Raw genomic sequence first — 57,671 nt, forward strand, 5'->3', positions numbered from 1 at the left:
AAACAGGCTCAGCGCCACGTAATCGCAGACAGTGAGCTTTGCCAGGCCATTGTCGCAGTACAGAAAGGTCAGGCTGACAACCTGGGTGGAGGTGTTTTTAAAAAACGCCTGCAGCAGAATCGCGAACGCGCAATCATTCTGGCGAAGGGCGGGCGAAACTGGATATATACCTTTCTGTTTGCCAAGCAGGATCAGTCCAGTCTGAGCGAAAGCGAACTTACTGGCTTTCGTGAGTTAGCTAAGCACTATTCGCTGCTCTCGAATGAGTCTCTTAATCGTCTGATTGCAGTAAAAGAACTGGTGGAGATATGCCATGACCGCAACGCGAAAATTTAAAAGCCCAGCCCTGGAGGCAATTCACAGTGCAGCAACAGGCCTGTTTGAAGCCGGAGCCCTGAATAAACAGAGCATGCGGGATTTTGACCAACGCTGTCTGGAAGAGGTTAAAGCGCTGGAGGCCGGAGATATCAAAGCGCTGCGCGAAAACCTTAACGTGAGTCAGCCCGTTTTTGCCCGCTACCTCAACACCAGCGTTTCCACGGTGCAGAAATGGGAGAGCGGAGTAAAACGCCCGGGCGGCATTTCACTCAAATTGCTCCACATCGTGCAAAAACACGGGCTGGAAATATTACTTTAGCGGTGAGGCCGGACTCACCACTTTCGCAAACTGCGCGTTGAGCGGCGCGAGATCGCCGCCGACGCCGGCGACGATGGCCTTGTGCCAGCTTTCAGGCTCCAGCGTATCCCAGTTCAGCAGATAGCCCGCGTGCAGCGCCAGCTGTTCGAAAAAGATGCGCTGTGCCCGCCCGTTACCGGCACGGAACGGATGCAGGACGTAGATTTCACAGTAGTAATGCGCGATGCGTGCCACGAAAGTCTGCGGGTCGAGGTCGCACAGGCCCTCTTCCTCTTCCAGTGCGCTCATCAGCGCATTGCCCTCATTCTCGATGTACTCGCAGTGGCAATAGGGCGTGTCGTCGCGCCAGATGTCGATGGTACGCAGTTCACCGGCCCAGCTGTAGATATCCTGAAACAGCGTGCGGTGAATGTGGCGCAGGTGCGGCAGGCCAGGCGTGGCCGGTCCGAGCGCCAGCGTGGCCAGCCGCGCCGCGCTGAATGCCAGCTCGGCTTTACGCAGCTGCGCCACGTCGTGAATTTCCAGCAGGTTTTTCAGCACGTCATCGTTGTGCCACAAATAGGGATCGCGCACCGCCAGGCTGTTATCCGCCATATTGCCTCCTCAGCGATGCCAGACGATCGTCCGCCTGGGCGCTCTCGACGGCAGGTTCATTCAGCGTATAACCGGCCAGTTTGCAGCTGGCCTGATAATTGGCCGCACGGGTTTGCTGCCACAACGTGATTTTCTGTTTTTCGGTGAGTTTGCTGCTCATAGCGCCTCCGGCAAGCAGGATGTGCCCTAAGTATAAGAGCAAATTTCAGCTTTGCCGGAGCGCGGCAGACGGCGCCACCCAGGGGTGGCGCGCAGAGGGATTACGGCAGGACTTTCGCGGAAGTGATAACAATCGGTTTTGACGGCACATTCTGGTATGGCCCGACATCTTTGGTCGGCACCTGGGCGATCTTGTCGATCACATCCATGCCTTTCACTACTTTACCAAACACCGCATAGCCGAAGTCGCGCTGGCCATGGTCAAGAAAAGCGTTGTCCGCCACGTTCAGGAAGAACTGGCTGGTGGCACTGTCTTTCTCAGCGGTACGCGCCATGGAAATGGTGCCACGCAGGTTGCGCAGGCCGTTATCCGCTTCGTTTTTGATCGGCGCGTTGGTCTGCTTCTGCTGCATATCCGCCGTGAAACCGCCGCCCTGAATCATGAAACCAGGGATCACACGATGGAAAATGGTGTTGTTGTAGAAGCCGTTATTCACGTAATCCACAAAGTTTTTTACTGAAACCGGGGCTTTCTGATTATCCAGTTCAAGTTCGATATTGCCCGCAGAGGTGGTGAGCAGCACGTGCGTATCCCCTTTCGCCGCCAGAGCCGAAGCAGATACAGAAGAGAGCGCTAACAGGGCAACCGCCGCTGTCAAAGTACGTTTAAGCATGAAAGATTCCTTACCTTGGAGAGCAAGCTCAAAAACGAGATTGATTGTAAAGAGCATGTAATACAAGAGCCAGCGTTTTACCTATATTTACGCTGATGTTGCTATCGTCATACTTTTCCCGTCGCGCAATCATTTGCGTGACGAAAATCACACTATTAATGAAATATTTCTCGCACGTTTCACTGCTTGTTTATTACGATCACAGATCCATTTACAATTCATGACACTTTTTGCCACGTCGGCGCATCACAGGTTCAGAACATGACAAACCGTAATCGCATTGGCCTTACCTGGATCAGCTTTTTCTCCTATGCGCTCACCGGCGCACTGGTGATCGTTACCGGTATGGTGCTGGATAATATTGCCCGGTATTTCCAGCTGCCCATCTCCGAGATGAGCAACACCTTCACTTTCCTTAACGCCGGTATTCTGGCGGCGGTGTTCCTGAACGCCTGGCTGATGGTGATTGTGCCACTCAAGCGCCAGCTGATCTTTGGCTTTGTGCTGATGATCCTCGCCGTGGCCGGGCTGATGACCAGCCATAACCTCACGGTGTTCTCGCTGTGCATGTTCGTGCTCGGCGTGGTCAGCGGTATCACCATGTCGATCGGCACCTTCCTGATTACCCATCTGTACGATGGTCGCCAGCGCGGTTCCCGTCTGCTGTTTACCGACTCGTTCTTTAGCATGGCCGGCACCATCTTCCCGATTATCGCGGGCATTCTGCTGGCGCGCGCGCTGCCGTGGTACTGGGTTTATGCCTGCATTGGCGTGATCTACGTGGCGATCTTTATCCTGACGCTGATGGTCGAGTTCCCGGTGCTGAAGAGCGAAGCCGCGGTGCAGGGCGGTGAAAAAGAGAAGTGGGGCATCGGCGTGCTGTTCCTGTCGATCGCGGCACTGTGCTACATCCTCGGCCAGCTCGGCTTCATCTCCTGGGTGCCGGAATACGCCACCAAATCGATGGGCATGGATATCGCCGCTGCCGGTCAGCTGGTCGGTAACTTCTGGACCGCCTATATGGTCGGCATGTGGGCGTTCAGCTTCCTGCTGCGCTTCTTCGACCTGCAACGCATTCTGGTGGTGCTGGCGCTGCTGGCCACCGGCCTGATGTTCTGGTTCGTGAAAACCACCGATGCCAGCATGCTGCACTGGATCATTATGTCGCTTGGCTTCTTCTCCAGCGCCATTTACACCACCATCATCACGCTGGGCTCGCTGCAGACCAAAGCGTCATCGCCGAAGCTGGTGAACTTCATCCTCACCTGCGGCACCGTCGGCACCATGCTGACCTTCGTGGTCACCGGCCCGATCGTGGCCAAAGGCGGTGCCCACGCGGCGCTGTCCACCGCGAACGCGCTGTACGCGGTGGTGTTTGTGATGTGTGTGCTGCTCGGCTTTGTCACTAAACATCGCCAGCACGCTCACCAGACTGCCTGATCCCCGAGCGGCGCGAAGCCTCGCGCCGCTATTCCTCTTCCCGCTCCCTTAACGCCGGAACGTCACCGCTTCGCTAGCACCGAGATAAATTTCACTGCTTGCCGGCTGTGTGGCCGCCACCAGCACGCCCTTACGCAGCGAATAGCGCACCGGCACCTGACGGCGCAGCGCATCGAACCCGTTATCGGCAGGCAAAATAATCAGGCTGGCCGCGTTGCCCACCTGCACGCCATAATCCACCAGCTGCATGGTTTTGGCACTGTTGTGCGTGATGAGTTGCAGACCGCTGTCGATCTGCTCATAGCCCATCAGCTGACAGACGTGCAGCCCCATGTGCAGCACCTGCAGCATGCTGGCGGTGCCGAGCGGATACCAGGGATCGAACACATCATCATGGCCGAAACAGACGTTGATACCCGCCTCCAGCAGCTCTTTCACCCGCGTCACGCCGCGCCGTTTCGGGTAGCTGTCAAAGCGTCCCTGCAGATGAATATTCACCAGCGGATTGGCGACAAAGTTAATCTGCGACAGCTTCAGCAGGCGGAACAGCCGTGAGGTATAGGCGTTATTGTACGAATGCATCGCCGTGGTGTGGCTGGCGGTAACGCGCGCGCCCATGCCTTCACGGTGCGCCAGCGCCGCCACGGTCTCGACAAAGCGCGACTGCTCATCATCAATCTCGTCACAGTGCACGTCCACCAGCCGGTCATAGCGCTGCGCCAGCGCAAACGCCTTGTGCAGCGATTCGACGCCATATTCGCGGGTAAATTCATAATGCGGGATCGCGCCCACCACATCGGCACCGAGGCGCAGCGCCTCTTCCAGCAGCGCTTCGCCGTTGGGATAAGAGAGAATGCCCTCCTGCGGAAAAGCCACGATCTGGATATCGATCCACGGCGCCATCTCCGCTTTCACCTCCAGCATCGCGGTTAAGGCGGTCAGCGTGGGATCGGACACATCCACGTGGGTACGCACGTGCTGAATGCCGTTGGCAATTTGCCACTTCAGCGTCTGCCGCGCGCGCTGCATCACATCCTCATGGCTGAGCAGTGCCTTGCGTTCAGCCCAGCGCTCAATGCCTTCAAACAGCGTGCCGGACTGATTCCACGCCGGTTCGCCAGCGGTTTGCGTGGTGTCGAGATGAATATGCGGCTCGATAAACGGCGCGCTCGCCAGGCCACCGGCGGCATCCAGCGCATCCGGCTGGGCGGCCGCGTGCGGCGGCTGCGGAATAATGGCGCTGATGTTGCCGTGGCGAATTTCGATCTGCCATAAACCCGGTTGGCCTGCCAGGCGCAGGTTGTTTATCCACTTAAACGCTTGCTGGGTCATATCCTTCTCCGCTGAAAACGCAACATCTTAAGCTAGCACGAAAAACGGCCGCGCCGCTGGCAACTTTTCTGCCGCCATTGGGTAATTTTCAACCAAATAAAAGACTTAGATAAAAACGCGTAAAATCAGCAACATACCTCTAAATGGGTATATAAAGCCGCAGTTGATGTACGTCAATAAGCGCCAGAAACAGCGCGCTAAGGTAGGCGCAGATCCCGCAAATTTTGAGGCAAGCATGAGCAAGCACAGTGTCGTTATTATTGGCAACGGCATGGTTGGCCACCGCTTTATCGAAGAACTGATCGACAAAGCCGCCCCTGAGCAGTTCGCGATAACCGTTTTCTGTGAAGAGCCCCGCGTCGCCTATGACCGCGTCCATCTCTCCGCCTATTTTTCCCACCACACCGCCGAAGAACTCTCACTGGTGCGCGAAGGCTACTACGAAAAGCATCAGGTCAATCTGCTGCTCGGCGAGCGCGCCATTACCCTCAACCGTGAGGAAAAGCTGATTCACTCCAACACCGGTCGTGCGGTGCATTACGACACGCTGATCCTGGCCACCGGTTCTTATCCGTGGATCCCGCCGATCGCCGGCGCGGAGGGCAGCGACTGCTTTGTCTATCGCACCATCGAAGATCTCAACGCCATTGAAGCCTGCGCGCGCCGCAGCAAACGCGGTGCGGTGATTGGCGGCGGTCTGCTCGGACTGGAAGCGGCGGGCGCGCTGAAAAATCTCGGCATTGAAACGCACGTGATTGAGTTTGCGCCGGTGCTGATGGCGGAACAGCTGGATACACAGGGCGGCGCACAGCTGCGGCGTAAGATCGAACAGATGGGCGTGCAGGTCCATACCGGCAAAAATACCCGGCAGATTGTGCATCACGCTAAAGGCGGTAAAACGCTGGAGTTCGCCGATGGCAGCGCGCTCGACGTCGACTTCATCGTGTTCTCCACCGGCATTCGTCCGCAGGATAAGCTGGCGCAACAATGCGGCCTGGCGCTCGGCCAGCGCGGTGGCGTTGCCATCAACGATCGCTGCCAGACCAGCGATGCGGCGATCTACGCGATTGGGGAATGCGCCGCCTGGCAGGATCGGATTTACGGTCTGGTGGCGCCGGGCTACAAAATGGCGCAGGTCGCCAGTGATGCGCTGGTCGGGCGTGACAGCGTCTTTACCGGTGCCGATATGAGCGCCAAACTCAAGCTGCTGGGCGTGGACGTCGGCGGCATTGGCGATGCGCACGGCCGCACGCCGGGCGCGCGCAGTTACATCTGGCTCGATGAACAGCAGCACGTGTATAAGCGCCTGATCGTCAGCGAAGACAACAAAACTCTGCTCGGCGCGGTGCTGGTGGGCGACACCAGCGACTACGGCAATCTGCTGCAGCTGGCGCTCAATCACATCGCCTTACCGGAAAACCCGGCGCTGCTGATTCTGCCGGCGGGCAGCGGCGAAAAACCGGCGCTGGGCGTCGATTCGCTGCCGGACAGCGCGCAAATCTGCTCCTGCTTTGACGTCAGCAAAGGCGATATCGTTAACGCGGTGCAGGCGGGTTGCCACACCGTGGCGGCGCTGAAAGCCGAAACCCGCGCCGGTACCGGCTGCGGCGGCTGCATCCCGTTGATTACGCAAGTGCTGAACGCTGAGCTGAGCCGTCAGGGCATCGAAGTCAATCATCACCTGTGCGAGCATTTCGCCTATTCGCGCCAGGAGCTGTATCACCTGATCCGCGTGGAGGAGATCAAGTCGTTTGACGCGCTGCTGGCGAAGTATGGCCAGGGTTACGGCTGTGAAGTGTGTAAACCGACCGTCGGATCGCTGCTGGCCTCCTGCTGGAACGAATACATCCTCAAGCCGCAGCACACGCCGCTACAGGACAGCAACGATCTCTATCTCGGCAACATCCAGAAAGATGGCACCTACTCGGTGATTCCGCGCACCGCCGGCGGTGAAATCACGCCGCAGGGGCTGATGACGCTGGGCGAAGTGGCGCGGCAGTACAACCTTTACACCAAAATCACCGGCTCACAGCGCATCGGCCTGTTTGGGGCGCAGCGCGACGACCTGCCGGCCATCTGGTCACAACTTATTGCCGCCGGCTTTGAAACCGGACAGGCTTATGCCAAAGCGCTGCGCATGGCGAAAACCTGCGTCGGCAGCAGTTGGTGCCGCTATGGCGTTGGCGACAGCCTCGGCTTCGGCATTGAGCTGGAAAACCGCTACAAAGGCATCCGCACGCCGCACAAGATGAAGTTTGGCGTCTCTGGCTGTACCCGTGAATGCGCCGAAGCGCAGGGCAAAGATGTCGGCGTCATCGCCACCGAAAAAGGCTGGAACCTGTACGTGTGCGGCAACGGCGGCATGAAACCGCGCCACGCCGATCTGCTGGCGGCTGACCTCGACCGCGACACGCTGCTGCAGTATCTCGACCGCTTCATGATGTTTTACATCCGCACCGGCGACCGCCTGCAGCGCACTTCGCTGTGGCTGGAGAGCATGGACGGCGGCATCGACTATCTGCGCAGCGTGATTATCGACGACCGGCTCGGTCTGAATGCGCAGCTGGAGCAGGAGCTGGCGCGTCTGCGCGCTGACGTCCGCTGTGAATGGACCGCCACGGTTAACGACCCGCAGCAGCAGGCGCACTTCGCCACGTTTATTAACAGCCCGCAGCGCGACCCGCTGGTGCAGCACGTCAGTGAACGCGAGCAGCATCGCCCGGCGCGTCCGGCGGAGCGCATCGCTATTACCCTGATCGAGGAGGCTGACGCATGAGCCAGTGGTACACCGTGTGTGAACTCACACAAATCCTGCCCGCTACCGGCGTGTGCGCGCTGGTTAACGGCCAGCAGATCGCCATCTTTCGCCCGCGCGACGATGCGCAGCTGTACGCTCTGAGCAACATCGATCCGTTTGCTGAGGCCAGCGTGTTATCGCGCGGCCTGATCGCCGAACACCAGCACACGCTGTGGGTCGCCAGCCCACTGAAAAAACAGCGTTTTCGCCTGAGTGATGGCGTTTGTCTGGAAGATGAAAGCCGCTCGGTGGCGAGCTATGCGGTGCGCGTCAGCAACGGCCAGGTCGAAGTCTGCGCCTGACAGAATTCCTTCACTTTATGAGACGTCACTATGTTTTCTGACACCCTGAACACCTGCGCCGCCAATGCGGCGCGCATTGTACGCACCGCGCAGCACAGCCCGCTGGCCTTCTGGATTGGATCGGCGATGGCCGGCGCTTATGTTGGCCTGGCGATCATCCTGATCTTCACCCTCGGCAACCTGGCGGACCCGGCGTATCGTCCACTGCTGATGGGCGCCACCTTTGGTATTGCCCTGACGCTGGTGATCATCGCCGGTTCCGAGCTGTTTACCGGTCATACCATGTTCCTCACCGTGGGCGTCAAAGCCGGCACCATCAGCCACGGTCAGATGTGGTGTGTGCTGCCGCAAACCTGGCTGGGTAACCTGATCGGCTCAGTGTTTGTCGCCCTGCTCTACTACTACGCCGCTGGTGCGCTGCTGCCGAACGCCGGTTCGCTGATCCACAGCGTGGCGCTGGCAAAAACCACGCAGACGGCGATGGCGCTGTTCTTTAAAGGCGCGCTGTGCAACTGGCTGGTGTGTCTGGCAATCTGGATGGCGGTGCGCAGCGAAGGTGCCGCGAAGTTCATCGCTATCTGGTGGTGCCTGCTGGCGTTTATCGCCTCCGGTTACGAGCACTCCATCGCCAACATGACGGTATTTGCGCTGTCGTGGTTTGGCCAGCACAGCGCCGACCTGACGCTGCGCGGCATCGGTCACAACCTGCTGTGGGTGACGCTCGGCAATATGTTCTCCGGCATGGTGCTGATGGGTCTCGGCTACTGGTATGCCACGCCGCAGGCGCAGCGCCCGCAGACGCAAGCCCAGGCTTCGCCGCTGAAATCGGTATAATCCCTTCCACAGCCCGCACCGTGCGGGCTTTTTTTCAGGATTCGCTATGGATTACTTTCCGCTGTTTTGTCGGCTGCAAGGCAGGCGTTGTTTACTGGTTGGCGCAGGCGACGTGGCTGAACGCAAAGCGCGTTTGCTGCTGGAGGCCGGCGCAGAGCTGTACGTCGGCGCGCGGGATTTTTCCCCGGCATTTCAGCTGTGGGCTCAACAGGGAAAAGTGACGTTACTGCACGGCGCATTTACCGATGACTGGCTGGATGAATGCTGGCTGGCGATTGCGGCCACCAACGATGATGCCGTCAATCAGCAGGTGGCTGACGCCGCCGAACAGCGCCGCCTCTTCTGTAACCTGGTGGATGCGCCGCAGCAGGCCAGCGCCATTATGCCGTCGATCGTCGACCGCTCACCGCTGATGATCGCCGTCTCTTCCGGTGGCCGCGCGCCGGTGCTGGCGCGTCTGCTGCGCGAGAAGCTGGAGGCGATGCTGCCCCAGCATCTCGGCGAACTGGCTGCGCTGGCGGGCTCACTGCGCGAGCGCGTGAAGCAGCATTTTAGCGCCATGGCGCCACGCCGCGCCTTCTGGGAGCGCTTCTTTGCCAGCGATCGGCTGGCCCAGACGCTGGCCAACGGCGATCGGGCACGCGCTGCCGCACAGGTCGATGCCTTGTTTGCGGCGCCGCTGACGCAGCAGGGCGAAGTGGTGCTGGTCGGCGCCGGGCCGGGCGATGCCGGTCTGCTGACGCTGAAAGGGTTGCAGGCTATCCAGCAGGCTGATGTGGTGGTGTATGACCGGCTGGTGTCGGAGCCGATTCTTAACCTGGTGCGGCGCGATGCCGAACGCCTCTTCGTGGGTAAGCAGGCGGGCCATCACTGCGTGCCGCAGGAACAAATCAACCAGCTGCTGCTGGAGCAGGCGCAGCGCGGCAAACGTGTGGTGCGCCTTAAAGGCGGCGATCCCTTTATTTTTGGCCGCGGCGGCGAAGAGCTGGAGGTGCTGGCGCAGCATAACATCCCGTTCAGCGTAGTGCCGGGCATCACCGCCGCCTCCGGCTGTGCCGCCTACAGCGGTATTCCCCTCACCCACCGCGACCATGCTCAGAGCGTGCGCTTCGTCACCGGCCATCTGCAGCAGCACGGCGAAATGGAGTGGGGCAAACTGGCGGCGGAGCAGCAGACGCTGGTGTTTTATATGGGCCTCAGCCAGGCGGCCGACATTCAGCAGCAGCTGTTACGGCACGGGATGGACGCAGCGATGCCGGTGGCTATCGTGCAGCACGGTACCACGCCGCAGCAGCGCGTCGCCTGCGCCACGCTGCAGGAGCTGGCGACGCTGGCACAGCAGTTTGCCAGTCCGGCGCTGATCATTGTGGGCCGCGTGGTCAGCCTGCGCACGCAGCTGCGCTGGTTCTGATGCGGTAAAACACTGTACAGCGCTGCGCTTTGCCGCCAGACTGAGCAACCAAATCAATCACAAGGAGTTTCCATGCGCATTATTTCTCTGGCCGCGGCGCTGCTGATGCCGCTGAGCGTGGCGGTGAGTGCCGCCCCGGTGACGTGGTCAACGGTCACGGGCGAATGGCAGGTGGTTGCCGTGACGCCGAAAAAGGAGAACGGCCAGATTTACATCAAAAACGATCCGCAGTTTATGGGCGCGCGCGTGGCGTTTAAACCCAATGCGATTAGCTGGACGCGCGGTACTGCCGAACGCGGCATCAATCCGGCGACCGACAATTGCCAGGGAAAACCGCGCCTGAGCGCCGCCAGCGGGGCCGGACAGGATCGTGATTTCAGCTTTCGCTATGGCTTCAACGTGCACTGTGGCAATCAGGCGTGGGGACCGGCACCGGGCGCGGTACTGAGCGTGCTGGCCGACGGCAATGCGCGGCTATTCTGGGATGGCGCAGAGCTGACGCTGCATCGGGTGAAGTAAAGCCTGCGGGGCGCGTTGTGCTGCGCCCCGGCAAACCGGCTTATGGCTGCGCCACGAAGCCTACGGCGTCATACACTTTCTTCAGCGTTTCCTGGGCATGCGCACGGGCTTTCGCTGCGCCATCGCGCATCACCTGGTTGAGGAACGCTTCGTCATTGCGGAAACGATGATAGCGCTCCTGCAGCTCAGTCAGCATCTCAGACACAGCATCTGCCACCGCGCCTTTCAGGTGACCATACATTTTGCCTTCGAACTCCTGCTCCAGCTGCGCAATCGACTTACCGGTCACGCCTGACAGGATATCCAGCAGGTTAGACACGCCCGCTTTCTCTTTGATGTCGTAACGCACCACCGGCGGCTCTTCCGAGTCGGTCACTGCACGCTTAATCTTCTTCACCACCGATTTGGTGTCTTCCAGCAGACCAATCACGTTGTTGCGGTTGTCATCGGATTTCGACATCTTCTTCGTCGGCTCCAGCAGTGACATCACGCGCGCGCCGGACTTCGGAATAAACGGCTCAGGAATTTTAAACACGTCGCCGTACAGCGCATTGAAGCGCGCGGCGATATCGCGGCTCAGCTCAAGGTGCTGCTTCTGATCTTCGCCGACCGGTACCTGGTTAGTCTGATACAGCAGAATATCGGCCGCCATCAGCACCGGATAATCGAACAGACCGGCGTTGATGTTCTCTTCGTAACGTGCCGATTTGTCCTTGAACTGCGTCATGCGGCTCAGTTCGCCGAAGTAAGCGTAACAGTTCAATACCCAGCTCAGCTGCGCGTGCTCCGGTACGTGCGACTGCACGAAGATGGTGCTTTTTTCCGGATCGATACCGCAGGCAAGGTACAGCGCCAGCGTATCCAGCGTGGCTTTGCGCAGCGCGGCCGGGTCCTGACGAACGGTGATGGCGTGCAGATCGACGATGCAGTAAATGCAGTGGAAATCATCCTGCATCTGCACCCACTGACGCAGCGCACCCATGTAGTTGCCAATGGTCAGTTCACCGGAAGGCTGGGCGCCGCTGAAAACGATGGGTTTGCTCATGTTATGTCCTGATAATCACAGCCCGAGAACGGGCAAAAGTTCGCTAAAAGTATCGAGAGTTAAATCGGGCTGGCTGGTGGCAATCGGCTCACCGTAGTTGTAGCCGAAGGTCATCGCAACGTTCGGCACGCCCGCCGCCTGGGCAGCGAGAATATCATTGCGCGAATCACCGACAAACAGCAATTGTCCTGGAAGCACGCCAAAACGGCCGAGAACGAGGAAAATCGCCGCCGGATGAGGTTTTTTCACCACCACATCATCGCCGCCGATGATCAGAGAAAAGTAGTCGGCAATGCCGAGCGACTGCAGCAGCGGAGCAACAAACGGTGTGGGTTTGTTGGTGACGATGGCCAGCGGCAGACCGCTGGCATGCAGCGCAGCCAGCGTCTCCTGCACCTGTGGAAACAGCGTACTGCCGGCTTCCACCGTTGCGGCGTAATGTTTGTCGAACAGCGCACGCGCGTCGCGCTGCTCGTCGGCCTGCGGCTCACGGCCCAGCGCCCAGCTGAGCGCCCGCGCCATCATGATGTCCGCACCGTTGCCAATCCAGGTCGAGACGCGCTCAACGCCCGCGGGCGGCAGCTGCAAATCGGCCAGCGCCAGATCGATCGCCTGTGCCAGGCCTGGCGCGCTGTGCACCAGCGTGCCATCGAGATCGAACGCCAGCGCGCGGATATCAGTGAAATGAGCCATTAACTTTCTCCAGTTCGCTGCGCATCTCATCGATCACCTTCTTGTAATCCGGATGACCGAAGATCGCCGAGCCGGCAACAAACATATCAGCCCCGGCCGCCGCGATCTGACCGATGTTATCGATCTTCACGCCGCCATCCACTTCCAGACGGATTTGGTAACCGCTCTGGTCAATGCGACGACGCGCTTCGCGCAGTTTATCCAGCGTGCCCGGAATAAAGGACTGGCCGCCGAAGCCTGGGTTGACCGACATCAGCAGAATGATGTCGAGCTTATCCATCACGTAATCGAGATAGCTGAGCGGCGTTGCCGGATTGAACACCAGACCGGCTTTACAGCCGTGCTCTTTGATCAGCTGCAGCGTACGGTCAACGTGCTCGCTGGCTTCGGGATGGAAAGTAATGAAGCTGGCACCCGCTTTGGCGAATTCCGGAATCAGCGCATCGACCGGTTTGACCATCAGATGCACATCGATGGGCGCGGTGATGCCGTAATCGCGCAGCGCTTTCAGCACCATTGGCCCCATGGTCAGATTGGGAACATAGTGGTTATCCATCACATCGAAATGCACCACGTCGCCACCCGCTTCCAGCGCTTTAGCGGTATCTTCGCCCAGGCGGGCAAAATCAGCGGCAAGGATTGATGGGGCCAGTAAAAATTGTTTCATCCGAATCTCCCAATTTTGTGCGCCAGCCGGAGCTGGCGTGATGCGTTGGTCGCGGACGAAACAGGCTAGCGGAAAAGCGCCAGCAGTTCGTCAACCTGAGTGCGACCACTTATGCTTCGGCTGATGGAACGCCGGGCTTTAACTACGTGTAAATCCGCATGCTGATACCACTCGCGCGTCAGCAGGGTATCGTGGTTTGAAATCAGTACCGGGATGCGGCTCTCCTGCGCCAGCTTACTGGCCAGTTCCGCCAGATGCTGCTGCTCACGCAGGCTAAAGCTGTTGGTGTGGTAAGCGGTAAAATTAGCCGTCGCCGACAGCGGCGCGTACGGCGGATCGCAATAAACCACTGAGCCTGCAGGGGCGTTGCCCAGAGTAACATCGTACGATTCACAGACAAAGGTGGCTTTTTGCGCGCGCTCGGCGAACCATAACAGTTCGGCTTCCGGGAAGTACGGCTTACGATAGCGACCAAAGGGCACATTAAATTCACCGCGCAGGTTGTAACGGCACAGGCCGTTGTAACCGTGGCGGTTGAGATAAAGAAACAGCACGGCGCGCTGATAGGTATCCGTGCTGGCGTTGAACGCCGTACGCTGGGCGTAATAGGTTTCCGCCGTATTGCCGCTGGCGCTGAACAGCTGGCGCGCGTCTTCAATAAACGAGGCGGTGCGCGTTTTGACGATATTGTAGAGATTGATCAGATCACCGTTGATGTCCGCCAGGTGATAACGGTCATAATCGGTGTTGAGGAATACGGAACCGGCGCCGACAAAAGGTTCGATTAAACAATCACCTTGTGGCAGATGACGACGGATATCGTCAAGCAGCGGGTATTTCCCTCCGGCCCATTTCAGGAAAGCGCGATTTTTCTTCATGCTGTCGTGGCTATTACATCTTAATTATTGGCTGTGGCGAAACCGACAGCAGATCTGCGCTTAGAACGGGGCCGCAGCAGCGCGGCCCCACATCACTTACTGGCTCTCTTTCTTCACCTGGCTGAGCGGTTTAACCCACGGGTTCGCCGCACGCACTTCCGCCGGCAGTGAAGCTACTGCACGTTTGGCTTCGGCCGGTGTGGCATAAGCGCCGCTCACCAGCACGTACCACGGCTGGCCGTTACGCGTGGTTTTATACACGTGATAACCGCTCAGATTCTGTTTCTTCGCCCAGGCGTTCAGGCTCGCTTCTTTCGACGCACCGCTCAGCTGCAGCGTGTAGTTGCCGCCCGATGGCAGCGACTTGCTGGCACCGCCACTGCTGGCCGGTGCGCTGTTGTGCGCGGTGGTGGTGTGCGTTTTGTTCTCTTTCACTGCAGCCGGTTTGCTGGCAGCCGGGGTTTTGTGGCTGCTGCTGGCACCGAGGCTGCGCGGTGGCGTCTCAGCGCGTACCGCCGGCGGCGTGACCGCTTTGCCGGCGCTGCCGCTGACCGTTGCCGGTGCGGTAGGCAGCGAACTGTTGCCCTGTGCGCCCTGCGCCGCGGCATCAACGGAACCCTGCTGATTGTTCAGCGCGGTATTGAGATCGCCCGGCAGCGTTACGCGCTGCTGGTTGGCCGGTGTGTCAACCGGTGCTGCCTGAGTCGGCGTGGAGGAGACAGACGGCATGGAGATGGACTGACCGTCACTGCCGGCGGATGCGGCGTTACCGGCGGTGCCCTCAGCCGACGGCGTGGCATTCTGCTGGCCGCTCATGGTGGTTGAACCTGACAGGTCGATATTCTTTTCACTGCCGCCGCCAGCCGGAGCCGCGCTACCGGTGCTGGCGCTGTTGCTGGCCGGTTTCTTCTCGTCCGGGCCGGTCAGCGCGGAGCCAATGCCCAGCACCAGAATCAGCAGCACCAGAATGCCGATGCCCATCATCATATGCTGACGGGAAACCGGTACTTTCGCTTTCGGCGCAGAAGACGATTTGCGAGGCCGCGTGGGACGGCGGTCACTGGCGTCAGGTTTTAACTCGTCTTCCGGTTTGAACTCATCCATTTAGCCTCCTCCGTAAAACGGCACGCTTCCCACGTGCCGCATCACTGCTCACTGTTCCCCCGCCGGACAGCAGCCCGACGTAGTACGGGGATAATCAAGATACTTTGCAATCGTTAATCGCAGCCAGCACCATATCATGCGCCACGCCGCCACGCACTTCGGAGCGGCCAATAGCGAGAGGCAGCACCAGACGCAGCTCGCCGCCGAGCACTTTTTTATCGCGCATCATGTGCGGCAGATAAGCTTCTGCCGTCATGCTGGCCGGGCCGTTAACCGGCAGGCCAGCACGCTGCAGCAGCGCAATAATGCGGTCAGTCTCGGCAGCGCTGAACTGACCCAGACGCTCAGCAGTGCGCGCCGCCATCACCATGCCCGCCGCGACCGCTTCACCGTGCAACCAGTTGCCGTAACCCATATGCGCTTCGATCGCATGACCAAAAGTATGACCGAGATTGAGCAGCGCACGCAGGCCGGTTTCACGCTCGTCGGCCGCCACAACGTCGGCTTTCAGCTCGCAGCAGCGGCGAATGCAGTAAGCCATGGCAGTGTTATCCAGCGCCAGCAGCGCATCAAGATTCTGCTCCAGCCACTGGAAAAATTCACCGTCGAGAATGATGCCGTATTTGATCACTTCCGCCAGACCGGAGGCCAGCTCGCGCGGCGGCAGCGTAGTGAGGCAGTCGGTATCAACCACCACCGAAGCCGGCTGGTAGAAAGCACCGATCATGTTTTTACCGAGGGGATGGTTCACCGCAGTTTTGCCCCCAACCGAGGAGTCAACCTGCGACAGCAAGGTGGTCGGCACCTGAATAAAGCGTACGCCGCGCTGGTAGCTGGCGGCCGCAAAACCGGTCAGATCGCCAATCACGCCACCGCCCAGCGCAATCAGCGTGGTGTCACGGCCGTGCGGCTTCTGCAGTAGCGCGGTGAAAACCTCGTCCATCACCGCCAGCGTTTTGTACTGCTCACCGTCCGGCAGAATCACCTGATCCACTTTCACCCCGGCGTCGCTCAGCAGCGTCGCGAGTTTGTCCAGATAGATCGGTGCCAGCGTCTGATTCGTCACCAGCATGGCATTGTCGCCGGCTTTCAGCGGCCAAAAAGAAGCCGGATCGTTAAACAGTCCGGCAGCGATGGTGATGGGGTAACTGCGATCCCCTAGTGAGACAGTGATCTTCTCCATGATGACCGATACCTATTGCTGAGCCCTCAGGGTGCTGGATTAATTTTTTTCCAGCATGTTGATGATCTGATTGGCGACAACTTTTGCACTTTGATCGTCAGTGCGAATGGTGACGTCAGCGATCTCTTCATAAAGCGGATTACGTTCGCCAGCCAGCGCTTCCAGTACTTCGCGCGGCGGTTCGTCAACCTGCAGCAGCGGACGCTTTTTATCACGCTGAGTGCGGGCAAGTTGCTTTTCGATGGTGGTTTCGAGGTAGACGACCACACCGCGGGCGGAGAGACGATTACGGGTTTCACGGGATTTGACGGAGCCGCCACCGGTCGCCAGGACAATGCCCTGTTTCTCGGTCAGCTCGTTGATGATTTTCTCTTCACGATCGCGAAAACCGGCTTCGCCTTCCACATCAAATACCCAGCCTACATCCGCTCCGGTACGTCGCTCAATTTCCTGATCGGAATCGAAAAATTCCATATTGAGTTGCTGAGCTAACTGACGACCAATAGTGCTTTTGCCGGCACCCATCGGCCCAACCAGAAAGATATTGCGTTTCTCTGCCATTTTGTCGGTATTACTAAGAATTCGTTGATGATACCCCGCGTTCAGCACATTGCTGGCGGGACAGGAACTGAGACCTCATGAGCGTTAGCAAGAGTCAGACGGAAAATTATCTCAACACTCATGGCCGTTTGGCAACCGAATAAATTGCCCCCGGCGACCTTCAAACAGGACCGGTCTGTGGTTCGCGAGACGGTAACGCTCTTCCTTTTTTGCCATCCTTGTGCGCGCTACAGGTGCGCTGGCTGGGCCTGTCGCTCCCGACAGCTTACCTGCGTAAACTGTGGAATAGGTGCCGTTGCTGACGTCCTGTACCACCCAAAATTCGGGCATATTTCTTTCGATGCCAGTATCGCTTGTCACTGACACCCGCCGGAAGGTTATCCTGCCGCGTTCCGTTACACCGTTTTAAAATCGCTAAACCTTGTATGCTAATTCCTGCCCTGCGTCAACGCAGTTGGTCATATGGAGCGAATTTTCCGCTTTATCCGGCGGTAAGCGCTGCTTCCCTGACCAGTCGCGGCGTGATGAAGATCACCAGCTCACGTTTTTTGCGCTCGTCGGTCTGCTGACGAAACAGACTGCCGAGCAGCGGCACCTCGCCCAGCCACGGCACGCGCTTTTCGCCCTGGGTGCGCTGCTGCTGGAAAATACCGCCCAGCGCCAGCGTTTCACCGTCGCGCAGCGTCACCTGAGTGGCGATTTCCTGCTTATCAATGCTCAGCACCTGACTTTCCCCCATCGTCAGGCTGCGACCCGGCATGTTCTGGCTCAGCCGCAGCGTGAGCTGAATACGCCCGTTGCCCAATACTACTGGCGTCACCTCCATGCCCAGCACCGCCTCTTTGAACTCAATCGCCGTCGCACCGCTGTTACCGGATTTCACCTCGTAGGGAATTTCGGTGCCCTGCTTGATGGTGGCGGTCTGCTGGTGTGAGGTAAACAGCCGCGGGCTGGCGATGATTTCGATCTGGTTCTCCTGCTCCAGCGCGCTCAGCTCCAGGTTAAGCAGTTCGCCACTCATCGGTCCGAGCGTGATGCCGGCGCGTATCGCCGGATTGCTCACCGTCAGCGGCACCAGCAGCTGCGGATTGCGCAGCGCCCCGGTGACGACATCGCCGGGTGCGGTGCTCCAGCTGACGCCGAGCTCGCGCAGATGCTCTTCATTGATGGTAACAATGTGCGCTGACAGCTCCACCTGCTCCAGCGGCAGATCCAGCGCCTGCAGCCAGCGCTCGGTGTCGCGCAGCGCCTGCGCGCTGTCCCGCAGCAACAGGCTGTTGGTACGGCTATCCACCGTCACGCTGCCGCGCGGCGTCATCAGCGAGCGTTCCGCCTGCAGGCTGCGGTAAACATCGCTGGCGCTGGCGTAGTGCAGCGTGACGGTGCGCTGCTCAAGCGGCGCCTGCAGCTGCTTCTCTTCACGCTCCGCTTGTGCCTGCTGTGCCTGTCGCTGCTGCCAGCTCTCCGGATAGACCAGCAGCACACCCTCCTCCTGGATCACCGTGAGTTTCGCCAGCCGCGTGACCAGCGCCAGTGCGCGCTCCCAGCCGACGTTATCGAGTCGCAGCGACAGCCGCCCCTCCACGCCCGGCGCGATCAGCAGGTTGGTTTGCTGATAGTCAGCCAGCGCCTGCAGAATGCGCTCGACCGGCGCATCATCAAATACCAGGCTCAGGGGCTGATCAGCGGCGTGCAGCGGACTGCTCAGCGCCAGCCACAGCAGCAGCATCATCCTTTTCATAAAATCCTCCTTTTATTACCCATGTAATGTGCTGCGGCGGACAGCTCTGCGGGGCACTCAGTACCAGCGTATGTGCACTGAGCTGCGTTACCTGCCACGGTGCCATCGGAAAAGCAGCTGGTGCACTCAGCCGCTGACGTTTGCCCTGCGGTGAAACCAGCCAGGCCACAAAGTGCGGCGCGCGACCAATGATGCCCTGTAATCGCCAGCCCTGCGGTACGGCAGCGGGCGCCTGACACTGGCTGGCAGTCAGCGGCTGGAACGGATCGCGCGCCAGCGCCCAGCTGCTGCACAGCAGTAACACCAGTGCGCTACTCCGCATCGTCACTCTCCAGCCAGAACTCGCTGTGTAACACGCCCTGCTCCGCCTGCAGCTGAAAACGCTGTGGCACCGCTAACGCCGTCGCAGCCAGCCCGCTGAACAGCGGCAGAAATTGCGGCCAGCTCAGGCGCAGCGCCAGCTGCTGTGGCTGGCTGTCCGGATGCCAGGCCTCGAGCTGATTGCCGCGCGCCGCCACCAGTTGCTCTAACGATACGGACGCCGCCGTTGCCGCTGGCTGCAGCGTTGCGATCTCCGCCTGGAGCTGTTCGATGGCCGGTCGCGCGTCCAGCTGCTGCTGACGTTGCTGGTGCTGCTGCGCCAGTTGTGACAGCTGCTGTTGCAGCGTGCTGAATTGCTGCTGTTGCGGACGCAGCAGCAGTAGCCACGCCAGCCCGAGTAGCAGCAGCGCCAGCAGCTGCAGGCTGGCTATCCGCCACGTCAGTGCCAGCTGCAGCCAGCGCTGGATGAGCTCATTCATCGGTCGCCTCCTGCAGCCGGGCGCGCAGCGCGAAGCGGTAATCCCCCTGCGCCTGACGCTGTACGCTGCCCTGCTTCACCGCCGCAAACAGCGGCTGCGTCTGCAGCTGCTGGCGGAACGCGCTGACGTCAGCCAGGCTCTGCGCCAGACCGTCCAGCACCAGTTGCCCCTGACGCCGCTCCACGCGACTCAGCCACAGCGTCTCCGGCATCAGCGCGGGCAGTTGCTGCCAGAACTGCTGCCAGCGTTGATGCTGCTGCAGCCGCTGTTGCTGCGCCTGCTGCCTGCGTAACAGGTCATCCCGCTGCGCCATCAGCGTTTGCTGTTGCGCCAGCCGTTGCTGGATCTGCTGGAGCTGTATGGTCATATCGGTGTGCTGCCGGGCTGCATGCTGGAGCCGCTGTTCAGCGCGCCACCACAGCAGCAGCGTGAGTAACAGCGTTACCAGCAGCACGGCAACCAGCAGCGCCACACTGTGCTGGCGGCGTAGCAGCAACTGCTGTGCCCGCCACGGGAGCAAATTGACCGCCAGCATCAGTAATCCTCCGGACGCAGCGCCAGGCCTAGCGCAATCGCCAGCGCGCCCGCCTCTGCCGGTAGCGGCGGTTGCAGATAATGCAGCAGCGCCAGCGGCTTGCAGCGCTGTACTTCCGCCTCCGGCAACGCCTGCGGTGAGGTGCAGAACACCGTTTGTGCCTGGGGAAAGGTGTCACGCAGATGGGCGAGCGTCAGGAGTTCGGTCGCCGCGCCGCAGGCGCTATTTTCGCCGGCCAGCGTCCACAGCCAGTGGTCGCTGAGCGGATGGATCAGCAACTGATGCGGGCGCAGCGGAACGCGCATGGCGATCTGCGTCAGTGCCAGACTGCTCAGCTCAAACACGTCGGGGCGCAGTCCGGCCTGCTGCAGCGGCGCCAGCCACTGGGCGATGACGTCGCGGCGCGCGGCGGTGACGTGCAGCTGGCTGGCACTGCCGCCCAGCCGGTAATCCAGCGACAGCGAGGCGGCTTCGACCGGGAACAGGCGTGATGCGGACGCGTTAACGTAGCGGCTGAGCGCCGGCTCGCGCAGTGAGGTTTGCGGCAACGGCAGCGTACGCTGCAGCACCAGCTGCGGCGGCAGGCCAACGCGCAGTGAGTAGCGCCTGGGTAAATGACGTTGCCAGCGCACCAACATCTCCTGTAACACTGGCGAGGTTTGCAACACGCCGTTGCGTAACGTATCGTGCGGCAGCGGCTGCTGCCACCAGTGTCGCAGCTGCCATCCGTGACGGCGTCGTTCAATGCCAAGGGCGCAGAGTTGCCCGTTCTGGATGTCCAGTCCAATTTGCCAGCGCTGAAAAGCCATGCGCGCGATCTCCTTATCGTTACAGGGAAAAGGATGATTACCCGCATTGCATGAAGATTGACGGGTATATCAAAGCGTCAGGCTTGCCTTTATACTACCGCGCGATTGTTTATAAACTGCCCAAACGCCAACAGATGGGAATTCTCAGGTGAAGTTCGTAAAGTATTTATTGATCCTTGCAGTGTGTTGCATTTTGCTGGGAGCCGGCACGGTTTATGGTTTGTACAAATACATAGAGCCGCAGCTGCCTGATGTGAACACATTGAAAGATGTGCGCCTGCAAACCCCGATGCAGGTTTACAGCGCGGATGGCGAGCTGATCGCCCAGTACGGTGAAAAGCGCCGTATCCCGCTCACCCTGCAACAGATGCCGCCTGAGCTAATCAAAGCGTTTATCGCCACCGAAGACAGCCGCTTTTATGAGCATCACGGCGTCGATCCGGTGGGGATTTTCCGCGCCGCCAGCATCGCGCTGGTCTCCGGCCACGCCTCGCAGGGCGCCAGTACCATTACGCAGCAGCTGGCGCGTAACTTCTTCCTCAGCCCTGAACGCACGCTGATGCGTAAAATCAAGGAAGCCTTCCTGGCGATTCGCATCGAGCAGTTGCTGAGTAAGGATGAAATCCTTGAGCTGTATCTGAATAAAATCTATCTCGGCTATCGCGCTTACGGCGTCGGTGCGGCGGCGCAGGTGTACTTCGGTAAACCGGTCGATCAGCTGTCGCTGAGTGAGATGGCGATGATCGCCGGCCTGCCGAAAGCGCCGTCGACCTTTAACCCGCTCTATTCCCATGCCCGTGCGCTGGCGCGCCGTAATGTGGTGCTGGCTCGCATGCTGGATCAGAACTACATCACGCAGCAGCAGTATAACGACGCGCGCAACACGCCGCTGACCGCCAGCTATCACGGCCCGGAAATTGCCTTCTCTGCACCGTATCTCACCGAGTTAGTGCGTCAGGAGATGGTGAAACGCTACGGCGACAGCGCCTATGACGATGGCTACAAGGTGTATACCACCGTGACCCGCCATCTGCAGGAAGCCGCACAGCAGGCGGTGCGTAACAACGTGATGGCGTACGATATGCGTCACGGCTATCGCGGTCCGACCAACGTGCTGTGGAAAGTGGGTGAAGCCAGCTGGGATCACACCCGCATCGTCAATACGCTGAAAAATCTGCCGGTCTACGGTCCGCTGAATGCCGCCGTGGTCACCAGCGCCAGCGCCGACGAAGCCACCGCCATGCTGAAAGATGGCAGCAGCGTTTCGCTGACTTTAGCCGGCGTGCGCTGGGCGCGTCCGTATAAATCCGACACCCTGCAGGGCCCGACGCCGCGCAGCGTCACTCAGGTGCTGCAGGCTGGCCAGCAGATTTGGGTACGTAAAGTCGGGGATGCATGGTGGCTGGGACAGGTGCCGCTGGTGAACTCGGCGCTGGTGTCGCTTAATCCGGAAGACGGTGCGGTACGCGCGCTGGTGGGCGGTTTTGACTTCAACCAGAGTATGTTCAACCGCGCCACCCAGGCGCTGCGTCAGGTCGGCTCGAACATCAAGCCGTTCCTGTATACCGCCGCCATGGACCGCGGCCTGACGCTGGCCTCCATCCTCAACGACGTGCCGATTTCACGCTGGGATGCCGGTGCCGGCGCAGACTGGCGACCAAAAAACTCGCCGCCGACTTATGCGGGTCCGATTCGTTTACGCCAGGGGCTGGGTGAGTCGAAAAACGTGGTAATGGTGCGCGCGATGCGTGCCATGGGCGTTGATTACGCCGCTGAGTATCTGCAGCGCTTTGGCTTCCCGGCGCAGAACATTATCCATACCGAGTCGCTGGCTCTGGGCGCCGCATCCTTCACGCCAATGCAGGTGGCGCGCGGCTATGCGGTGATGGCCAACGGTGGCTTCCTGGTCGATCCTTACTTCATCGCGAAGATCGAGAACGAACAGGGCGGCGTGATTTTCCAGGCGCAGCCGAAGATCGCCTGCCCGCAGTGCAATCTGCCGGTGATCTATGGCGACACCAAAAAGTCGGTGGCGCTGAATGAAGAGAGCGTGGAAAACGTCGCCACCTCGAATCAGCAGCAGAATCAGACCGTGCCGCAGCCCGAGCTGGAGCAGGTACCGGCGCAGCCGCAGCCGGCCGGCGATCAGCAGTATGCGCCGCACGTGATCAACACGCCGCTGGCGTTCCTGATCAAGAGCGCGCTGAACTCTAACATCTTCGGTGAACCGGGCTGGATGGGAACCGGCTGGCGTGCCGGCCGCGATCTGAAGCGCAACGATATCGGCGGCAAAACCGGTACCACTAACAGTTCCAAAGACGCCTGGTTCTCCGGTTATGGTCCGGGCGTCGTGACGTCGGTGTGGATTGGCTTCGATGATTCGCGCGCGCTGGGACGCACCACGGTATCGGGTGCGATTCCGGATCAGATCTCCGGCTACGAAGGCGGCGCGAAGAGTGCGCAGCCGGCATGGGATGATTACATGAAAGTGGCGCTGGATGGTGTGCCGGTGCAGCCGCTGACACCGCCGGACGGCGTGGTGACGGTGACCATTGACCGCAGCACCGGCAAGCTGGCCAACGGTGGCGGCAACACCCGTCAGGAGTACTTCATTAACGGCACCCAGCCGACCGAGTATTCGGTGCATGATGTGGGCACCACCATCATGGACAACGGTGAAAGCCACGAACTGTTTTGATCAAAAAAGCCGGGGGAAATCCCCGGCTTTTTGTTTTTACCCCGTGCGACTTTCCGCGCCTTTTATTGCGCCGCCAGGTGTCCTCAATAACTCAACCGCCCCTGCTTCACCAGCCACTCACGCACCATAAACAGCGCGCTGACGTTACGCGCCTCGCGAAAATCCGGCTCTTCCAGCAGCGCCAGCAGATTGCTGAGCGGCCAGCGGCGTACAATCAGCGGCTCCGGCTCATCCCCTTCCAGCTTCTCTTCGTACAACCCTTCAGCTACCACGATATTCATCTTGCTGGAGAAATAGGACGGCGCCATGGTGAGTTTGCCCAGCGCTTCCAGCTGATGCGCGCCAAAGCCCACTTCTTCTTTTAGCTCACGGTTGGCGGCTTCAAAAGCGCTTTCACCAGGATCGATTAAACCTTTCGGGAAGCCCAGCTCATAGGTTTCCAGTCCGACGGCGTACTCCTGGATCAGGATCACGTCATCGCCAATGATCGGCACAATCATCACCGCTTCACGATCGGAGGGCTTCATGCGCTCATAGACGCGACGCGCACCGTTGCTGAAGGCGAGATCAACCGCTTCGATGGTAAACAGGCGGGAGCGGGCCACCGCTTCCACGTTGAGGATGTCAGGTTTTTTCAGGGGAGTGGTCATATCAGCCTCAAACTTAGCACAGCCTTGTGAAACGCGATGACGTCAGCATACCGAAGCCCGCGGCATTGTGCGACACGCAGCGCGGGTCAATCATGGTGACATACATTTGTTCGCTGCCGCTAACAACTTCTTGTTATCTGCACAGTAAGATTTTCACAATAAGTCAACGGGGTAGCAGCAAATTCGGATAATACCGATGTTTAATTGAGGGACTTGTGAGTACCATCCCGTTAAGGAATAATCTAACAAATTTATAATACAATGATTTTGCGCGGTATTTTGTTTCATTTGCCTCTTGTCAGAATGACTTCTGCTCGCCAAAATTGACTCGTATTGCAGGTTTTACCGGGAGCACATCGTAAACGTGACGGCAGTTTTTTGGCTGGATTGAGCAAAGCATGAGCACTCTTATCGTCATTCTGGCTGTCATGCTGGCCTGTTCGTTAGTGGCCGGAATCGGCTACTGGTACGCTATGCGGCATCGTCCGCCGTTGGCGAAACCACTGCCGTTTATCAGTCCGCCCTGCCGTAAACTCACCGATGAAGAACGCGCTGCCGTTGAGAAGTATATTGCGTCGCTGGGTAAAGCACGTCAGCACAGCGGCGGGCGATCGACCCGATCGTCACGGGAACCCGAAGCGCTGGCGCTGACCGCACAGAGCAATAATGTTTATCCCGTTACCCGCTCCATCACCCGTTACGGCCTCTCCACTGACGAGCCCCACAAATGGCGCTACTACCTGGATGAAGTCGAGGTGCATCTGCCGCCGCTGTGGGAGCAGTACATCGCTGAAGAAAACTACGTCGAGCTGATCCGCACCCAGACCCTGCCGCTGGTGATCTCGCTCAACGGCCACTCGCTGGTGAACTATGCGGTGGAACAACCGGCGCTGCCACCGCTGGTGCGGCCGATGTCGACCAACGCTTCGATTCGTAAAGAGGAGAGCGAAAACGTCGAGCTGCTGCAGGTGCGCAAAGAGTCGCCGGAAGAGTATCAGCTGTCGCGCGCCGACGGCACACGTGAAGCAAGCGCCATTTGCTGCGCCTTCCTGCTGTTTTTCCTCAGCCTGGTGCTGCCCGGCAGCCTGATGCTGTGGATTGCGCTGCCCGCCGGCGCGATCGTTGCTGTCAGCCTGTGGTTTATGTATCGATTCCCCGGTGAAAAAGGGCTGCGTGATGTGCACTGTCTGCGCGGCGCACCGAAGCGCTGGGGTCTGTTTGGCGAATCCAATCAGGAGCAGAGCAACATTTCGCTCGGCATCATCGACTTAATCTATCCGGCACACTGGCAGCCTTATGTGGCGCACGACCTGGGCCAGGTGACAGATGTGGATATCTACCTGAATCGTCAGGTGGTACGCCAGGGGCGCTTCCTGTCGCTGCAGGATGAAGTCCGCAACTTCCCGGTACAGCGCTGGCGTAAAAACCTGGTGCTGGCGTGCGGTTCGCTGCTGGTGCTGGTGATGCTGGTGAGCTGGATTCCGCTCAGCATGCCGATCAAACTCAGCCTCGCCTGGTTAAAAGGGACTGAGAGCGTGGAAGTGAACAGCGTCGATAAACTCGCTGCCCTGCCGCTGCACATTGGCGATAGCCTGAAAGTGAGCGGCACCGGCATGTGCTCGGTTCCGGGCAATTACCAGAGCAACCGCAGCTACGGCTACATGCCGTTCGACTGCTCGGCGATTTACTGGAACAACGCTGCGCCGCTGCCGCTGCCGCAGTCCGACATCATCGATAAGGCCGCCGCGCTGCTGGAGACCACCACGCAGCAGCTGCATCCGGAAACCAACACCGACCCGAAACTTAACCCGCAGCTGGCGTCGGCGATTCAGAAATCAGGCATGATCCTGCTGGATGATTTCTCCGACCTGGTGCTGAAAACCCAGCAGCTGTGCAGCCAGCAGCAGGACTGCGTGCGCCTGAAAAATGCGCTGGTCAATCTTGGTAACGCCAAGGACTGGGATACGCTGATTCACCGTGCGGATTCCGGCAAGCTTAACGGCATGAACGTGCTGCTGCGCCCGGTAAGCGCCGAAGCGCTGGAGAATCTGGTGAACACCGCCACCTCGACCTTCTTCTCGCGGGAGACGCGTCGCGCGGCGGAAACCCTGAACAGCCCGCCGCCGGGCGGATTCCTGATCATTAGCGATGAAGGCCGGCAGATGGTAAACCAGCCGCAGCCGTCGGTGGCGCTGTTCGATCTCGACGCCCCTTCACAATGGCACGAACTGCAGCGCCTGTCCGGCATGCTGCTGCACACGCCGTTTACCGCCAGCGGTATCATTACCAGCATTACCACCGATGCCAACGGCACGCGTCATATCGCCCTGCACAATGAGCCCGACGCCATGGCGCAGTGGCGCTATCTGGGCACCGCGCTGCTGATGCTGGTGCTGATTGTCAGTGCCGTCAGCAACGGCTTGCTGGCGCTGCGCCGCATCCACCGCAACCGCCTGCGTATGGCGCAAATTCAGCAGTATTATGACAAGTGCTTTAACCACAACCTCAGCACTATGCAGAGCGTGCGCTCGCTGTTCTGACCCTCCGCCTTCTGTGCTACCCTGTCGCCCTGTTTTTCAGGGCGGAAAACAAAATGCCGATTACGCTTAAGAGATTGGCGATGGATCGGCAGCCCGCAACGGCACCTCGCCCTTGATTTATCACGTTGTACCCATACCTTTGGGTATCCGGCACCGGCCCGATCCATCTTTCCGGCGTCATGCGACCGTGTGCGACCGATCGCCACACGGCGCGACGCAGCGTAACAGCAGGAGCCGCAATGAAAGAGAAAACCAGTGAAGGCGTCCGCCTTGATAAATGGCTGTGGGCCGCGCGCTTCTATAAAACCCGCGCGCTGGCTCGCGACATGATTGAAGGCGGCAAAGTGCATTACAACGGCCAGCGCAGCAAACCGGGCAAAGTGGTCGAACTGCAGGCCGAGCTGACGCTGCGTCAGGGCAACGATGAGCGCACGGTGATTATCACCGCCATCGGCGACCAGCGGCGTCCGGCCAGCGAAGCGCAGCAGATGTACGCGGAGACGGCCTCCAGCATCGAAAAGCGCGAAAAGAACGCGCTGGCGCGCAAAATGAATGCCCTGACCATGCCGCATCCCGATCGTCGCCCGGATAAAAAAGAGCGCCGCGATCTGCTGAAATTTAAATTGTCGGGCGATGAATAACTCGCGCCCCCACGAGAGAAACCTTATGTCTGTTCAAGATCAACTGCATCGTTACCTGTTTGAAAACGTCGCCGTGCGCGGCGAGCTGGTCAACGCATCTCAAACCTGGCGCGACATCGTGCAGAATCACGACTACGCCGAGCCGGTCAAAACGCTGCTGGGCGAACTGCTGGTCGCCACCAGCCTGCTCACCGCCACGCTGAAATTTGACGGCGACATCACCGTGCAGCTGCAGGGCGATGGCCCGCTGAGCATGGCGGTGATCAACGGAAATAACCGCCAGGAGCTGCGCGGCGTGGCGCGCCTGAAAGAGGATGCGGAGATTGCCGCCGGCAGCAGCCTGAAGCAGATGGTGGGTAACGGCTATCTGGTGATCACCATTTCGCCTGAGAAAGGCGAGCGCTATCAGGGCGTGGTCGGCCTGGAAGCCGATACGCTGGCGGGCTGTCTGGAAGATTACTTCATGCGTTCCGAGCAGTTGCCAACCCGCCTGTTCATTCGCACCAGCGAGAAAGGCGCAGCCGGTATTCTGCTGCAGGTGCTGCCCGCGCAGGAGCCCAACCTGGATGACTTTAACCATCTGGCCACGTTAACCGAAACCGTGAAGAGCGAAGAGCTGATTGAGCTGCCCGCGACTGACGTACTGTGGCGTCTCTATCATCAGGAAGAAGCCACGGTTTACGATCCGGCGCCGGTCAGCTTCAAATGCACCTGCTCGCGCGAACGCTGCGGTGAAGTGCTGAAAACGCTGCCGCCAGAGGAAGTGGATGAGATTCTGGTCGAAGACGGCAAAATCGATATGCACTGCGACTACTGCGGCACGCACTATGTGTACGACGCCGTGGATATTGCTGCTATTCGTAACGCTCCCTCCGGCAATAGCGATCAACTGCATTAATCAGCAAACGGGCGGTGACGCCGCCCGTATTTTCCGCCGGGGTAGCGCTATGATTTTTCACGGAAATTAACTAATTTACGCTAACTTTAGTTTCATAAGTGGCAGATTTCTCTACTTGTCACGTTCCAGCTCGCATTTTTAACTCTCTTCACTTTTCCACCTCGCTCAGACGTGTACACTGCGCGCGATCTGCCCTGTGCGGCTATGCGCAGCAGGACGCAGAAACCCTCATAAAAAATGCCATGAAGTACCGATTTAAGGAGCAGTCACATGCGCGTTAACGGCCTGACATCGCAAGACCTCGAAACGCTCGGAATTAGCGGCACCACCGAGGTGGTGTACAACCCTGATTACGCCACGTTATTTCAGGAAGAAACCCGCCCGGAGCTGGAAGGTTACGCGCGCGGCACCCTGACGCAGAGCGGTGCCATTGCCGTGGATACCGGCATCTTCACCGGACGTTCGCCGAAAGATAAATACATCGTGCGGGATGACACCACGCGTGACACGCTGTGGTGGAACGATGTTGGCAACGGCAAGAACGACAACCAGCCGCTGTCACAGGAAACCTGGCAGGCGCTGAAAGATCGCTGCACGCAACAGCTTTCCGGCAAGCGTCTGTTTGTGATTGACGCCTTCTGCGGCGCCAACCCGGACACCCGCCTCAGCGTGCGTTTCGTGATGGAAGTGGCGTGGCAGGCGCATTTCGTCAAAAACATGTTTATCCGTCCGACTGAAGCCGAACTGGCTGAGTTTACGCCGGATTTCGTGGTGATGAACGCAGCGCAGTGCACCAATCCGGACTGGCAGGCGCAGGGGCTGCATTCCGAGAATTTTGTCGCCTTTAACCTGACCGAACGCATGCAGCTGATCGGCGGCACCTGGTACGGCGGCGAGATGAAAAAAGGCCTGTTCGCCATCATGAACTATCTGCTGCCGCTGAAGGGTATCGCCTCAATGCACTGCTCGGCCAACGTCGGCAAAGCGGGCGACGTGGCGGTGTTCTTTGGCCTGTCCGGTACCGGTAAAACCACGCTCTCTACCGATCCGGATCGTCAGCTGATTGGCGATGATGAGCACGGCTGGGACGACGACGGCGTCTTTAACTTCGAAGGCGGCTGCTACGCCAAAACCATCAATCTGTCAGAACAGGCTGAGCCGGAGATTTACCGCGCGATTCGCCGCGATGCGCTGCTGGAGAATGTGGTGGTGCGCGCCGACGGCACGGTCGATTACGCCGACGCCAGCAAGACGGAAAACACCCGCGTGTCTTACCCGATCGAGCACATCGAAAACATCGTGCAGCCGGTGTCGAAAGCGGGCCACGCGAAAAAGGTCATCTTCCTGACCGCCGATGCGTTTGGCGTACTGCCACCGGTTTCGCGTCTGACGCCGGAGCAAACCCAGTACCACTTCCTGTCCGGCTTTACCGCCAAGCTGGCTGGCACCGAGCGCGGTGTGACGCAGCCCACCCCAACCTTCTCGGCCTGTTTTGGCGCGGCGTTCCTGACATTGCATCCAACGCAGTACTCGGATGTGCTGGTGAAACGTATGCAGGCGTCCGGCGCGCAGGCCTATCTGGTAAATACCGGCTGGAACGGCAGCGGCAAGCGCATTTCGCTGAAAGACACGCGCGCTATCATCAACGCGATTCTGGCCGGTGAGCTGGATGAAGCGGAGACCGTGACGCTGCCGGTGTTTAATCTGCAGGTGCCCACCACGCTGGCACAGGTTGACGATGCCATTCTCGATCCGCGCCGCAGCTGGCCTGACGCCGCCGCCTGGCAGCAGGCTGCCGAAGCGCTGGCGCAGCGCTTTATCACCAATTTCGAGAAGTACACCGATAACGATGCCGGCAAGGCGCTGGTGCAGGCCGGCCCGCAGCTGTGAAGTAGCCCAGCCGCCACAACGGCGGCTTAGCGATGGCATATTTCGTCGCGGCGCGATTTATCGCGTATGCCTGCAGCGGTAATATCGCTGATGGATGCGCAATAGATTGCGCCGCGACGGTTGGTGCGGAAATTTAACTAACGTTACTGCTTACTGCCGTCGTGGCGCTGTTTTCCGGAATCGGTAACCACGCACGGATACGTAATCCGCCGCGTTCGCTGTCGCCAATCTCCAGCGATCCGTCATGCGCATCGATAATACGCTGCACAATCGCCAGGCCCAGACCGGTGCCGCTGGTGCTGCGCGCGCTGTCGCCGCGCACAAACGGCTGGAACAGATGCTGTAACTGATCCGGCTTAATGCCCGGACCATCATCCTCCACCTGGAACCACGCGCGATTCAATTCCTGACCGCTGCTGACCTTGATCCAGCCGTTCCCGTAGCGCGCCGCGTTAACCACCAGATTCGCTACCGCGCGTTTAATCGACAGCGGATTAATATCCAGCATCAGCTCCGCGTCCATCACCGCATTCTCAATCTCGCGCTCGTAGCCGCTCTCCGCCGCCACTACTTCGCCCAGCACGCTATTCAGATCGGCGCGCTCGGTTTGCATCTCCTGCCCGGTGCGCAGGTAATCGATGAACTGCTCGATGATGGCGTTACACTCTTCGATATCTTTGTTGATCGACTCGGCCAGGTAGCCATCTTCCTCGCCCATCATCTCGGTGGCGAGACGGATGCGCGTCAGCGGCGTGCGTAAATCATGGCTGACGCCGGCCATCAGCAGCGTACGGTCATCGGCCAGTTGCTTCACGCCCGCCGCCATCTGGTTGAAAGCACGCGTCACCGAACGCACTTCCGAAGCACCGTATTCGCGCAGCGGTGGCGGAATAATGCCTTTCCCCACCTGCAACGCAGCGTGTTCAAGATCGACTAAGGGTCGGTTTTGTATTCGGATAAACAGCCAGGCGCCGCCAATCGCCAGCAGCATAATCGCCAGGGTATAGCGGAATAGCGGTGAGAAGTCGCCCTGATGGATTTCGGTCAGCGGTACGCGCACCCAGATATCCGGCGACAGCCAGGTTTTCAGCCAGACCACCGGCGAGTTTTTGTTAACCTCAACCCGCACGTCGGTCGGCCCGCCCAGCTGCTGCGCCATCTGTTCACTGAGGAATTCATAATGCTGCGCCCAGCGCAGCCCGCTCTCTTCCGCCGCCGCGTTGGTGTACAACGAGATGCCCAGCTCACGATAAATTTCGCGCCGGAAGGCCGGCGGCACTTCCAGCTGCGTACCATCCTCCAGCTGCAGCCGATCGGTCATCAGCATACGCACTTCGTAGGCGAGGACTTTGTTGAACTGCTGCAGGCTGGGAAGAATGGCGAAATTGAGCACCACCAGGTAGGTCGTTACCAGGCTGACGAACAGCAAGGTAACGATCAACAACAGGGTGCGGGCAAACGAACTGCGGGGTGAGAAGCGCAATCGCCTCATGCTTTACTGCCGTCCGGAACGAACACGTAGCCAAGGCCCCAGACGGTCTGGATGTAGCGCGGATGCGCCGGATCTTCTTCGACCATGCGGCGCAGACGAGAGATCTGCACGTCGATAGAACGCTCCATCGCACTGTACTCACGCCCGCGCGCCAGGTTCATCAGCTTATCGCGCGACAGCGGCTCACGCGGATGGCTCACCAGCGCTTTCAGCACGGCAAACTCTCCGCTGGTCAGCGGCATCGGCTCATCTTCACGGAACATTTCGCGCGTGCCGAGGTTCAGTTTGAACTTACCAAAGGCGATGACCGCTTCTTCCTGCGACGGCGCGCCCGGCAGCTCATTGGCCTGACGACGCAGCACAGCACGAATTCGCGCCAGCAGCTCACGCGGGTTGAACGGTTTTGGAATGTAGTCATCGGCGCCGATTTCCAGCCCCACGATACGATCGACCTCTTCACCTTTCGCGGTGACCATAATGATCGGCATCGGGTTACTCTGGCTACGCAGACGACGGCAAATTGACAGGCCATCTTCGCCCGGCAGCATTAAATCGAGCACCATTAAATGGAATGATTCGCGGGTCAGCAGACGATCCATCTGCTCGGCGTTGGCGACGCTGCGCACCTGAAAGCCCTGTTCGGTGAGATAACGTTCGAGCAGTGCGCGCAGACGCATATCATCATCGACGACCAGAATTTTGTAGTTCTCTTGCATGTTCAACTCCCAAAGGCGCCATTGCCTGAGCCGATATTGTGTAAAAAAGATGCCCGTCTGTGACAGTCATTAATGGTTTATATTCTAGCCGAAATTGTTACAAAGCATATTAAACAGCAGCTTATCTTTAATTTTAACCGCGAACTGCGGCTTCGCTCGCGCTTTTCTGACTGATTTTGACGCCGTTTAGCGCTTGTCTGAAAATCAGCGCCGTTTTCTGCCGGCGAGTGGTCCAGCCGGGCCGTCCCGCTTCCGCCGTCAGGCAGGGCGCGCCATTTGGCTTAAGTTTCGCCTGCAGGATAAGCCAGCGGCCGCGCTCAGTAGCATAAAATATCGCGTTTTCACCGCTGACTGCGTATCCGCGCTAGGAACAGTGCCAGTGCGCGCGTAAAATAAGGCCAGCGTTAAATAAAGTGATTTAAATCAGTCAGTAAACTCCCCTTTCCTCTGCGCAAATGATCTCCAACACTGCATCGGTACCTGCTTACTGAGTTCATGTGGAGAAGAAAGATGAAAAAAACCGTTGTTCTGCTGAGCGCTCTGGTACTCACCAGCCTCACACAGGTTCAGGCCGCTACGCCAGCGGGCGAAGCCGCCGGCGCACAAGCGTCGACCACGGCCAAAGGTAATTCCGATGCTATCGGCATCGGTGCGGTGGGAGCCCTGCTCGGCGTCGCGCTGGCCACCATGGGCGGCGGCGATCACGGCGGTAGCAGCACCTCAACGACCACGGCGACCACGCCGGGCAAATAACGCTTATCTGGCGCGGCAAGGCTGCGGCGCTTCCCCCTCTTATACTGCCAGCCCTTTCGCCAGCGGAGAATAAGTTGCGCCCCGGCTTGTTTCACCAGGCCATTACTCTCCGCCTCTTTTTTCCTCACTTTCCGTGACGTACTCAATGCGGTTCACAAACCACACCTTCTGTCCTTCCGGCGTGTTCACCGTCACCTCGTCATCCACCTCTTTTTTGATCAGCGCGCGCGCCATCGGCGAGTCGATGGAGATGTACTCTTTCACCGTATCGCCATAGATCTCGTCCGGTCCGACGATGCGAAAACGCTTCACGTCGCCCTGCTCATTCTCCACTTCCACCCAGGCACCGAAGAACACTTTGCCCTCCTGCTGCGGCGCATAATCAACAATTTTCAGCTCGGCGAGGCATTTACGCAGATAGCGCACGCGCCGATCGATCTGGCGCAGCAGGCGCTTGTTATAGGTGTAATCGGCGTTTTCAGAGCGATCGCCCAGACTGGCGGCCCAGGAGACAATGCGGGTGATTTCCGGCCGCTTCTCATTCCACAGATGGTCGTGCTCAGCACGCAGCTTGTTATAGCCTTCGCGGGTAATCAGTTGGGTTTTCATCGCTTCACTCGTGGTTACAGCCCTGTTCACTGCACAGAGGCTATCACAAAGCCTTACCTGCCCGGACAGGCACCCAGTGTCTTTTTCATCAGGCGCACATAATCGGCGACCAGGCCGGGCGTCCAGGTCATGATTTCTGCCCGTTCGCGCAGCACGCAGGCGCCCCAGAATGCCGGCTGCAGCAGCAGCGCAAACACCTGCTGCAGCCGCTGGCCGTAATAGCCTTCAAACGCCACGTCCAGCGCATCCACCACGGTGGTCGAACAGTTTTTTGCCGTCAGATTATACAGGCTGTCACCACGGTTGGCCTGCCAGTAGCTGGCGAGCGCCTGCCCGTTGTAGTGCTGAAAACTGAAGGTTAAATCCGGGCTGCGCCAGTCGGCAATCTCTGCCGCCAGCGAGGGGAGAAAACGGCCGGGGCGATCGTTAATCTGTCCGGCCAGCAGCAGACGCGGCAGCTCGTGCGGTTGCGGATCGATCTCCTGCTGCGGATAAAGGCTGATGTAGCCGCGCTCGCCAAAGCTCAGTGCCGCGTGGCCGGTACAAAAGTGCCCTTCACCATTAATCACGCCGATGTAACGGTCAATCACATAGCGCTTCGGCTGTTGACTGACTTCAGACTGCGCCTGCCAGACGTGGACACAGAGAGGAAATGCCGCGGCGACCGGCGGAAAGCGGGCCTGCTGCCACGGCCGGAGCCGCGCGATATGACGATGGCCGCGACAAAACCACGGCAGCAGCGTAACGGACTGACCCGCCGGCAGGCGCTGCCACTGGCGCCAGACGCGCCACACCGTCAGGCTGAACGACAGCAGCAACAGCACCAGCCAGCTGCCCAGCAACAGGCAGGTATGCAGGTTGTCATTGAAAAACAGCACCACGCTGAGCACCATCTCGCCGCAGCCCAGCATAAAATGTCGCACCCAGCGCTGGCGCCGAATCAGCGCCGCGCTCAGGCAGCGAAACAGGCCGTTAAACAACAGGCAGATTTCCATCACCGTCAGCAGCAGTTTCTTCAGTTGCCTTTCGTCACCGTGCCACAGCGCGCCAGCCAGCAGCGTGCCGACAAAAATCAGGGAAAACAGCAGATTGAGCCAGCGCTGCAGCGACACCTCGCCGCTCAGCAGGTTAAACAGCAGCGACAGCGACAGTAAGAGCGCCAGCACCTGTAGCGACAGATTGATATGCCCATCGACCAGCACGTCCGCCACGATCATGCCGGCCAGCAGCACGCCGCACAGCGCCAGGCCATAAATCAGCAGACGATAACGCACCAGCAGCTCGCGTCCGGCCAGCAGCAGCAGTAATTTGATCATTGCTTCACCCTCCTTCCGTGGTTTGCCGCGGATTATAGGGCAGAGACGGGGCGAGCCTGGCAGCAACCGGCACGCCATTGCGCTGGGGTTTAACACATAGGTGGCTAAGTTTCTCTGAGTTGCGCGCTGCATTCAGAAAAAGACGGATTCACCGGTCAGCGGCTGGCAATTTGCGGCCTCAGTCCGTATAACTGTCCCCTATTTCTAACCCTGTGTAAGCAAGACCGTTACTGATGATGAAAGATTCGCTGAGCCAGATTATCGCAGGTGAGCTGAAGGCACGCGCCGACCAGGTTGACGCCGCCATTCGCTTGCTGGACGAAGGGAACACCGTGCCGTTTATCGCACGTTACCGTAAGGAAGTGACCGGCGGGCTGGATGATACCCAGCTGCGTACGCTGGAGAGCCGTCTCGGCTATCTGCGTGAGCTGGAGGAACGCCGCCAGTCGATTCTGAAATCCATTGATGACCAGGGCAAACTGACACCGGAATTAGCCACTGCCATCAACGGCACGCTGAACAAAACCGAGCTGGAAGATCTCTATCTGCCTTATAAGCAGAAGCGCCGCACGCGCGGGCAGATCGCTATCGAAGCCGGGCTGGAACCGCTGGCTGAGACGCTGTGGAACGATGCGTCTCAGGACCCCGAGCAGCTGGCAGCGCGTTATGTCGACGCGGATAAAGGCGTCGCCGATGTGCGTGCCGCGCTGGATGGCGCACGCTATATCCTGATGGAGCGCTTCGCCGAAGACGCCACGCTGCTGGCGAAAGTACGTGAATACCTGTGGAAGAACGCCCATCTGGTTGCGCGGGTGGTGGAAGGCAAAGAGGAAGAAGGCGCTAAATTCCGCGACTACTTCGATCACCACGAAGCGCTGAGCAGCGTGCCGTCGCACCGCGCGCTGGCCATGTTCCGTGGCCGTAACGAAGGCATTTTACAGCTGTCGCTCAACGCCGATCCGCAGTTCGACGAGGCACCGCGCGAAAGCTACGGCGAAACGCTGATCGCCGACCACCTTGGCCTGCGCCTGAACAACGCACCGGCCGACAGCTGGCGCAAAGCCGTGGTCAGCTGGACCTGGCGCATCAAGGTCCTGCTGCACCTCGAAACCGAACTGATGGGCACCATCCGCGAACGGGCGGAAGACGAAGCGATCAACGTGTTTGCCCGTAATCTGCACGATCTGCTGATGGCGGCTCCCGCCGGCATGCGCGCCACCATGGGTCTCGATCCTGGCCTGCGCACCGGGGTCAAAGTGGCGGTGGTCGATGCCACCGGCAAGCTGGTCGCGACCGATACCATCTATCCGCATACCGGCCAGGCGGCCAAAGCCGCAACCTCGGTGGCGGCACTGTGCGCGAAACATCAGGTTGAACTGGTGGCGATCGGCAACGGCACCGCTTCACGTGAAACCGAGCGTTTCTTCCTCGACGTACAGAAGCAGTTCCCGCAAATCAAAGCGCAAAAAGTGATTGTCAGTGAGGCCGGAGCATCGGTCTATTCCGCTTCCGAACTGGCGGCGCAGGAGTTCCCCGATCTCGACGTTTCGCTGCGCGGTGCGGTGTCTATCGCCCGTCGTCTGCAGGATCCGCTGGCAGAGCTGGTCAAAATTGACCCGAAATCGATTGGCGTCGGCCAGTATCAGCACGATGTCAGCCAGAGCCAGCTGGCGAAAAAACTCGATGCGGTGGTGGAAGACTGCGTGAACGCCGTGGGCGTCGATCTGAATACCGCTTCGGTGGCGCTGCTGACACGCGTCGCCGGCCTGACGCGCATGATGGCGCAGAACATTGTCAGCTGGCGTGACGAAAACGGCCGTTTCCAGAATCGTCAGCAGCTGCTGAAGGTGAGCCGCCTTGGGCCGAAAGCCTTTGAACAGTGCGCCGGCTTCCTGCGCATCAACCACGGCGATAATCCGCTGGATGCCTCAACGGTGCATCCGGAAGCCTATCCGCTGGTAGAGCGCATTCTCGCCGCTACGGAACAGGCGCTGAATGAACTGATGGGCAATCCGGGTAGCCTGCGCGACCTGAATGCGCGCGACTTCACCGATGAGCGTTTCGGGCTGCCGACCGTCACCGATATCATCAAAGAGCTGGAGAAACCGGGCCGCGATCCGCGTCCGGAGTTCAAAACCGCGCAGTTTGCCGAAGGCGTGGAGACGCTCAACGACCTGCTGCCGGGCATGGTGCTGGAAGGTGCGGTGACCAACGTGACCAACTTCGGCGCGTTCGTCGATATCGGCGTGCATCAGGACGGCCTGGTGCATATCTCTTCGCTGTCGGACAAATTCGTAGACGATCCGCATCAGGTGGTGAAAGCCGGCGATATCGTCAAAGTGAAGGTGATGGAAGTCGATCTGCAGCGTAAGCGTATCGCGCTGACCATGCGTCTGGATGAGCAGCCGGGTGAAAGCAACACGCGCAGCGGCGGCAACCGTGGCGCAGGCAAAGAGGCCGCGCGGCCGGCGGCCGGTGCCAAAGGCCGCGGCAAACCTGCCAGCGCCAGCGTCGGTAACAGTGCGATGGGCGATGCGCTGGCGGCCGCGTTTGGGAAGAAACGCTAAGCGGCGCGCGAGTACAGGAGGTTGATAAATTGTCCTGGCGGACTACGCTGAAAAAACCGTGTGAAAAAATGACCTTCCGCGTAACCCGGCGATCCGATGGACATTATCAACTTCCTGCTCGATGAGATTTATGAAGGTAGCTTCCCCGTCGTGGCGCGCGAGCGCCTGCTTTCGCACATCCGCGCGGCGCGCGACACGGCAAAACTGCCGCGTAAAGCGCACTGGGATGAAAAAGACGTGGTGCTGATCAGTTACGCCGACCAGTTCCGCGAACCCGAGCAGCCCACGCTCGCCAGCTTTACGCGCTTTTATCAGCAGCATCTGCAGTCCACCTTCAGCCTGGTGCATCTGCTGCCATTTTTCCCCTATTCATCCGACGATGGCTTCTCGGTTATCGATTATCACCAGGTAAATCCTATCTGCGGTGACTGGCGGCACATCACGGCGCTGCACAGCGAAACCCGGCTGATGTTCGATTTCGTCTGTAACCACATGTCGGCGCACAGCGCGTGGTTTCGCCACTTTCTGGCGCAGGATGCCGGCTGGGACGACTTCTTTATCAGCATGCCGCCCGCCACCGATCTCAGTGCCGTGACGCGCCCGCGCACCTCACCGCTGCTGACGCCGTTTACCCTCGCTAACGGCGACACGCGCTTTATCTGGACCACCTTCAGCGCCGACCAAATCGATCTCAACTTCGCCAATCCGCAGGTGCTGATCCGCATGGTGGGCGTGCTGCTGGATTATCTCAACAAAGGCGCGGATTACGTGCGGCTGGACGCGGTGGGCTACATGTGGAAAACGCCGGGCACACGCTGTATCCATCTGACCAAAACCCATCAGCTGGTGAAGCTGTTTCGCGCCATCGCCAACGAAGTCGCGCCAGGTACGGTGATCGTGACCGAAACCAACGTGCCGCATCAGGATAACATCAGCTATTTCGGCAACGGCCACGACGAAGCGCAGATGGTCTACCAGTTTTCACTGCCACCGCTGGTGCTGCACGCCATTCACTCCGGCTCGGCACGCGCGCTGCGCCAGTGGGCCAGCACGCTTGAGCCCGGGAATGGCGGCACCACCTTCTTCAATTTTCTCGCCTCGCACGACGGCATTGGCCTCAATCCGGCACGCGGCATTTTGTCGGAAGTCGAGATTGTGGCGCTGGTGCGTGAACTGGCGCTGGAGGGCGCGCTGGTGTCCTATAAAAACAACCCGGACGGCAGCACCAGCCCGTATGAAATCAACGTAACGTATCTGGATGCGCTCAATCACCAGACCGACGATGACGACACGCGCCTGCGCCGTTTCCTGCTGGCGCACGCGATTCTGCTGGCCTTTCCCGGCGTGCCCGCCATCTATATTCAAAGTATTCTCGGCTCGCGCAATGACAACGAAGGCGTGCGCGCTGCCGGGCACAACCGCGCCATCAACCGTGAGAAGTTCAGCCTGCGCGATATCGAACAGCAAATCAGCGGCGGCAACCCGCTGCGTCAGCAGGTGTTTGAGCGGCTTAGCGCGCTGATTCAGCTGCGCACCCGGCAGCCGGCGTTCCATCCGGACAATCCGATGACGCTGCTGGAGAGCGACAACGCGGTGCTGCTGCTGCGCCGTCACGCCGCGGACAGCGACGAAGGGTTACTGTGCGTGTTCAATCTCAGCAGCCGCGAGATCAGCACCACGCTGCCGCAGGCGCGCCCTTTTCAGGATGTGATCAGCGGGCAGCGCGTGGATGGCAGCCAGCCGCTGGTGCTGGCCGCCTGGCAGTTTATGTGGCTGCGTGGATGAACTGCTGCACCTGCTGGCAGAACGCCTCCGGGTGCGAAATAAACGGCGCGTGCGCGGCCTTCGCGATGACAACCGACTGCGAATGTGGCCAGCGCGCATCCAGCTGCGGCGCAATGCGGCGCGGCACCAGGCCATCCAGCGCGCCATAGATACGCAGGAACGGCAGCGTCAGCCCATCCAGTGCGCTGCGTAAATCATCGTGGCGCAGAATGTTCAATCCCCCTTCCAGTACCGCCACCGACGGCATCGGCTGCGACAGCACCACCTCTTTCAGCTGGCGCGCATCCTGACGCGCATTTTCCGTCCCCATGGTTTGCAGCGCGAGAAAACGCTCCACCGTGCGCTGGAAATCGCTGCTCAATTGCTGCTGGAACGTCGCCAGCGTCTCAGGCTGAATGCCGGGCCATTCATCCCGGGCGGTAAAGCACGGCGACGACGCCACGCTAATCAATGCCGCCACGCGATCGGGCTGGCTCAGCGCCAGCTGGCTGGCCACTAAACCGCCCAGCGACCAGCCGAGCAGCACGGCGCGCGCTGGCAACTGTGGTAATAGCTGCTGCGCCATCTGCGCCAGGCTCAGCGGCCCAAATCCCTGGCTGCGGCCAAATCCCGGCAGGTCCACCAGGTGCAGACGAAAATGCGGGCTGAGTCGCGGAACAATGTGTTGCCACACTTCGGCGTTCAGTCCCCAGCCGTGCAGCAGCACAAGATCGCGATCGCCTGTGCCTGTGGTGTGCCAGTAAAGCGAACTCATCGGTTACACTCCCGAAAAGTGAAAAGGAGGTCGCTATGCTAGCAATCCCGGCCCTGTGTTGGCTATGCCGTCTGCCGCTGCGTATCGCCCGGCACGGCCTGTGCAGCGTATGTCTGCGCCAGCTACCGGCGCTGCCGGCGCTCTGTCCCTGCTGCGGACTGCCGGCCAGCGGCGATCAAGCGTGCGGACGCTGCCTGCGCCGGCCGCCGCCGTGGCAGGCGCTCACTTGCGTGAGTGATTATGTGCCGCCGCTGAGCGAATGGGTGCAGCGGCTCAAATTCTCGCGCGCAACCGCACTCAGGGTGATGCTGGCGCGGCTGCTTTTGTTAAAATTATTAACAAAGCGCCGCCAGCAGCCGTTGCCGCGTATCGATTTGGTGCTGAGCGTGCCGCTGCATCGCCGCCGCGCGTGGCAGCGCGGTTATAATCAGGCCGCGCTGCTGGCTAAACCGCTGGCGCGCTGGCTCGGCTGTGAATACCGCGAAGGGCTGCGCCGGGTGCGTCACGGTGCGGTGCAGCATGCGCTCAGCGCCCGCGCCCGGAAAAGCAATCTGCGTGGCGCGTTTCGCCTTGAAATGGCGGTGCGCGGACGCCACATCCTGCTTATCGATGATGTGGTGACCACCGGCAGCACGGTGGGGGAAATCAGCCGCTTATTACTGGCGCAGGGCGCGGCCAGCGTACACATAGGATGCCTGTGCCGTACCTTGTAGAGCGTCGGCGTTGGGCGTATTATAACCAGGTATTTTAGTCAACTATTGAGCAATCGCCATGATCCGTATTACTGATACTGCGCAAGAGCACTTCGCAAAACTGCTGTCAAAACAGGAAGATGGCACCCAGATTCGCGTATTCGTTATTAACCCGGGTACGCCAACCGCCGAGTGCGGCGTTTCCTACTGCCCGCCGGACGCGGTCGAAGCCACCGATACCGAACTGAAGTTCGACAAGCTGTCTGCGTATGTCGATGAGCTGAGCGCGCCGTACCTCGAAGATGCGGAGATCGACTTCGTGACTGATAACCTCGGTTCACAGCTGACGCTGAAAGCGCCGAACGCCAAGATGCGTAAAGTGTCGGACGATGCACCGATGGTTGAGCGCGTGGAGTATCTGCTGCAGGCGCAGATCAACCCGCAGCTGGCCAGCCACGGCGGGCGCGTCTCGCTGATGGAGATCACCGACGAGGGCTATGCCATTCTGCAGTTCGGCGGCGGCTGTAACGGTTGCTCAATGATTGACGTGACGCTGAAAGACGGCATCGAGAAAGAGCTGCTGGCCGCCTTCCCGGAACTGAAAGGCGTGCGCGATCTCACCGAGCATCAGCGCGGCGAGCACTCCTACTACTGATAGAAGATGCGGCAGCCACCCCGGCTGCCGCGTGTTTTACGGCTTCTTACGCCCTTCATTGACGATCGCCAGCAGCTGCTGCACTTTCCGGTAACTAAACAACTTCTCCAATGGTACGCGCAGTTTGCGCCGCCAGTTGGGGTATTCGGCTACCGTGCCCGGCACGTTGACCGGCGTCTCCATTCCCAGCCAGTCCTCCGGCTGCAGCCCCAGCAGGGCGCTGTCGGTGTACGCCAGAAAGCGGTGCACGCCCTGATTCAGCGCAGGCGTCAGACGCTGGCCGGCGCGGTTTTTGCTGCGCGTATCAATGGCTTGCGCCTCGCTCAGGGCGTTCAGCAACGCGGTTCTCTGCCCATCGCGTTCCGCGATGGCCGCCTTCAGCATGCTGCGTTTAGTAAACAGCCCCAGCTGCTCGCGCAACTGCAGATCGGCGGCATGCCAGAATCCGCTCAGCGTCGGCAAATCATGGGTACTGGCGCTGGCAATCGACTGGCGCGGATAGGCTGCCGGTGGCCGGAACTGCCCGTCCTCCCCGCACTCGAACATCAGCACCTTCCACGAAAAAATGCCGCGGTCGCGCAGCAGGCTGACGATCTCTTGCGGCACGGTGCCGAGATCTTCACCGATCACCATACAGCGCTGACGCTGACTCTCCAGCGCAAGGATCGCCAGCAGGTCGTGCACCGGATAGGCGACATACGCGCCTTTATCGGCACCTTCGCCATAGGGAATCCACCACAAACGCAGTAGCGCCATCACGTGATCGATACGCAGCGCCCCGCAATCGCGCATATTGGCGCGCAGCAGATCGATAAACGGCTGATAGCCCCGCGCGCGCAGTACATGTGGATCGAGCGGCGGCAGCGCCCAGTTCTGCCCGAGCGGGCCAAGCGGATCCGGCGGTGCACCCACCGACGCGCCCAGCTTATACAGCTGCGGATCCTGCCAGGTTTCCGCGCTGTGCTGTGCCACGCCAACCGCCAAATCGCGATATAACCCGACCGCCATCCCCAGCTGCTGGCTACGCTGCCAGCAGGCGGCGAACTGCTGCTGCGCCAGCCACTGCAGCCAGCTCCAGAACAGAATGTCGTCCTCATGCTGCGCGCACCATTGCTGCACCTCCGGCTGCTGCGCCTGCTGCCAGCCTGACGGCCACTTTTCCCAGCCCCACTCATCGGGATGCTGCTGGCTGCGCGCCGCTACGATGGCGTCAAACGCCGCTTGATAACGCAGCGCATCGCCGCCTTCAGCCAGAAACTGCTGAAACGCCGGCTGCCGGGTCAGCTGCGGCTGTGCGTGCTGCCAGGCAAAACGCAGCGCAGTCAGCTTGAGCGTCGTCACCGCGCGATAATCGACAAACGCTGCGCTGCGCGCCTGTTTTAGCGCTTTGCGCGTTGGCGCGCTGTGCCACCAGCGCTGGGCGGCGTCACTTTGGGTGAATTCGTCGATTTGATTGATGTCGATGTACAGCACGTTGAGCCAGCGGCGCGAGCTCGGGCTGTACGGGCTGACGTGATCCGGCTGCGCCGGATAGAGCGCATGCAGCGGGTTGAGACCGATGAAATCTCCGCCGTGAGCGGCGACCTGCTCCAGCATCTGCATCAGATCGCCAAAGTCGCCGATGCCCCAGTTACGCGCCGAGCGCAGCGTATAGAGCTGCACCAGCGCGCCCCAGCGCTTCTCCCCCTGCGCCAGCGCTGGCGGCAGATAACAGCGCGCCGGTGCGATGATAATGCGCGTCTGCCACTGCTGGCGTGAAGTGCTCAGCGTGAGCTGATGGTAGCCCTCGGGCAGTTCTGCCGGCAGCGCCAGGCTTTCTCCCGCGCTCAGCGTGCCGTCATAGTGCTGCCCCTGCTCGCTCACCAGCTGCCAGCGGTAGTCGTCGCTGCCCTGCGGCGTCAGTTCAGGCAGTCCGGGCGGCGTTAACACCAGCACCGGCGGCAGCGGTGGCGCGCTGCCCGTCGGGGCGTCCATCAGCGCCATCAGCGCGCGTTTGGTGTCGTCGCTGATGGTCTGTGACTCACCTTTATTGTTGATAAAACTCAGTGCGATACCGGCATCCCGTGCAGCCTGATCCAGTTTCTTCATGGCCATGTTGTCTCCTTCGTTGCCGTGCGCACATTACGCATGCAGCGTCATTTTCCGGCGGCTCAGCGCGCCGCCTGCCAGATACGCTGTTGATAATCGCGAATCGAACGATCGGCACTGAAGCGGCCGGTATGCGCCGTGTTGAGAATCGCCGCTTTGGTCCACGCTTCCGGATCGCGCCACAGCGCTTCGACGCGCTGCTGCGCCGCGATATAAGCGGCGAAATCGGCCAGCACCAGCCACGGATCGCCCTGTTTGCTCAGGCTCTCCAGCAGCGGCGCAAATACCTGCCGGTCGCCGTCGCTGAATTTGCCCTTTTCCAGCTCCTTCAGCAAACCGTCGAGATAGCGATCGTGCTTGCGCAGTTTCTTCGGACTGTAACCGTCGGCCTTCAGTGCTTTTACCTCATCCACCGTGTTGCCGAAGATAAAGATATTTTTCTCACCGACCGCCTCGGCAATCTCCACGTTAGCCCCGTCCAGCGTGCCAATGGTCAGCGCGCCGTTGAGCGCCAGCTTCATGTTGCCGGTACCGGAGGCTTCGTAACCGGCCGTGGAGATCTGCTCCGAGAGATCGGCTGCCGGAATCATCAGCTCGGCGGCGGTAATCCGGTAATCCGGCACAAACACGACTTTCAGGCGATCACCCACCAGCGGGTCGTTATTGATCACCTCCGCGACTTTATTGATGGCACAGATAATGTTTTTTGCCAGCAAATAGCCGGGCGCCGCCTTAGCGCCAAACAGAAAGACGCGCGGCACGAAGTCGGGATTGTCCGGGTTATCGCGCAGCTGGCGATAACAGTGCAGGATGTGCAGCAGACTGAGATGCTGGCGTTTGTATTCGTGCAGGCGCTTGATCTGCAGATCAAACAGCGCGTCAGGATTGATATCGATGCCGGTCACGCGTTTGATGTACACCGTCAGCCGCAGTTTGTTTTGCTGCTTGATGGTGCGGAACTGCTGGCGAAAGCTTTTCTTCTTCGCCAGCGGCGCCAGCCATTCCAGCGCGTCGAGATCGTTGGCCCACTCCACCTGCAGGCTGTCGTCAATCAGCGCGGACAGCAGGGGGTTGCACTGCTTCAGCCAGCGGCGCGGCGTAATGCCGTTGGTGACGTTATGAAACTTGTGTGGCCACAGCTGGTGATATTCCGGGAACAGATCGTTAACCACCAGCTGCGAGTGCAGCGCTGCCACACCGTTGACGGCGAAACAGCTCACCACGCACAGATTGGCCATGCGCACTTCGCCTTCGCTCACCACCGCCAGCTTGTGCCAGAGGGCACTGTCGTTCGGCCAGCGCTGTTTGACCTGCTGCTTCAGCTGGCGATTGATCTGTTTGATGATTTGCAGATGGCGCGGCAGCAGTTCGCGCAGCAGGCTCGCCGGCCAGCGCTCCAGCGCCTCCGGCATCAGCGTATGGTTGGTATACGCAAAGGTGCGGCTGGTAATGTGCCAGGCGTCGTCCCAGCTCAGGCCATGCTCATCCAGCAGCAGACGCAGCAGCTCCGGAATAGCGATGGTGGGATGGGTATCGTTGAGCTGAATCACTTCGAAATCCGGCAGCGTATGCAGCGCACGGCCCGCCAGCCGGTGACGACGCAGTATGTCGCTCACCGCGCAGGCGCACTGGAAATACTGCTGCATCAGCCGCAGACGTTTACCTGGCGCATGGTTGTCATTGGGATAGAGCACTTTGGTCAGCTTGTCGGCTTCAATGCCCGGCTGCTCCGCCTGCAGGAACTTCCCGGCGTTAAACAGCGTCAGGTCAAACGGCTGCGCGCTGGTGGCCTGCCACAGGCGCAGCGGCAGCGTGATGCCGTTGCGATAGCCGATTACCGGCAGATCCCAGGCCTGGCCGATCAGCTGCTGTGCCGGACGCCACTCGACGCTGCCATCGTCGCGCTTTTTAACCTTACCGCCCAGCCCCACCGGCACATCCAGCGCCGCGTTGTGGCGGAACCACGGATAGCGATCGCGCTGCCAGTCATCCGGCGCTTCGTGCTGCTGTCCGGCCACAAACGACTGACGAAACAGGCCGTACTGATAGTTGAGGCCGTGCCCCATCGCCGGCTGGCCGACCGTCGCCATCGCATCCATGTAGCAGGCCGCGAGCCGTCCCAGTCCGCCGTTGCCCAGCGCCGGATCGACTTCCTCCTCCAGCAGTTCATTCAGCTCAACCTGGTGCTCTGCCAGCGCGGCGGCCACCTCGTTATACCAGCCGAGATTGAGCAGGTTATTACCGGTCAGCCGGCCGGGCAGAAACTCCATTGAGAGATAATTAACGTGGCGCTGAGCACTTTTCGGCGGCACGGGCGGCTGTGCGGCGAGCAGTTCCATCAGCGCCCGGCTGAGCGCCTGCCACCACTGATGCGGCGTCATCTGCCGGGCGGAAGTCAGTCCGAGCTGCTGCCACTGGCGGGTCAGTGCGGCGTCAAAGCGGGTTTTATTGAATTTTAGCGGCGACATAGTGCATCCCTTTGCATCCGAAACGGTAAACACGGGCAAGCGCAAATCTGAAAGAGTAAGTTAAGCCGCGGACGCTGAAAAAAGCGACAGGGAAATGAAGAAGCAGTGAAAAAAGGCGTGCCGCTGCGGCCTGGTCGCCATCAATGGCGACCCTACAATACGGCACAATGCACTAAGGGTGCGGTTTGGTAAGCATGGCCTGCTGCATCACAGGGTGCGCATTGATGCGCACCTGGGAAATCAGCACAGCTCCAGATGCACTTCGTGCTGTTCAATCACCTTCAGTACGCTTAATGGCGGGGTTTGATCGGTATACAGGTAATCAATCAGGCTCATGTTGCCAAGGTTAACCATGGCGTTACGGCCAAACTTCGAGTGATCCACCACCAGCATCACGCAGCGCGAGTTCTCGATAATGGCGCGTTTGGTGCGCACTTCGTGATAGTCGAACTCCAGCAGCGAACCGTCCATATCAATACCGCTGATGCCGAGAATGCCGTAATCGAGCCGGAACTGAGAGATAAAATCGAGCGTGGCTTCCCCCATAATCCCGCCGTCGCGCGTGCGCACTTCACCGCCGGCGATGATCACGCGGAAATCCGGCTTGCCCATCAGCAAAATCGCCACGTTGAGGTTGTTGGTGACAATACGCAGATTGTTGTGGTTGAGCAGCGCATGCGCCACCGCTTCCGGCGTGGTGCCGATATCAATAAACAGCGTGGCACCGTCCGGGATCTGGCTCGCCACGCGCTCGGCGATGCGTGCCTTTTCCGCCGACCACATCATTTTGCGATCCTGCCACGCGGTGTTTTCCGAGCTGGAAGGCAGCGCCGCGCCGCCGTGATGACGCTGAATTTTGTTTTGATCGGCCAGATCGTTCAGATCGCGCCGGATAGTCTGCGGGCTGACCTCAAAGTGATCCACCAGCTCTTCCGTACTGACATACCCCTGACGCCGGACCAGATCGATAATGGCGTCATGACGTTGCGTCTGCTTCACATCTCTCTCCTCGGCTCAAGGCCGTGTTCTTTTTATCCTGCTACTAGCGACGTGCGCGTTTGCGCGTATCAACGAACGCCATTGCCAGCCCCACCAGCAAACCGGTGACGTGCGCAGCGTTCGCGATCGACAGGCCAAAGGCGCCGTACCAGCCAATCACCAGCCATACAATAGCGAAGCCAATCAGGCCGCGCTCGAGATAAATGCCACTTTCGGGATCGCGCTCGCCGCGCAGCCAGCAGTAGCCCATCAGCGCATAGACCACGCCGGACAGCCCGCCAAACAGCACGCCGCTGAACTTCGCCTGCATCCAGCCGCTCAGCAGCGCTGAAATCAGCATGATAACGAACAGCTTGCCGCTGCCGAAGCGCTTCTCTACCGCACCACCGAGATACCACCACCACATCAGGTTGAACAGAATGTGCAGCAGCGAGAAGTGCAGCAGCGCGTGGCTGAACCAGCGCCACACCTCAAAATATTGTGATGAATCTGCCGGCCAGGCCAGCCAGCCGAGCACCACATCGTCGCCGACGATCTGCATCAGGATAAACACCGCCACGCAGGCGATCATGATGGTCAGCGTGAGCGGGCCCGCGCGTTCGCGAATGTTTGCCCAGATATTGCCACGCTCATAACGCAGACCGCTGTCGGTGGTACCGCTGTGCCAGCTCGCCGCCTGATAGCGTGGATGGTTGGGATCGCGCACGAACTGCGCGAGTTCGTTTTCGACCATCTCCAGCTTGCTGTCGTCATCCAGCACAATGACATAGTGGCTTTCGCGCTCAATACGCAGCGTGACGCCGCGCGTCGCCATGTAATCGACAAACGCCTGCGCCATACGCGGCTGGTTAAACTGGGTGATGCGCATCATGCGGTGCTCTCCTTCCTTTAATCGGTCAATCAGAGGCTGCCGATGGCGACCTGCGTCGGAAACGCCGCGCGCCAGGCATCAAAACCGCCGTCGATGCTGTAGACGTCGCTAAAGCCCTGGCTTAACAGGAACTGCGCCGCGCCTTTACTGCTGTTGCCGTGATAGCACATCACCAGCACCGGCTGGTCGTGCCGGGCGCCGGCAATGAACGTCGCCAGGTTGTCATTGGTCAGATGTTGGGCACCGGTGGCGTGGCCCATGGCGAAGCTTTGCGGATCGCGGATGTCTACCAGTTGCGCTCCCTGTGCCAGATGCTCGTTAGCCTGCAGGACGTTAATACACTCGAAGGTTTCCATGGGTCTCTCATTACCTCGTCATCAATTGGCGTTAGTTTACCCTGATAAGCCGCCGCCATAACCTGACAAATACTGTGGATATGTGATTTTTTTCCTGCCGAAATGTTAGCTATATCACGCAAGAATGTTTTTATTGAGTTAAGCGCTGGCGTCAATGTTGGTTTCCGATTATTATTACGCTCGAAAACGAACATTTTAGAACTATTCCGAACATCGGAGGAGATGACGTGGAAACCAAAGACCTGATCGTGATCGGCGGCGGCATCAACGGTGCCGGCATTGCAGTGGATGCTGCAGGACGCGGCCTGTCAGTGCTGATGCTGGAGGCGCGGGATTTGGCCTGTGCAACCTCCTCTGCCAGTTCCAAGCTGATTCACGGTGGCCTGCGCTATCTGGAACATTACGAATTCCGTCTGGTGGGCGAAGCGCTGGCCGAACGTGAAGTGCTGCTGAAAATGGCGCCACACATCGCCTTCCCGATGCGTTTCCGTCTGCCACACCGCCCGCATCTGCGTCCGGCGTGGATGATCCGCATGGGCCTGTTTATGTACGATCGCCTCGGTAAGCGCACTACGCTGCCAGGCAGTAAAGGTCTGCGTTTTGGCGCGGAATCGGCCCTGAAGCCTGAAATTACGCGCGGTTTCGAATATTCCGACTGCTGGGTAGACGATGCGCGCATGGTGGTGCTTAACGCGCAGGAAGTGGTGAAACAGGGCGGCGAAGTGCGCACCCGCACCCGCGTAACCCGCGCCTGGCGTGAAGCCGGCCTGTGGATGGTGGAAGCGGAAGACGTCGATACCGGCAAAACCTACACCTGGCGCGCCAAAGGGCTGGTTAACGCCGCCGGTCCCTGGGTGAAACAGTTCTTTGACGATGGCCTGAAGCTGAAATCGCCGTACGGTATTCGCCTTATCAAAGGCAGCCATATCGTGGTGCCGCGCGTGCACACCGAGAAGCAGGCTTACATTCTGCAGAACGAAGATAACCGTATCGTGTTTGTGATTCCGTGGATGGATGAGTTTTCAATCATCGGTACCACCGACGTCGAATACAAAGGCGATCCGAAAAATGTCAAAATCGATGACAATGAAATCAGCTACCTGCTGAAGGTGTATAACGCGCACTTTAAAAAGCAGCTGACCAGCGACGATATCGTCTGGACCTACTCCGGCGTGCGTCCGCTGTGCGATGATGAATCTGATTCACCGCAGGCGATCACCCGTGATTACACACTGGACGTGCACGACGACAACGGCCAGGCACCGCTGCTGTCCGTGTTCGGCGGCAAGCTGACCACCTATCGCAAGCTGGCGGAGCATGCGCTGGAGAAACTGGCGAAATACTACCCCGATGCCGGTCCGGCGTGGACCAAAAACGCCGTGCTGCCAGGCGGTGATTTCTCCGGTACGCGTGAAGATTACGCTGCCAGCCTGCGCCGTCGCTATCCGTTCATCAGCGAAGGCATGGCGCGTCACTTTGCCCGCACCTACGGCAGCCGTACTGAAGTGCTGCTGGAAGGCGCGAAGAGCCGTGAAGATCTGGGTGAAAACTTTGGCCACGAATTCTATGAAGCCGAACTGCGTTATCTGGTGAAACACGAGTGGGTGCGCGAGCTGGACGACGCCATCTGGCGCCGTACCAAACAGGGTATGTGGCTGAGCGAAGCCGAACAGGCGCGCATCCGCGACTGGCTGGCGGAAAACGGCCAGAAACCGGCGCTGTCGCTGGCTTCGTAATCGCCTTAAGCATTGTCCTCAACCCCGCCACCGCGCGGGGTTTTTGTTTTTTCTCTTTTTGTGTTGGCGAGAGGTTATTCACACAAGGTACTGCACCAGATCAATTCTCACCGCTCCGCTTACTGACTAAATAATCCGCGACCGGATTAACGGACTCGTCAGTAACAGGGAGCATCACGCATGGCTTTAGCCACTTTTCCGCTCAATATCTTCACCACACAGCGCATGTTTAATGACTATGGCGCTGACGATATGCGCTACGGCGATATCTGTGAACGCCGGATGAAAAACGAATTCGGCCTCACCCACATTTCCAATGTGGTCGACCCGTGGAGCATGACGCGGCTGCATCCCTTCCATAATCCCCAGTCGCGCTTTGCTGGTGCTTATGCGAAACCTGGCGAAAAGCTTTCACCGCTGGAGTGCGCCAGGCTGCTGTTTGCTGAGATGCAAACCACGTCATTACCCTTCGCGCTTGTTGGCCCGCAACGTTTCCTGATAAATAAGATGCTGGAGCATTTTATGCGCTCCAGCGGCCTGCCGTTTCGGGATTTGTCGCTGGATATGGCATATCGGGACAAAATTATGAACGACAGAAGCATAAACAGTACACACAAAGCCATAATTGATACGCTCAATGTTAATATTGATTATGGTATCAAAGGCCTGCCATTGAAAAATATAGGTGATATTAATTCTGCCATTAATAACTCGATCCTGCCAAAGTTCCATTCATTAATTATGGATAAAATAAATGGTTTAGGCATTACTGTTCATGATGTTTATGCTACCAAAATTGACATATTAAGTCTTGACGTTAATGGTGCGCGCTGGAGGGCAAAAATGCGCTTCAGCGGACAGGATCATTTCGGTCTGGATACGCATGATATTCACAAGCATAAATTCAGACAATTTCAGTTTTTTAAGATAAGGTTCACCTTACAACGTTATGATAAATTTGGCTTTCGTCCTTTTCTGACGAACATGGATGCTGTGATAGATATTGAAGGCGGCCGTTAATGAACAGGAAGACATGGGCAGGATTAATTCTGCTTGTTGCATTAGCCAGTGGCATATACTGCTACCTGAACTTCAGGGAAGTTAACGTTATTGACGTTCACCAGGATTACTATTCTGCATCAATTATCGTCGATCACCTGCCTTATTCTGACGACGAAAAAATAAGGTGGTGGTTGAGTCACCAGCAGCAAATAACATTAAAATACAATATTAAAGCCTTTAATGAAAATGGCTCCATTACCTATTATTTTTATGCATTAGGTGAGGGATATCAGCCATTAGAAAAAAAGGACCGCATTTGCTTTAAGCAAATGCAACCCCCTGCTAATTGCCTTGATAAAAATTTACTGATGAAAATTCAGCGGACGCAGGATGGTGGCGTGATGTTCTCACTGGATTCAGGAAATTACACAGTGAATAAAGACAACGAAATGAGTCAATTGCAGAGGAGCAATTGATACATAGCGCGATAAATCGCGCCGCTACAGTGTGTGCGGTCGATAATGACGAAAGTCACTGCCGCATTTACCGTAGCGGCGCAATTCATTGCGCTAATTAACACGCTAACTTACAGCCCGGCATTGTCACGAATATATTTACGGGCTTTCACTGCATATTCGAATGGGTTAGCGATGGCCGGATCCTGTTCCGCTTCGACCACCATCCAGCCTTTATAGCCGTAATCATCGAGGATTTTGAATACCGGTTTGAAATCGATAACGCCATCGCCTGGTACGGTGAAGGTGCCTTTCTTCACTCCGTCGAGGAACGACAGCGAGTTTGCGCGCACCTCTGCCACCACGCTGTCACGCACATCCTTCAGATGCACGTGGAAAATACGCGGCAGATGCTGGGTCAGCACATCCAGCATCACCTGCTGTGATCCTTCGGAGTAGTAAATGTGGCCGGTGTCGTACAGCAGACCGACGTTATCGTTGGTCATTGCCATAAAACGGTCGATTTCGGCTGGCGTCTGAATGCCGGTGCCCATGTGATGATGCAGCGTCACGCGCATCCCTTTCTGCGCCGCGATCGCCGCCAGTTCGTTGTAACCTTCTGCCGTCAGGCGCCACTCTTCGTCCGTGAAAACCGGCTTCTGCTCCAGCACCGGCAGCGACGTGCCCTGAATGCTTTTGCTCTGTTCCGAGCAGCCAATCACGCGCGCGCCCATGGCGTGCAGGAAATTCATGTGATTGATGAACTGATCGATGGTTTTCGCTTTGTCACCGTTGGCAAAAAAGGTACTAAACCAGGCGTTACAAATCTGAATACCGCGGATATCCAGCATCGGCTTCAGCACCGCCGGATCGCGCGGATACTTGCTGCCCACTTCGCTGCCGGTGAAACCCGCCAGCGCCATTTCGCTGACCGTTTGCTGGAAAGTATTTTCGCTGCCGAGTTCCGGCATGTCGTCGTTGGTCCAGCCAATCGGCGCAATCGCCAGTTTGACGTTCTCTTGGTTCATTTTCAGCTCCCTGATACAGAGAGGCAGCGGTAATCCGCTGCCGTGGATAGGTTTAGCGCACGCGCCTGATTATTTCTGGTAAAACGCCGGACGCGGCGGCATGGCAACGGGCTCAATCGCGCCGCTGGTTTGCGCCTTCAGGCAGGCATCAGCAGCCACCGAGGCGGCAAAGCCATCCCAGGCGGAAGGCCCGCTCAGCTGGCCTGCTTTCACATCATTGATAAACGCCTGCAGCTCAACGTCGTAGGCGTCGATAAAGCGATCTTTCCAGTCGGTCAGCAGCGCGTTGCCAAGGCGGGCATCTTTGCGCATCTGAATCGCCGACGGCTCCGGCAGTCTGGCGATGCCCTCCTCGCCCACCACTTCACACTGAATGTCATAGCCATACGCGCAGTTCACAAAGATCTCCACATCGATGCGGATGCCCTTCTGCGTTTCAAACAGCACGATTTGCGGATCTTTCAGCTTCGCGTGTGACTTTGAGGTCGTGCGCGGGAACACCACCTGCACGCTTTTGTAATCGTCCTCGGTCAGCCAGCGCAGGACATCCAGCTCGTGTATCAGGGTGTTGGTAATAGCCATGTCGGTGGTGTAATTCTCGCCGACGCTCTGATTACGGTGCGCGCAGTGCAGCATCAGCGGCTCGCCGATGTCACCATCGGTGATCACCTTTTTCAGCGCGCGATAGCCGGCATCATACGGGCGCATAAAGCCCACCTGCACCAGACGCTTGCCGTGCGCAATCTCGGCGTCGACAATGCGACGGCAGCCCTCCGCGCTCAGTGCCAGCGGCTTCTCGCAGAACACCGGTTTCCCGGCGGCAATCGCGGCCAGCGTGAACTCTTCATGCGTCGGGTCCCACGAGGTCACCAGCACGGCATCCACTTCCGGCGAGTTAATCACCTGATGGCCATCCTGATACACTTCGGCCTGGATATTCAGCCGCTGCAGCGCCGCGCGTGCACCTTCCACATTGATGTCTGAAACCGCCACCACTTTTGCGCCCTGCAGCACGTTGTTGCAGCGACGAATATGTTCCTGACCAATTGCGCCGGTACCGATTACACCGAGTTTGAGCGTCATAATTACACCTGTAGAGTCGGATAAGTAGGGTAAAACGGGCCGGGCAGCGCCGGCCTGAAAAGGGTTAGTACTTACGCGCCTGTTGAATATGCTGATTGAGCTTGTCGGCCACCTGCTGCGTCCGCTCTGAGGTGGAAGCCTGCGCCACGCCGACGTGCCACCAGCTGAAGTATTTGTGCACCATGGTTTTTGGCAGCACTTTGATGTCAATCAGGGTCGAAACCGTCTGCTGCTGCGCATCTTCCAGCGCCGCCTTCAGCTGCTCCAGCGTGGTGACACGGTAGGTTTTACAGCCGTAGCCGGCGGCTATCGCCGCGAAATCAACCGGCACGAAGCCGCCATCCAGCTTGCCGCCCTGCGGATTACGGAAGCGGAACTCGGTGTTGAAACTGTCCATGCCGTGTTCCATCTGCAGGTTGTTGATGCAGCCATTGGTCATGTTATCCAGCAGGATGACGTTGATTTTCGCCCCTTCCTGAATCGAGGTGACCAGCTCGGAGTGCAGCATCATGAACGAGCCGTCACCCACCATGGCGTAGACTTCGCGCTGCGGCTGTGCCAGCTTCACGCCCAGCGCGGCATTCACTTCGTAACCCATGCACGAGTAGCCGTACTCAACGTGATACGCGTTGTAATCTTTGGTGCGCCATACGCGCTGCAGGTCACCCGGCAGACTGCCGGCGGCGGCGACAATCACCGCATCCTTTGGCAGCTGTTCGTTTAAGGTGCCCAGCACGCTGCTCTGCGTCAGCACCGACTTTGTCAAACGCTCAAACTCGGCGAACAGCGCGGTGCGATCGATGTGGTCAGCGATTTCCGGAATAAAGTCATCGGTGTTGAAAGTGGCGGCGTACACGCGCTGCGTCTCTTTCAGCAGCTTGCTCTGCGCCTGTTCAATCTGGCCACCCCAGTGATTCTCAAAGCCGTTCAGTCCGGCTTCCAGCGCGGTTAATCCTTCGCGTGCATCCGCCAGCAGCTGCACGCCATCCAGCTTGTAGCTGTCGAAGTTGTTGACGTTAATGTTGAGGTAGCTGATTTCCGGATGCTGGAAGATCCATTTTGAAGCCGTAGTGAAATCGGTATAGCGCGTACCAATACCGATCACCAGATCGGCCTCTTTGGCCAGCAGGTTCGCCGCCAGACAGCCGGTTTCACCCACGCCGCCCACATTCAGCGGATGGTCGGAAACGATGGTGCCTTTGCCGGCCTGCGTTTCGGCAAATGGAATATTGAAACGCTCGGCAAAGCTCAGCAGCGCCTGACCGGCATCGGAGTATTTCACGCCGCCACCCACTACAATCAGCGGCTTGCGCTTACGCGCAATCAATGCCAGCGCCGCGTCCAGCTGGGCCGCCGTCGGCAGACGCCGGTCAAGCAAATGCACGCGTTTCTGGAAGAAGTATTCCGGGAAATCCCAGGCTTCGCCCTGCACATCCTGCGGCAGCGCCAGCGTTACCGCCCCGGTTTCCGCCGGATCGGTCAGCACGCGCAGCGCATTGATACAGGCGGTCATCAGCTGTTCCGGACGGCTCACGCGGTCCCAGTATTTACTCACTGCGCGGAAGGCATCGTTGGTGCTGATGCTGAGATCGTGACTCTGCTCGATCTGCTGCAGCACCGGGTCCGGCTGGCGCGTGGCGAACACATCGCCCGGCAGCAGCAGCAGTGGAATCCGGTTGGCTGTTGCCGTGGCTGCCGCGGTAATCATGTTGGCGGCACCCGGTCCGACGGAAGAGGTACAGGCAATGATTTGACGGCGCAGCGACTGCCGGGCAAAACCGATGGCAGCGTGCGCCATACCCTGCTCGTTACGGCCCTGATACACCTGTAAATCGCCGCTGTCCTGCTCCAGCGCCTGGCCGAGGCCGAGCACATTGCCGTGGCCGAAAATAGCAAAGATGCCGTGCACGAATTTGGTTTCAACGCCGTCAACGTTCAGGTACTGGTTATCCAGAAATTTCACCAGCGCCTGTGCGGTAGTCAGTCTGATAGTGCCCATATGCTTCTTCCTTTACATGTGGTACCCGCTCAGGGGGTACGACGCGATTCGGGTCGGCGGTGAAAACGCGCCCGACGCTAAGTGAAACGTGTGGCGATTATAAACAAATGTTTTTTCCATTAAACCTGATTACAGAAGAAACATTTCATTTTGCGATGAAGATCAAATTCGGCGCTGAAACGCGGGCGATGACGGGACGGGATGACAGCAAAGTGAAACAGCCTGCTATGCCTCAGTCATCATAACGAAATTTCATTTCACGTCAGCAGCTTCCTCTCATCCGTCATCATTTCCTGCGAGCTGGCTCACAAGCCAGAGCACCCGCGAAACGGGCAAGCCGTAAAGGGCGGGAAAGGTAGCGGCACCAGAGTTTTACCTGGCTCACAAAATCGCGATGGATGTTTCATTTCATATTGTGTTTGGAATTTTTATTCCTCATACTGCCCACATAGCCAGTCAGGCACCCTGAGACCCCGGAAGCATTGCGCTTGATAGTGGGCGGCAGCGCCCGCCGTGTCTGCTTATCACAGAAGGAAACCATCAGTATGAGTACACAACAGAAGCGGCTTGATGTGATTTGTATTGGACGCATCGCCGTCGATCTTTACGGCCAGCAAATTGGCTCGCGCCTGGAAGATATGACCAGCTTTAACAAATACCTCGGCGGCTCTTCCGGCAACGTAGCTTATGGCACCGCGATTCAGGGGCTGAAGTCGGCGATGCTGGCACGCGTCGGTGACGAACACAATGGCCGCTTCCTGCGTGAAGAGCTGCAGCGCGTGGGCTGCAATACTGACGGGCTGATCACCGATAAGCAGCGCCTGACCGGGCTGGTGATTCTCGGCATCAAAGACGAAGAGACCTTTCCGCTGATTTTCTATCGCGACAACTGTGCGGATATGGGGCTGGTTCCCGAGGACATTCGCGAAGAGTTCATTACCTCGTCCCGCGCCGTGGCGGTAACCGGCACCCACCTGTCGCATCCGGACACGCGGGCGGCGGTGCTGAAAGCGCTGGATATCGCCCGGCGCAACGGCCTGCGCACCGCGCTGGATATCGATTATCGCCCGGTGCTATGGGGTCTTACGTCACTGGGTGACGGTGAAACGCGTTTCATCGAATCCGGCCAGGTGACGCAGCAGCTGCAGGAAGTAGTGCACTATTTCGATCTGATCGTCGGAACGGAAGAAGAGTTCCATATCGCCGGTGGCAGTACCGATACGCTGACCGCGCTGAAAAATGTACGTAAGGCCAGCAGCGCCACGCTGGTCTGCAAACGCGGGCCGCTGGGTTGTGTGGTGTTTGAGGGCGAGATTCCCGATAGCTGGGAACAGACGCGCCTGCACAGCGGCGTGCGCGTTGAGGTGCTCAACGTGCTGGGCGCCGGCGATGCGTTTATGTCGGGCCTGCTGCGCGGCTGGCTCAACGATGAGAGCTGGGAGCAGGCGTGCCGCTACGCCAACGCCTGTGGCGCGCTGGTGGTATCCCGTCACGGCTGTGCGCCGGCGATGCCAACGAAAGAAGAGCTGGACGATTTCCTCAGCCGCGATAACGCGGTGAAACGCCCGGATCTGGACGCGCGCCTCAATCATCTGCATCGCGTTACCACGCGTAAGCAGCAGTGGCCGGAGCTGAATGTGTTCGCCTTTGACCACCGTAAACAGCTGGCCGATATGGCGCGCGAAGCGGGCGTCAGCGAGGAGCGCATTCCGCAGCTGAAGCTGCTGCTGCTGCAGGCGGCACAGGAGGCGGCTAACGAAGCCGGTCTCAATGAGAAGAGTGGCATCCTGGCGGATACCACGTACGGCCAGAAAGCGCTCAACGCCATCACCGGCAAGCACTGGTGGATTGGGCGGCCCATCGAGCTGCCGAGCTCACGACCACTGCGTCTTGAGCACGGCAATATTGGCTCTCAGCTAGTGGACTGGCCGGCCGAACACGTCGTCAAGTGCCTGGTGTTTTATCATCCCCATGACAGTGCTGAACTGCGTAAAGAGCAGGACGAGCTGGTTCTTGACGTGTGGCGCAGCTGTAACAAAAGCGGGCACGAGCTGCTGCTGGAAGTGATTCTGCCGGAGAGCAACCCGGACCGTAACGAGTCCTACTATTACGACATGCTGAGCCACTTCTATAGCCTGGGCGTGCAGCCGGACTGGTGGAAGTTACCACCGCTGACGGCGGAGAGCTGGCAGGCGATCGGCGAGCTGATTGAGCA

At 59.0% G+C, this 57,671-nt stretch carries 52 protein-coding genes (2 of these 52 cut by a window edge); 22 read left to right on the plus strand and 30 right to left on the minus strand.

All coding sequences use genetic code 11. The features are described 5' to 3' along the window. Together F3J41_RS17080 and F3J41_RS17085 are read left to right on the plus strand one after the other, a co-directional pair. Positions 1-336, plus strand: partial view of a type II toxin-antitoxin system RelE/ParE family toxin gene (locus tag F3J41_RS17080; RefSeq protein WP_104189613.1) — the 3' portion only. It extends 42 nt beyond the left edge of the window; the window shows 336 of its 378 coding nt (coding positions 43-378); the start codon falls outside the window, past its left edge; its stop codon occupies positions 334-336. Further along, on the plus strand, positions 314-637 hold the full coding sequence (locus F3J41_RS17085) for a DNA-binding transcriptional regulator (RefSeq protein ID WP_104189611.1): 324 nt from the start codon (positions 314-316) through the stop codon (positions 635-637). Before F3J41_RS17080 ends, F3J41_RS17085 begins: the two co-directional genes overlap by 23 nt. Here F3J41_RS17085 and F3J41_RS17090 read toward each other — a convergent pair. The 3 genes from F3J41_RS17090 to ppiA form a co-directional block, all read right to left on the minus strand. Further along, complete coding sequence (locus tag F3J41_RS17090; RefSeq protein ID WP_166711855.1) at positions 629-1,231, minus strand: putative adenosine monophosphate-protein transferase Fic; 603 nt, start codon at positions 1,229-1,231, stop codon at positions 629-631. The genes F3J41_RS17085 and F3J41_RS17090 overlap by 9 nt on opposite strands. Then, the gene (locus F3J41_RS17095; protein ID WP_021507436.1) at positions 1,221-1,391 is read right to left on the minus strand and encodes a YhfG family protein; all 171 of its coding nucleotides are present in this window, start codon (positions 1,389-1,391) and stop codon (positions 1,221-1,223) included. The genes F3J41_RS17090 and F3J41_RS17095 overlap by 11 nt, the downstream gene beginning before the upstream one ends. Positions 1,392-1,491: 100 nt before the next feature. Further along, positions 1,492-2,064, minus strand: coding sequence for a peptidylprolyl isomerase A (gene ppiA, locus F3J41_RS17100; RefSeq protein WP_021507435.1), 573 nt, complete (start codon positions 2,062-2,064; stop codon positions 1,492-1,494). A gap of 261 nt (positions 2,065-2,325) precedes the next feature. Here ppiA and tsgA point away from each other — a divergent pair, with 261 nt between their 5' ends. Beyond that, positions 2,326-3,504: an MFS transporter TsgA gene (gene tsgA, locus F3J41_RS17105; RefSeq protein ID WP_127834660.1), complete on the plus strand. Its 1,179-nt coding sequence runs from the start codon at positions 2,326-2,328 to the stop codon at positions 3,502-3,504. A 48-nt stretch (positions 3,505-3,552) separates the two neighbouring features. On the opposite strand, the gene F3J41_RS17110 is transcribed toward tsgA, so the two are convergent. Then, positions 3,553-4,836: a cytosine deaminase gene (locus F3J41_RS17110; RefSeq protein WP_166711857.1), complete on the minus strand. Its 1,284-nt coding sequence runs from the start codon at positions 4,834-4,836 to the stop codon at positions 3,553-3,555. 235 nt (positions 4,837-5,071) lie between these two features. Here F3J41_RS17110 and nirB point away from each other — a divergent pair, with 235 nt between their 5' ends. From nirB to F3J41_RS17135, 5 genes are all read left to right on the plus strand, one after another. Then, positions 5,072-7,612, plus strand: a complete 2,541-nt coding sequence (nirB, locus tag F3J41_RS17115) for a nitrite reductase large subunit NirB (protein ID WP_166711859.1) — start codon at positions 5,072-5,074, stop codon at positions 7,610-7,612. Next, positions 7,609-7,935, plus strand: a complete 327-nt coding sequence (gene nirD / locus F3J41_RS17120; RefSeq protein WP_021507431.1) for a nitrite reductase small subunit NirD — start codon at positions 7,609-7,611, stop codon at positions 7,933-7,935. Before nirB ends, nirD begins: the two co-directional genes overlap by 4 nt. Before the next feature lie 30 nt (positions 7,936-7,965). Further along, positions 7,966-8,769, plus strand: a complete 804-nt coding sequence (gene nirC / locus F3J41_RS17125) for a nitrite transporter NirC (RefSeq protein WP_021507430.1) — start codon at positions 7,966-7,968, stop codon at positions 8,767-8,769. 46 nt (positions 8,770-8,815) lie between these two features. Continuing rightward, positions 8,816-10,180, plus strand: a complete 1,365-nt coding sequence (gene cysG / locus F3J41_RS17130; protein WP_166711861.1) for a siroheme synthase CysG — start codon at positions 8,816-8,818, stop codon at positions 10,178-10,180. Between the two features lie 72 nt (positions 10,181-10,252). Continuing rightward, on the plus strand, positions 10,253-10,699 hold the full coding sequence (locus tag F3J41_RS17135) for a hypothetical protein (RefSeq protein WP_058759299.1): 447 nt from the start codon (positions 10,253-10,255) through the stop codon (positions 10,697-10,699). Between the two features lie 40 nt (positions 10,700-10,739). On the opposite strand, the gene trpS is transcribed toward F3J41_RS17135, so the two are convergent. From trpS to pilM, 12 genes are all read right to left on the minus strand, one after another. Continuing rightward, positions 10,740-11,744 (minus strand): tryptophan--tRNA ligase, encoded by a 1,005-nt coding sequence (gene trpS / locus F3J41_RS17140; RefSeq protein ID WP_058770971.1) that lies wholly within the window; start codon positions 11,742-11,744, stop codon positions 10,740-10,742. A 15-nt stretch (positions 11,745-11,759) separates the two neighbouring features. Beyond that, positions 11,760-12,437 carry a phosphoglycolate phosphatase gene (locus F3J41_RS17145; protein WP_021507426.1) on the minus strand — a complete coding sequence of 226 codons (678 nt, stop codon included), beginning with the start codon at positions 12,435-12,437 and terminating at the stop codon, positions 11,760-11,762. Beyond that, entirely contained in the window at positions 12,421-13,104 is a 684-nt protein-coding gene (gene rpe / locus F3J41_RS17150) for a ribulose-phosphate 3-epimerase (protein WP_021507425.1), read from the minus strand. Before rpe ends, F3J41_RS17145 begins: the two co-directional genes overlap by 17 nt. A 65-nt stretch (positions 13,105-13,169) precedes the next feature. Continuing rightward, positions 13,170-13,982 (minus strand): adenine-specific DNA-methyltransferase, encoded by an 813-nt coding sequence (gene dam, locus F3J41_RS17155; protein WP_021507424.1) that lies wholly within the window; start codon positions 13,980-13,982, stop codon positions 13,170-13,172. A gap of 96 nt (positions 13,983-14,078) precedes the next feature. Continuing rightward, a complete protein-coding gene (locus F3J41_RS17160; RefSeq protein WP_166711863.1) occupies positions 14,079-15,086 on the minus strand; it encodes an SPOR domain-containing protein in 1,008 nt (335 codons plus the stop codon). 94 nt (positions 15,087-15,180) lie between these two features. Next, positions 15,181-16,269 (minus strand): 3-dehydroquinate synthase, encoded by a 1,089-nt coding sequence (aroB, locus tag F3J41_RS17165; protein WP_166711865.1) that lies wholly within the window; start codon positions 16,267-16,269, stop codon positions 15,181-15,183. Between the two features lie 39 nt (positions 16,270-16,308). Next, positions 16,309-16,830, minus strand: a complete 522-nt coding sequence (gene aroK, locus F3J41_RS17170) for a shikimate kinase AroK (RefSeq protein WP_010617392.1) — start codon at positions 16,828-16,830, stop codon at positions 16,309-16,311. A 481-nt stretch (positions 16,831-17,311) separates the two neighbouring features. After that, positions 17,312-18,571, minus strand: coding sequence for a DNA uptake porin HofQ (hofQ, locus tag F3J41_RS17175; RefSeq protein WP_150360745.1), 1,260 nt, complete (start codon positions 18,569-18,571; stop codon positions 17,312-17,314). Continuing rightward, positions 18,513-18,893 carry a HofP DNA utilization family protein gene (locus tag F3J41_RS17180; RefSeq protein ID WP_150360746.1) on the minus strand — a complete coding sequence of 127 codons (381 nt, stop codon included), beginning with the start codon at positions 18,891-18,893 and terminating at the stop codon, positions 18,513-18,515. Before F3J41_RS17180 ends, hofQ begins: the two co-directional genes overlap by 59 nt. Next, entirely contained in the window at positions 18,883-19,371 is a 489-nt protein-coding gene (locus F3J41_RS17185) for a hypothetical protein (RefSeq protein WP_058770967.1), read from the minus strand. Before F3J41_RS17185 ends, F3J41_RS17180 begins: the two co-directional genes overlap by 11 nt. Continuing rightward, positions 19,364-19,906, minus strand: coding sequence for a PilN domain-containing protein (locus F3J41_RS17190; protein ID WP_058770966.1), 543 nt, complete (start codon positions 19,904-19,906; stop codon positions 19,364-19,366). The genes F3J41_RS17185 and F3J41_RS17190 overlap by 8 nt, the downstream gene beginning before the upstream one ends. Next, positions 19,906-20,715: a type IV pilus biogenesis protein PilM gene (pilM, locus tag F3J41_RS17195; protein ID WP_150360747.1), complete on the minus strand. Its 810-nt coding sequence runs from the start codon at positions 20,713-20,715 to the stop codon at positions 19,906-19,908. The genes F3J41_RS17190 and pilM overlap by 1 nt, the downstream gene beginning before the upstream one ends. A gap of 148 nt (positions 20,716-20,863) precedes the next feature. On the opposite strand from pilM, the gene mrcA reads away from it, so the two are divergent. Continuing rightward, positions 20,864-23,413, plus strand: coding sequence for a peptidoglycan glycosyltransferase/peptidoglycan DD-transpeptidase MrcA (gene mrcA / locus F3J41_RS17200; RefSeq protein WP_031279687.1), 2,550 nt, complete (start codon positions 20,864-20,866; stop codon positions 23,411-23,413). A gap of 83 nt (positions 23,414-23,496) precedes the next feature. On the opposite strand, the gene nudE is transcribed toward mrcA, so the two are convergent. Next, the gene (gene nudE / locus F3J41_RS17205; protein ID WP_021507415.1) at positions 23,497-24,063 is read right to left on the minus strand and encodes an ADP compounds hydrolase NudE; all 567 of its coding nucleotides are present in this window, start codon (positions 24,061-24,063) and stop codon (positions 23,497-23,499) included. 398 nt (positions 24,064-24,461) lie between these two features. On the opposite strand from nudE, the gene F3J41_RS17210 reads away from it, so the two are divergent. The 4 genes from F3J41_RS17210 (at position 24,462) to pckA (ending at position 30,032) form a co-directional block, all read left to right on the plus strand. Continuing rightward, the gene (locus tag F3J41_RS17210) at positions 24,462-26,603 is read left to right on the plus strand and encodes an intracellular growth attenuator family protein (protein ID WP_166711867.1); all 2,142 of its coding nucleotides are present in this window, start codon (positions 24,462-24,464) and stop codon (positions 26,601-26,603) included. A gap of 239 nt (positions 26,604-26,842) precedes the next feature. Further along, on the plus strand, positions 26,843-27,244 hold the full coding sequence (hslR, locus tag F3J41_RS17215) for a ribosome-associated heat shock protein Hsp15 (RefSeq protein WP_166711869.1): 402 nt from the start codon (positions 26,843-26,845) through the stop codon (positions 27,242-27,244). Positions 27,245-27,269: 25 nt separating this feature from the next. Then, positions 27,270-28,142 (plus strand): Hsp33 family molecular chaperone HslO, encoded by an 873-nt coding sequence (hslO, locus tag F3J41_RS17220; RefSeq protein WP_021507412.1) that lies wholly within the window; start codon positions 27,270-27,272, stop codon positions 28,140-28,142. A gap of 270 nt (positions 28,143-28,412) precedes the next feature. Continuing rightward, the gene (gene pckA, locus F3J41_RS17225) at positions 28,413-30,032 is read left to right on the plus strand and encodes a phosphoenolpyruvate carboxykinase (ATP) (protein WP_021507411.1); all 1,620 of its coding nucleotides are present in this window, start codon (positions 28,413-28,415) and stop codon (positions 30,030-30,032) included. A gap of 133 nt (positions 30,033-30,165) precedes the next feature. Here pckA and envZ read toward each other — a convergent pair whose 3' ends face one another. Further along, a complete protein-coding gene (gene envZ / locus F3J41_RS17230) occupies positions 30,166-31,524 on the minus strand; it encodes a two-component system sensor histidine kinase EnvZ (RefSeq protein WP_031279686.1) in 1,359 nt (452 codons plus the stop codon). After that, a complete protein-coding gene (gene ompR, locus F3J41_RS17235; RefSeq protein WP_001157751.1) occupies positions 31,521-32,240 on the minus strand; it encodes a two-component system response regulator OmpR in 720 nt (239 codons plus the stop codon). Before ompR ends, envZ begins: the two co-directional genes overlap by 4 nt. A gap of 510 nt (positions 32,241-32,750) precedes the next feature. On the opposite strand from ompR, the gene yjbE reads away from it, so the two are divergent. Beyond that, the gene (yjbE, locus tag F3J41_RS17240; RefSeq protein ID WP_021507409.1) at positions 32,751-32,993 is read left to right on the plus strand and encodes an exopolysaccharide production protein YjbE; all 243 of its coding nucleotides are present in this window, start codon (positions 32,751-32,753) and stop codon (positions 32,991-32,993) included. Between the two features lie 102 nt (positions 32,994-33,095). Here the strand turns inward: yjbE and greB are convergent, their stop codons facing one another. Further along, the gene (gene greB, locus F3J41_RS17245) at positions 33,096-33,602 is read right to left on the minus strand and encodes a transcription elongation factor GreB (RefSeq protein ID WP_021507408.1); all 507 of its coding nucleotides are present in this window, start codon (positions 33,600-33,602) and stop codon (positions 33,096-33,098) included. Positions 33,603-33,655: 53 nt separating this feature from the next. Next, the gene (locus F3J41_RS17250) at positions 33,656-34,918 is read right to left on the minus strand and encodes a hypothetical protein (protein ID WP_166711871.1); all 1,263 of its coding nucleotides are present in this window, start codon (positions 34,916-34,918) and stop codon (positions 33,656-33,658) included. Between the two features lie 236 nt (positions 34,919-35,154). Here F3J41_RS17250 and F3J41_RS17255 point away from each other — a divergent pair, with 236 nt between their 5' ends. After that, entirely contained in the window at positions 35,155-37,485 is a 2,331-nt protein-coding gene (locus tag F3J41_RS17255) for a Tex family protein (RefSeq protein WP_166711937.1), read from the plus strand. Positions 37,486-37,581: 96 nt separating this feature from the next. Next, positions 37,582-39,270, plus strand: a complete 1,689-nt coding sequence (locus F3J41_RS17260; RefSeq protein WP_166711873.1) for an alpha-amylase family glycosyl hydrolase — start codon at positions 37,582-37,584, stop codon at positions 39,268-39,270. Here F3J41_RS17260 and bioH read toward each other — a convergent pair. Further along, on the minus strand, positions 39,251-40,024 hold the full coding sequence (gene bioH, locus F3J41_RS17265) for a pimeloyl-ACP methyl ester esterase BioH (protein ID WP_021507404.1): 774 nt from the start codon (positions 40,022-40,024) through the stop codon (positions 39,251-39,253). The genes F3J41_RS17260 and bioH overlap by 20 nt on opposite strands. Positions 40,025-40,059: 35 nt before the next feature. On the opposite strand from bioH, the gene gntX reads away from it, so the two are divergent. Both gntX and nfuA read left to right on the plus strand, forming a co-directional pair. Continuing rightward, positions 40,060-40,737 carry a DNA utilization protein GntX gene (gene gntX, locus F3J41_RS17270; protein WP_058759316.1) on the plus strand — a complete coding sequence of 226 codons (678 nt, stop codon included), beginning with the start codon at positions 40,060-40,062 and terminating at the stop codon, positions 40,735-40,737. A 58-nt stretch (positions 40,738-40,795) separates the two neighbouring features. Continuing rightward, entirely contained in the window at positions 40,796-41,371 is a 576-nt protein-coding gene (gene nfuA, locus F3J41_RS17275) for a Fe-S biogenesis protein NfuA (protein WP_021507402.1), read from the plus strand. A 36-nt stretch (positions 41,372-41,407) separates the two neighbouring features. Here the strand turns inward: nfuA and malQ are convergent, their stop codons facing one another. The 5 genes from malQ to glpE form a co-directional block, all read right to left on the minus strand. After that, positions 41,408-43,465 (minus strand): 4-alpha-glucanotransferase, encoded by a 2,058-nt coding sequence (malQ, locus tag F3J41_RS17280; protein ID WP_166711875.1) that lies wholly within the window; start codon positions 43,463-43,465, stop codon positions 41,408-41,410. A 56-nt stretch (positions 43,466-43,521) separates the two neighbouring features. After that, entirely contained in the window at positions 43,522-45,927 is a 2,406-nt protein-coding gene (malP, locus tag F3J41_RS17285; RefSeq protein WP_166711877.1) for a maltodextrin phosphorylase, read from the minus strand. A 240-nt stretch (positions 45,928-46,167) separates the two neighbouring features. After that, complete coding sequence (locus F3J41_RS17290) at positions 46,168-46,926, minus strand: DeoR/GlpR family transcriptional regulator (protein WP_058759319.1); 759 nt, start codon at positions 46,924-46,926, stop codon at positions 46,168-46,170. 43 nt (positions 46,927-46,969) lie between these two features. Beyond that, positions 46,970-47,794 (minus strand): rhomboid family intramembrane serine protease GlpG, encoded by an 825-nt coding sequence (gene glpG / locus F3J41_RS17295; RefSeq protein WP_166711939.1) that lies wholly within the window; start codon positions 47,792-47,794, stop codon positions 46,970-46,972. Between the two features lie 32 nt (positions 47,795-47,826). Next, complete coding sequence (gene glpE / locus F3J41_RS17300) at positions 47,827-48,153, minus strand: thiosulfate sulfurtransferase GlpE (protein ID WP_058759320.1); 327 nt, start codon at positions 48,151-48,153, stop codon at positions 47,827-47,829. A gap of 227 nt (positions 48,154-48,380) precedes the next feature. Between glpE and glpD the strand changes: the two genes are divergently transcribed. The 3 genes from glpD (at position 48,381) to F3J41_RS17315 (ending at position 51,367) form a co-directional block, all read left to right on the plus strand. Beyond that, a complete protein-coding gene (gene glpD, locus F3J41_RS17305; RefSeq protein ID WP_058759321.1) occupies positions 48,381-49,889 on the plus strand; it encodes a glycerol-3-phosphate dehydrogenase in 1,509 nt (502 codons plus the stop codon). Positions 49,890-50,069: 180 nt separating this feature from the next. Next, positions 50,070-50,909: a DUF3289 family protein gene (locus F3J41_RS17310; protein WP_104189581.1), complete on the plus strand. Its 840-nt coding sequence runs from the start codon at positions 50,070-50,072 to the stop codon at positions 50,907-50,909. After that, the gene (locus tag F3J41_RS17315) at positions 50,909-51,367 is read left to right on the plus strand and encodes a DUF943 family protein (protein ID WP_166711879.1); all 459 of its coding nucleotides are present in this window, start codon (positions 50,909-50,911) and stop codon (positions 51,365-51,367) included. Before F3J41_RS17310 ends, F3J41_RS17315 begins: the two co-directional genes overlap by 1 nt. Positions 51,368-51,477: 110 nt before the next feature. On the opposite strand, the gene iolE is transcribed toward F3J41_RS17315, so the two are convergent. From iolE to iolD, 3 genes are all read right to left on the minus strand, one after another. Beyond that, entirely contained in the window at positions 51,478-52,374 is an 897-nt protein-coding gene (iolE, locus tag F3J41_RS17320; protein WP_104189577.1) for a myo-inosose-2 dehydratase, read from the minus strand. Between the two features lie 69 nt (positions 52,375-52,443). After that, complete coding sequence (locus tag F3J41_RS17325; protein ID WP_021507394.1) at positions 52,444-53,457, minus strand: Gfo/Idh/MocA family protein; 1,014 nt, start codon at positions 53,455-53,457, stop codon at positions 52,444-52,446. 64 nt (positions 53,458-53,521) lie between these two features. Continuing rightward, entirely contained in the window at positions 53,522-55,456 is a 1,935-nt protein-coding gene (gene iolD / locus F3J41_RS17330; protein WP_104189576.1) for a 3D-(3,5/4)-trihydroxycyclohexane-1,2-dione acylhydrolase (decyclizing), read from the minus strand. A 545-nt stretch (positions 55,457-56,001) separates the two neighbouring features. On the opposite strand from iolD, the gene iolC reads away from it, so the two are divergent. Further along, a protein-coding gene (gene iolC, locus F3J41_RS17335; protein ID WP_021507392.1) for a 5-dehydro-2-deoxygluconokinase crosses the window boundary here: on the plus strand, positions 56,002-57,671 show its 5' portion. It continues 244 nt past the right edge of the window; the window shows 1,670 of its 1,914 coding nt (coding positions 1-1,670); its start codon is at positions 56,002-56,004; its stop codon lies beyond the right edge, outside the window.

This window comes from Pantoea sp. Ap-870, from assembly GCF_011752515.1.
GTDB lineage: Bacteria > Pseudomonadota > Gammaproteobacteria > Enterobacterales > Enterobacteriaceae > Pantoea > Pantoea dispersa.

Coding starts and splice junctions, on each gene's coding strand:
- F3J41_RS17085 (WP_104189611.1), top strand. CDS start 314: ATGACCGCAACGCGAAAATTTAAAAGCCCAGCCCTGGAGGCAATTCAC.
- F3J41_RS17090 (WP_166711855.1), bottom strand. CDS start 1,231: ATGGCGGATAACAGCCTGGCGGTGCGCGATCCCTATTTGTGGCACAAC.
- F3J41_RS17095 (WP_021507436.1), bottom strand. CDS start 1,391: ATGAGCAGCAAACTCACCGAAAAACAGAAAATCACGTTGTGGCAGCAA.
- ppiA (WP_021507435.1), bottom strand. CDS start 2,064: ATGCTTAAACGTACTTTGACAGCGGCGGTTGCCCTGTTAGCGCTCTCT.
- tsgA (WP_127834660.1), top strand. CDS start 2,326: ATGACAAACCGTAATCGCATTGGCCTTACCTGGATCAGCTTTTTCTCC.
- F3J41_RS17110 (WP_166711857.1), bottom strand. CDS start 4,836: ATGACCCAGCAAGCGTTTAAGTGGATAAACAACCTGCGCCTGGCAGGC.
- nirB (WP_166711859.1), top strand. CDS start 5,072: ATGAGCAAGCACAGTGTCGTTATTATTGGCAACGGCATGGTTGGCCAC.
- nirD (WP_021507431.1), top strand. CDS start 7,609: ATGAGCCAGTGGTACACCGTGTGTGAACTCACACAAATCCTGCCCGCT.
- nirC (WP_021507430.1), top strand. CDS start 7,966: ATGTTTTCTGACACCCTGAACACCTGCGCCGCCAATGCGGCGCGCATT.
- cysG (WP_166711861.1), top strand. CDS start 8,816: ATGGATTACTTTCCGCTGTTTTGTCGGCTGCAAGGCAGGCGTTGTTTA.
- F3J41_RS17135 (WP_058759299.1), top strand. CDS start 10,253: ATGCGCATTATTTCTCTGGCCGCGGCGCTGCTGATGCCGCTGAGCGTG.
- trpS (WP_058770971.1), bottom strand. CDS start 11,744: ATGAGCAAACCCATCGTTTTCAGCGGCGCCCAGCCTTCCGGTGAACTG.
- F3J41_RS17145 (WP_021507426.1), bottom strand. CDS start 12,437: ATGGCTCATTTCACTGATATCCGCGCGCTGGCGTTCGATCTCGATGGC.
- rpe (WP_021507425.1), bottom strand. CDS start 13,104: ATGAAACAATTTTTACTGGCCCCATCAATCCTTGCCGCTGATTTTGCC.
- dam (WP_021507424.1), bottom strand. CDS start 13,982: ATGAAGAAAAATCGCGCTTTCCTGAAATGGGCCGGAGGGAAATACCCG.
- F3J41_RS17160 (WP_166711863.1), bottom strand. CDS start 15,086: ATGGATGAGTTCAAACCGGAAGACGAGTTAAAACCTGACGCCAGTGAC.
- aroB (WP_166711865.1), bottom strand. CDS start 16,269: ATGGAGAAGATCACTGTCTCACTAGGGGATCGCAGTTACCCCATCACC.
- aroK (WP_010617392.1), bottom strand. CDS start 16,830: ATGGCAGAGAAACGCAATATCTTTCTGGTTGGGCCGATGGGTGCCGGC.
- hofQ (WP_150360745.1), bottom strand. CDS start 18,571: ATGAAAAGGATGATGCTGCTGCTGTGGCTGGCGCTGAGCAGTCCGCTG.
- F3J41_RS17180 (WP_150360746.1), bottom strand. CDS start 18,893: ATGCGGAGTAGCGCACTGGTGTTACTGCTGTGCAGCAGCTGGGCGCTG.
- F3J41_RS17185 (WP_058770967.1), bottom strand. CDS start 19,371: ATGAATGAGCTCATCCAGCGCTGGCTGCAGCTGGCACTGACGTGGCGG.
- F3J41_RS17190 (WP_058770966.1), bottom strand. CDS start 19,906: ATGCTGGCGGTCAATTTGCTCCCGTGGCGGGCACAGCAGTTGCTGCTA.
- pilM (WP_150360747.1), bottom strand. CDS start 20,715: ATGGCTTTTCAGCGCTGGCAAATTGGACTGGACATCCAGAACGGGCAA.
- nudE (WP_021507415.1), bottom strand. CDS start 24,063: ATGACCACTCCCCTGAAAAAACCTGACATCCTCAACGTGGAAGCGGTG.
- F3J41_RS17210 (WP_166711867.1), top strand. CDS start 24,462: ATGAGCACTCTTATCGTCATTCTGGCTGTCATGCTGGCCTGTTCGTTA.
- hslR (WP_166711869.1), top strand. CDS start 26,843: ATGAAAGAGAAAACCAGTGAAGGCGTCCGCCTTGATAAATGGCTGTGG.
- hslO (WP_021507412.1), top strand. CDS start 27,270: ATGTCTGTTCAAGATCAACTGCATCGTTACCTGTTTGAAAACGTCGCC.
- pckA (WP_021507411.1), top strand. CDS start 28,413: ATGCGCGTTAACGGCCTGACATCGCAAGACCTCGAAACGCTCGGAATT.
- envZ (WP_031279686.1), bottom strand. CDS start 31,524: ATGAGGCGATTGCGCTTCTCACCCCGCAGTTCGTTTGCCCGCACCCTG.
- ompR (WP_001157751.1), bottom strand. CDS start 32,240: ATGCAAGAGAACTACAAAATTCTGGTCGTCGATGATGATATGCGTCTG.
- yjbE (WP_021507409.1), top strand. CDS start 32,751: ATGAAAAAAACCGTTGTTCTGCTGAGCGCTCTGGTACTCACCAGCCTC.
- greB (WP_021507408.1), bottom strand. CDS start 33,602: ATGAAAACCCAACTGATTACCCGCGAAGGCTATAACAAGCTGCGTGCT.
- F3J41_RS17250 (WP_166711871.1), bottom strand. CDS start 34,918: ATGATCAAATTACTGCTGCTGCTGGCCGGACGCGAGCTGCTGGTGCGT.
- F3J41_RS17255 (WP_166711937.1), top strand. CDS start 35,155: ATGAAAGATTCGCTGAGCCAGATTATCGCAGGTGAGCTGAAGGCACGC.
- F3J41_RS17260 (WP_166711873.1), top strand. CDS start 37,582: ATGGACATTATCAACTTCCTGCTCGATGAGATTTATGAAGGTAGCTTC.
- bioH (WP_021507404.1), bottom strand. CDS start 40,024: ATGAGTTCGCTTTACTGGCACACCACAGGCACAGGCGATCGCGATCTT.
- gntX (WP_058759316.1), top strand. CDS start 40,060: ATGCTAGCAATCCCGGCCCTGTGTTGGCTATGCCGTCTGCCGCTGCGT.
- nfuA (WP_021507402.1), top strand. CDS start 40,796: ATGATCCGTATTACTGATACTGCGCAAGAGCACTTCGCAAAACTGCTG.
- malQ (WP_166711875.1), bottom strand. CDS start 43,465: ATGGCCATGAAGAAACTGGATCAGGCTGCACGGGATGCCGGTATCGCA.
- malP (WP_166711877.1), bottom strand. CDS start 45,927: ATGTCGCCGCTAAAATTCAATAAAACCCGCTTTGACGCCGCACTGACC.
- glpG (WP_166711939.1), bottom strand. CDS start 47,794: ATGCGCATCACCCAGTTTAACCAGCCGCGTATGGCGCAGGCGTTTGTC.
- glpE (WP_058759320.1), bottom strand. CDS start 48,153: ATGGAAACCTTCGAGTGTATTAACGTCCTGCAGGCTAACGAGCATCTG.
- F3J41_RS17310 (WP_104189581.1), top strand. CDS start 50,070: ATGGCTTTAGCCACTTTTCCGCTCAATATCTTCACCACACAGCGCATG.
- F3J41_RS17315 (WP_166711879.1), top strand. CDS start 50,909: ATGAACAGGAAGACATGGGCAGGATTAATTCTGCTTGTTGCATTAGCC.
- iolE (WP_104189577.1), bottom strand. CDS start 52,374: ATGAACCAAGAGAACGTCAAACTGGCGATTGCGCCGATTGGCTGGACC.
- F3J41_RS17325 (WP_021507394.1), bottom strand. CDS start 53,457: ATGACGCTCAAACTCGGTGTAATCGGTACCGGCGCAATTGGTCAGGAA.
- iolD (WP_104189576.1), bottom strand. CDS start 55,456: ATGGGCACTATCAGACTGACTACCGCACAGGCGCTGGTGAAATTTCTG.